Origin of the sequence: Paraburkholderia acidisoli, assembly GCF_009789675.1 — a bacterium.
Classification (GTDB): domain Bacteria; phylum Pseudomonadota; class Gammaproteobacteria; order Burkholderiales; family Burkholderiaceae; genus Paraburkholderia; species Paraburkholderia acidisoli.
In genome coordinates this window covers 2,012,315-2,068,204 of the sequence record NZ_CP046913.1, presented here as the reverse complement: position 1 = coordinate 2,068,204, position 55,890 = coordinate 2,012,315, and the positions used below count along the sequence as shown (strand labels likewise).

54 protein-coding genes and 2 tRNA genes (2 of these 56 only partly in view) are annotated in these 55,890 nt (G+C 65.6%); 26 read left to right on the top strand and 30 right to left on the bottom strand.

What is annotated here, in order from left to right:
* The 3 genes from phoU to phoR all read left to right on the top strand — a co-directional run.
* Positions 1-297, top strand: partial view of a phosphate signaling complex protein PhoU gene (gene phoU, locus FAZ98_RS09000; protein WP_035522773.1) — the 3' portion only. It extends 408 nt beyond the left edge of the window; the window shows 297 of its 705 coding nt (coding positions 409-705); its start codon lies beyond the left edge, outside the window; its stop codon occupies positions 295-297.
* Positions 298-351: 54 nt separating this feature from the next.
* A complete protein-coding gene (phoB, locus tag FAZ98_RS08995) occupies positions 352-1,053 on the top strand; it encodes a phosphate regulon transcriptional regulator PhoB (protein WP_027817258.1) in 702 nt (233 codons plus the stop codon).
* A 137-nt stretch (positions 1,054-1,190) separates the two neighbouring features.
* Positions 1,191-2,504: a phosphate regulon sensor histidine kinase PhoR gene (phoR, locus tag FAZ98_RS08990; RefSeq protein ID WP_158950781.1), complete on the top strand. Its 1,314-nt coding sequence runs from the start codon at positions 1,191-1,193 to the stop codon at positions 2,502-2,504.
* Between the two features lie 113 nt (positions 2,505-2,617).
* Here the strand turns inward: phoR and ppk1 are convergent, their stop codons facing one another.
* Entirely contained in the window at positions 2,618-4,681 is a 2,064-nt protein-coding gene (gene ppk1 / locus FAZ98_RS08985; protein ID WP_158950779.1) for a polyphosphate kinase 1, read from the bottom strand.
* Between the two features lie 214 nt (positions 4,682-4,895).
* Between ppk1 and ppx the strand changes: the two genes are divergently transcribed.
* The gene (gene ppx / locus FAZ98_RS08980; RefSeq protein WP_233272589.1) at positions 4,896-6,497 is read left to right on the top strand and encodes an exopolyphosphatase; all 1,602 of its coding nucleotides are present in this window, start codon (positions 4,896-4,898) and stop codon (positions 6,495-6,497) included.
* Between the two features lie 125 nt (positions 6,498-6,622).
* Here ppx and FAZ98_RS08975 read toward each other — a convergent pair whose 3' ends face one another.
* Entirely contained in the window at positions 6,623-7,441 is an 819-nt protein-coding gene (locus FAZ98_RS08975) for a GNAT family N-acetyltransferase (RefSeq protein WP_158950775.1), read from the bottom strand.
* A gap of 203 nt (positions 7,442-7,644) precedes the next feature.
* A complete protein-coding gene (locus FAZ98_RS08970) occupies positions 7,645-8,121 on the bottom strand; it encodes a SixA phosphatase family protein (protein WP_158950773.1) in 477 nt (158 codons plus the stop codon).
* A 181-nt stretch (positions 8,122-8,302) separates the two neighbouring features.
* Between FAZ98_RS08970 and FAZ98_RS08965 the strand changes: the two genes are divergently transcribed.
* A tRNA-Pro gene (locus tag FAZ98_RS08965) sits at positions 8,303-8,379 on the top strand.
* A gap of 88 nt (positions 8,380-8,467) precedes the next feature.
* On the opposite strand, the gene FAZ98_RS35935 is transcribed toward FAZ98_RS08965, so the two are convergent.
* Positions 8,468-8,599: a hypothetical protein gene (locus FAZ98_RS35935; protein ID WP_267904827.1), complete on the bottom strand. Its 132-nt coding sequence runs from the start codon at positions 8,597-8,599 to the stop codon at positions 8,468-8,470.
* Between the two features lie 108 nt (positions 8,600-8,707).
* Complete coding sequence (locus FAZ98_RS08960) at positions 8,708-8,896, bottom strand: hypothetical protein (protein WP_158950771.1); 189 nt, start codon at positions 8,894-8,896, stop codon at positions 8,708-8,710.
* A 277-nt stretch (positions 8,897-9,173) separates the two neighbouring features.
* Here FAZ98_RS08960 and imuA point away from each other — a divergent pair, with 277 nt between their 5' ends.
* The 3 genes from imuA to FAZ98_RS08945 are packed head-to-tail and all read left to right on the top strand — an operon-like array spanning position 9,174 to position 15,072.
* Entirely contained in the window at positions 9,174-10,022 is an 849-nt protein-coding gene (gene imuA / locus FAZ98_RS08955; protein ID WP_158950769.1) for a translesion DNA synthesis-associated protein ImuA, read from the top strand.
* Positions 9,940-11,586 (top strand): Y-family DNA polymerase, encoded by a 1,647-nt coding sequence (locus FAZ98_RS08950; protein WP_158950767.1) that lies wholly within the window; start codon positions 9,940-9,942, stop codon positions 11,584-11,586. The genes imuA and FAZ98_RS08950 overlap by 83 nt, the downstream gene beginning before the upstream one ends.
* 30 nt (positions 11,587-11,616) lie before the next feature.
* The gene (locus FAZ98_RS08945; RefSeq protein ID WP_158950765.1) at positions 11,617-15,072 is read left to right on the top strand and encodes an error-prone DNA polymerase; all 3,456 of its coding nucleotides are present in this window, start codon (positions 11,617-11,619) and stop codon (positions 15,070-15,072) included.
* Positions 15,073-15,176: 104 nt separating this feature from the next.
* Here the strand turns inward: FAZ98_RS08945 and FAZ98_RS08940 are convergent, their stop codons facing one another.
* Both FAZ98_RS08940 and FAZ98_RS08935 read right to left on the bottom strand, forming a co-directional pair.
* Positions 15,177-16,115 (bottom strand): dTDP-4-dehydrorhamnose reductase family protein, encoded by a 939-nt coding sequence (locus FAZ98_RS08940; protein WP_158951927.1) that lies wholly within the window; start codon positions 16,113-16,115, stop codon positions 15,177-15,179.
* 11 nt (positions 16,116-16,126) lie between these two features.
* On the bottom strand, positions 16,127-16,333 hold the full coding sequence (locus FAZ98_RS08935) for a heavy-metal-associated domain-containing protein (protein WP_158950763.1): 207 nt from the start codon (positions 16,331-16,333) through the stop codon (positions 16,127-16,129).
* A gap of 185 nt (positions 16,334-16,518) precedes the next feature.
* Here FAZ98_RS08935 and cueR point away from each other — a divergent pair, with 185 nt between their 5' ends.
* The 3 genes from cueR (at position 16,519) to FAZ98_RS08920 (ending at position 17,977) form a co-directional block, all read left to right on the top strand.
* Positions 16,519-16,944: a Cu(I)-responsive transcriptional regulator gene (gene cueR / locus FAZ98_RS08930; protein ID WP_158950761.1), complete on the top strand. Its 426-nt coding sequence runs from the start codon at positions 16,519-16,521 to the stop codon at positions 16,942-16,944.
* Positions 16,945-17,247: 303 nt separating this feature from the next.
* Entirely contained in the window at positions 17,248-17,394 is a 147-nt protein-coding gene (locus FAZ98_RS08925; RefSeq protein WP_158951926.1) for a DUF3563 family protein, read from the top strand.
* 250 nt (positions 17,395-17,644) lie between these two features.
* Positions 17,645-17,977, top strand: coding sequence for a hypothetical protein (locus FAZ98_RS08920; RefSeq protein WP_158950759.1), 333 nt, complete (start codon positions 17,645-17,647; stop codon positions 17,975-17,977).
* An 83-nt stretch (positions 17,978-18,060) separates the two neighbouring features.
* Here FAZ98_RS08920 and FAZ98_RS08915 read toward each other — a convergent pair whose 3' ends face one another.
* The gene (locus FAZ98_RS08915; RefSeq protein ID WP_158950757.1) at positions 18,061-18,906 is read right to left on the bottom strand and encodes a 23S rRNA (adenine(2030)-N(6))-methyltransferase RlmJ; all 846 of its coding nucleotides are present in this window, start codon (positions 18,904-18,906) and stop codon (positions 18,061-18,063) included.
* Between the two features lie 272 nt (positions 18,907-19,178).
* Positions 19,179-20,150 (bottom strand): potassium channel beta subunit family protein, encoded by a 972-nt coding sequence (locus FAZ98_RS08910; RefSeq protein WP_158950755.1) that lies wholly within the window; start codon positions 20,148-20,150, stop codon positions 19,179-19,181.
* Between the two features lie 287 nt (positions 20,151-20,437).
* Here FAZ98_RS08910 and FAZ98_RS08905 point away from each other — a divergent pair, with 287 nt between their 5' ends.
* Positions 20,438-21,241, top strand: a complete 804-nt coding sequence (locus FAZ98_RS08905) for a 3-hydroxybutyrate dehydrogenase (RefSeq protein WP_158950753.1) — start codon at positions 20,438-20,440, stop codon at positions 21,239-21,241.
* A gap of 51 nt (positions 21,242-21,292) precedes the next feature.
* Complete coding sequence (locus tag FAZ98_RS08900) at positions 21,293-22,540, top strand: patatin-like phospholipase family protein (protein WP_158950751.1); 1,248 nt, start codon at positions 21,293-21,295, stop codon at positions 22,538-22,540.
* Positions 22,541-22,688: 148 nt separating this feature from the next.
* Here the strand turns inward: FAZ98_RS08900 and FAZ98_RS08895 are convergent, their stop codons facing one another.
* A complete protein-coding gene (locus tag FAZ98_RS08895) occupies positions 22,689-23,888 on the bottom strand; it encodes an amino acid aminotransferase (protein ID WP_158950749.1) in 1,200 nt (399 codons plus the stop codon).
* A 580-nt stretch (positions 23,889-24,468) separates the two neighbouring features.
* On the opposite strand from FAZ98_RS08895, the gene uvrB reads away from it, so the two are divergent.
* From uvrB to FAZ98_RS08865, 6 genes are all read left to right on the top strand, one after another.
* Positions 24,469-26,550, top strand: coding sequence for an excinuclease ABC subunit UvrB (gene uvrB / locus FAZ98_RS08890; RefSeq protein ID WP_158950747.1), 2,082 nt, complete (start codon positions 24,469-24,471; stop codon positions 26,548-26,550).
* Between the two features lie 321 nt (positions 26,551-26,871).
* Entirely contained in the window at positions 26,872-27,420 is a 549-nt protein-coding gene (locus FAZ98_RS08885) for an iron transporter (protein ID WP_158950745.1), read from the top strand.
* Between the two features lie 147 nt (positions 27,421-27,567).
* A complete protein-coding gene (locus tag FAZ98_RS08880) occupies positions 27,568-27,918 on the top strand; it encodes a cupredoxin domain-containing protein (protein ID WP_158950743.1) in 351 nt (116 codons plus the stop codon).
* A gap of 55 nt (positions 27,919-27,973) precedes the next feature.
* Positions 27,974-28,819 (top strand): FTR1 family iron permease, encoded by an 846-nt coding sequence (locus tag FAZ98_RS08875; protein ID WP_158950740.1) that lies wholly within the window; start codon positions 27,974-27,976, stop codon positions 28,817-28,819.
* Between the two features lie 18 nt (positions 28,820-28,837).
* Positions 28,838-30,256: a 4Fe-4S binding protein gene (locus FAZ98_RS08870; protein WP_158950738.1), complete on the top strand. Its 1,419-nt coding sequence runs from the start codon at positions 28,838-28,840 to the stop codon at positions 30,254-30,256.
* A gap of 81 nt (positions 30,257-30,337) precedes the next feature.
* Positions 30,338-30,757: a GlcG/HbpS family heme-binding protein gene (locus FAZ98_RS08865; protein ID WP_158950736.1), complete on the top strand. Its 420-nt coding sequence runs from the start codon at positions 30,338-30,340 to the stop codon at positions 30,755-30,757.
* Positions 30,758-31,027: 270 nt separating this feature from the next.
* On the opposite strand, the gene hemP is transcribed toward FAZ98_RS08865, so the two are convergent.
* The 4 genes from hemP to FAZ98_RS08845 all read right to left on the bottom strand — a co-directional run bounded on the left by hemP (position 31,028) and on the right by FAZ98_RS08845 (position 33,490).
* A complete protein-coding gene (gene hemP, locus FAZ98_RS08860; protein WP_158950734.1) occupies positions 31,028-31,318 on the bottom strand; it encodes a hemin uptake protein HemP in 291 nt (96 codons plus the stop codon).
* A 225-nt stretch (positions 31,319-31,543) separates the two neighbouring features.
* Complete coding sequence (locus tag FAZ98_RS08855) at positions 31,544-32,029, bottom strand: SRPBCC family protein (RefSeq protein ID WP_158950732.1); 486 nt, start codon at positions 32,027-32,029, stop codon at positions 31,544-31,546.
* A gap of 38 nt (positions 32,030-32,067) precedes the next feature.
* A complete protein-coding gene (locus FAZ98_RS08850) occupies positions 32,068-32,466 on the bottom strand; it encodes an OsmC family protein (protein WP_158950730.1) in 399 nt (132 codons plus the stop codon).
* A 145-nt stretch (positions 32,467-32,611) separates the two neighbouring features.
* Positions 32,612-33,490, bottom strand: a complete 879-nt coding sequence (locus FAZ98_RS08845) for a pirin family protein (protein ID WP_158950728.1) — start codon at positions 33,488-33,490, stop codon at positions 32,612-32,614.
* A 121-nt stretch (positions 33,491-33,611) separates the two neighbouring features.
* On the opposite strand from FAZ98_RS08845, the gene FAZ98_RS08840 reads away from it, so the two are divergent.
* Entirely contained in the window at positions 33,612-34,676 is a 1,065-nt protein-coding gene (locus tag FAZ98_RS08840) for a LysR family transcriptional regulator (protein WP_158950726.1), read from the top strand.
* Positions 34,677-35,126: 450 nt separating this feature from the next.
* Here FAZ98_RS08840 and FAZ98_RS08835 read toward each other — a convergent pair whose 3' ends face one another.
* The 10 genes from FAZ98_RS08835 to FAZ98_RS35930 form a co-directional block, all read right to left on the bottom strand.
* Entirely contained in the window at positions 35,127-35,546 is a 420-nt protein-coding gene (locus FAZ98_RS08835; RefSeq protein ID WP_158950724.1) for an ExbD/TolR family protein, read from the bottom strand.
* An 18-nt stretch (positions 35,547-35,564) separates the two neighbouring features.
* Complete coding sequence (locus FAZ98_RS08830; RefSeq protein WP_158950722.1) at positions 35,565-36,314, bottom strand: MotA/TolQ/ExbB proton channel family protein; 750 nt, start codon at positions 36,312-36,314, stop codon at positions 35,565-35,567.
* A gap of 47 nt (positions 36,315-36,361) precedes the next feature.
* Entirely contained in the window at positions 36,362-37,096 is a 735-nt protein-coding gene (locus tag FAZ98_RS08825; protein WP_158950720.1) for an energy transducer TonB, read from the bottom strand.
* A gap of 284 nt (positions 37,097-37,380) precedes the next feature.
* Complete coding sequence (locus FAZ98_RS08820) at positions 37,381-37,635, bottom strand: (2Fe-2S)-binding protein (RefSeq protein WP_158950718.1); 255 nt, start codon at positions 37,633-37,635, stop codon at positions 37,381-37,383.
* Between the two features lie 262 nt (positions 37,636-37,897).
* On the bottom strand, positions 37,898-38,788 hold the full coding sequence (murI, locus tag FAZ98_RS08815; RefSeq protein WP_158950716.1) for a glutamate racemase: 891 nt from the start codon (positions 38,786-38,788) through the stop codon (positions 37,898-37,900).
* 104 nt (positions 38,789-38,892) lie between these two features.
* Positions 38,893-39,369, bottom strand: a complete 477-nt coding sequence (gene bfr / locus FAZ98_RS08810; protein WP_158950714.1) for a bacterioferritin — start codon at positions 39,367-39,369, stop codon at positions 38,893-38,895.
* Between the two features lie 208 nt (positions 39,370-39,577).
* Complete coding sequence (locus tag FAZ98_RS08805; protein WP_158950712.1) at positions 39,578-41,101, bottom strand: fumarate hydratase; 1,524 nt, start codon at positions 41,099-41,101, stop codon at positions 39,578-39,580.
* 119 nt (positions 41,102-41,220) lie between these two features.
* Complete coding sequence (locus tag FAZ98_RS08800) at positions 41,221-41,844, bottom strand: TIGR00645 family protein (RefSeq protein WP_158950710.1); 624 nt, start codon at positions 41,842-41,844, stop codon at positions 41,221-41,223.
* A 392-nt stretch (positions 41,845-42,236) separates the two neighbouring features.
* Positions 42,237-43,145 carry a DMT family transporter gene (locus tag FAZ98_RS08795; RefSeq protein WP_158950708.1) on the bottom strand — a complete coding sequence of 303 codons (909 nt, stop codon included), beginning with the start codon at positions 43,143-43,145 and terminating at the stop codon, positions 42,237-42,239.
* A gap of 200 nt (positions 43,146-43,345) precedes the next feature.
* Complete coding sequence (locus FAZ98_RS35930) at positions 43,346-43,468, bottom strand: hypothetical protein (RefSeq protein WP_267904826.1); 123 nt, start codon at positions 43,466-43,468, stop codon at positions 43,346-43,348.
* Positions 43,469-43,503: 35 nt separating this feature from the next.
* On the opposite strand from FAZ98_RS35930, the gene acs reads away from it, so the two are divergent.
* The 3 genes from acs (at position 43,504) to FAZ98_RS08780 (ending at position 48,030) form a co-directional block, all read left to right on the top strand.
* Complete coding sequence (gene acs, locus FAZ98_RS08790; RefSeq protein WP_158950706.1) at positions 43,504-45,486, top strand: acetate--CoA ligase; 1,983 nt, start codon at positions 43,504-43,506, stop codon at positions 45,484-45,486.
* 157 nt (positions 45,487-45,643) lie between these two features.
* Complete coding sequence (locus tag FAZ98_RS08785; protein WP_158950704.1) at positions 45,644-46,006, top strand: DUF4212 domain-containing protein; 363 nt, start codon at positions 45,644-45,646, stop codon at positions 46,004-46,006.
* On the top strand, positions 46,003-48,030 hold the full coding sequence (locus FAZ98_RS08780; RefSeq protein WP_158950702.1) for a sodium:solute symporter family protein: 2,028 nt from the start codon (positions 46,003-46,005) through the stop codon (positions 48,028-48,030). The genes FAZ98_RS08785 and FAZ98_RS08780 overlap by 4 nt, the downstream gene beginning before the upstream one ends.
* Before the next feature lie 99 nt (positions 48,031-48,129).
* Here FAZ98_RS08780 and FAZ98_RS08775 read toward each other — a convergent pair.
* A tRNA-Ser gene (locus FAZ98_RS08775) sits at positions 48,130-48,220 on the bottom strand.
* Between the two features lie 378 nt (positions 48,221-48,598).
* Between FAZ98_RS08775 and FAZ98_RS08770 the strand changes: the two genes are divergently transcribed.
* A complete protein-coding gene (locus tag FAZ98_RS08770; RefSeq protein WP_158950700.1) occupies positions 48,599-49,777 on the top strand; it encodes a porin in 1,179 nt (392 codons plus the stop codon).
* 112 nt (positions 49,778-49,889) lie between these two features.
* The gene (locus FAZ98_RS08765; RefSeq protein WP_158950698.1) at positions 49,890-50,561 is read left to right on the top strand and encodes a nitroreductase; all 672 of its coding nucleotides are present in this window, start codon (positions 49,890-49,892) and stop codon (positions 50,559-50,561) included.
* A 119-nt stretch (positions 50,562-50,680) separates the two neighbouring features.
* Here FAZ98_RS08765 and FAZ98_RS08760 read toward each other — a convergent pair whose 3' ends face one another.
* Complete coding sequence (locus FAZ98_RS08760) at positions 50,681-51,097, bottom strand: HIT family protein (RefSeq protein WP_158951925.1); 417 nt, start codon at positions 51,095-51,097, stop codon at positions 50,681-50,683.
* Positions 51,098-51,304: 207 nt separating this feature from the next.
* Here FAZ98_RS08760 and cfa point away from each other — a divergent pair, with 207 nt between their 5' ends.
* Positions 51,305-52,471, top strand: a complete 1,167-nt coding sequence (gene cfa, locus FAZ98_RS08755; RefSeq protein ID WP_158950696.1) for a cyclopropane fatty acyl phospholipid synthase — start codon at positions 51,305-51,307, stop codon at positions 52,469-52,471.
* Positions 52,472-52,535: 64 nt separating this feature from the next.
* On the opposite strand, the gene crcB is transcribed toward cfa, so the two are convergent.
* From crcB to FAZ98_RS08735, 4 genes are all read right to left on the bottom strand, one after another.
* Positions 52,536-52,916: a fluoride efflux transporter CrcB gene (crcB, locus tag FAZ98_RS08750; RefSeq protein ID WP_158950694.1), complete on the bottom strand. Its 381-nt coding sequence runs from the start codon at positions 52,914-52,916 to the stop codon at positions 52,536-52,538.
* 120 nt (positions 52,917-53,036) lie between these two features.
* Positions 53,037-53,792 (bottom strand): SDR family oxidoreductase, encoded by a 756-nt coding sequence (locus FAZ98_RS08745; protein WP_158950692.1) that lies wholly within the window; start codon positions 53,790-53,792, stop codon positions 53,037-53,039.
* A 140-nt stretch (positions 53,793-53,932) separates the two neighbouring features.
* Positions 53,933-55,411, bottom strand: a complete 1,479-nt coding sequence (styD, locus tag FAZ98_RS08740) for a phenylacetaldehyde dehydrogenase StyD (RefSeq protein ID WP_158950690.1) — start codon at positions 55,409-55,411, stop codon at positions 53,933-53,935.
* A gap of 43 nt (positions 55,412-55,454) precedes the next feature.
* On the bottom strand, positions 55,455-55,890 hold the 3' portion of the coding sequence (locus FAZ98_RS08735; protein ID WP_158950688.1) for a hypothetical protein. The gene runs 530 nt beyond the window's last position; the window shows 436 of its 966 coding nt (coding positions 531-966); its start codon lies beyond the right edge, outside the window; the stop codon is at positions 55,455-55,457.

Sequence of the window (55,890 nt, the reverse complement as noted above, 5' to 3'; positions counted from 1 at the left end):
CTGCGCCGCGCGCTCGACGCGTTCGCGCGCCTCGACACCGTGGCGGCCGCGCAGATCGTGCGCGACGACAAGGCGATCGACGAGGAATTCCGCGCTTTCGTGCGCAAGCTCGTGAGCTACATGATGGAAGATCCGCGCACGATCTCCGTGGGCCTCGACTATCTGTTCATCGCCAAGGCGATCGAGCGGATCGGCGACCACGCGAAGAACATCGCCGAGTTCATCATCTACATCGTCAAGGGCACCGACGTGCGGCACAAGTCGCGCGACGCGCTCGAACGCGAAGCGCTCAGTTAATCAACCGTTCAGATTCAACTGGTCCAAGCGACCAAAAGGTCACAAGAGGTGCCGATGCCCAGCAGCATTCTCGTCATCGAAGATGAGCCCGCTATTTCCGAGCTGATTTCGGTGAACCTGCAACACGCGGGTCATTGCCCGATCCGCGCGTACAACGCGGAACAGGCGCAAAACCTGATCAGCGACGTGCTGCCCGATCTCATCCTGCTCGACTGGATGTTGCCGGGCAAGTCGGGCGTCAACTTCGCGCGCGATCTGCGCAACAACGAGCGCACGAAGCACATCCCGATCATCATGCTGACCGCCCGCGGCGACGAGCAGGACAAGGTGCTCGGCCTGGAAATCGGCGCCGACGACTACGTGACCAAGCCGTTCTCGCCCAAGGAACTGATGGCGCGCATCAAGGCGGTGTTGCGCCGCCGCGCGCCGCAGCTCACGGAAGACGTCGTGGCGATCAACGGGTTGAAGCTCGACCCGGCCACGCACCGGGTGGCGGCCCATGCGGAAGGCAGCGAGATCAAGCTGGACCTCGGCCCGACCGAGTTCCGCCTGCTGCACTTCTTCATGACGCACCCGGAGCGCGTGCACAGCCGCACGCAGTTGCTCGACCAGGTGTGGGGCGACCACGTGTTCGTGGAAGAGCGCACGGTGGACGTGCATATCAAGCGTCTGCGCGCCGCGCTCAAGCCGGCGGGGTGCGATGCTATGATCGAAACGGTGCGCGGCAGCGGCTACCGTCTCGCGAAGAGCGCCTGAAGCTGTCCTGAAGTCCTGGCCGCGCCGCGGGGTAATGCACCTCGCGGCGCCGCTCGTTGGCCGCGCGGGCTTGCCCGGCGCCGGCCGCACGATGTTGCGTGCCCGCATCCGACTGTTTTTTTTTCGATCGCAGGAACATGAACATCATCTGGGCGCGCTCCCTGGTTTCGATCGTCTTGCTCGCGCTCGTCTGCACGGGCATTGGCGCGATCGTCGGCGTCAAGTTCGCGCTGAGCGTGGCGGTCGTCGCGCTCGTCGCGCAAATGCTTTTCAGCACCTTCCACAAGCAACGCCTCTGGCGCCTGCTCGACGCGCCGGTCTACGGCGAAGTGCCGAGCGCTCCCGGCATCTGGGGCGAAATCTACTACCGTCTGCACAAGCTCGCGAAGCGCTGGCACGCCCAGGTGCGCCAGGTCGAACAGCAGCACTCGCGCTTCATTCAGGCGATCCAGGCTTCGCCGAACGGCGTGGCGATGCTCGACGATCACGACCAGATCGAATGGTGCAACGCGATCAGCGAAGTCCATTTCGGCCTCGACGCCAAACGCGATCTGCGCCAGCACATCACGCATCTCGTGCGCCAGCCCGACTTCGTGCGCTACCTCAATTCGCATGATTATCAGGAAATGCTGATCATGCGCGGCATGGGCGCGAAGCGGCAGAACGTGCTCTCCGTGCAGGTGTTTCCGTACGGCGACAACCGCAAGCTCGTGCTGTCGCAGGACATCACCGAACTCGAACGCACCGACTCCATGCGGCGCGACTTCGTCGCCAACGTCTCGCACGAACTCAAGACGCCGATCACGGTGCTCTCGGGCTTTCTCGAAACGATGCGCGAGATTCCGCTCTCGGAAACCGAGCGCAACCGCTATCTGGAGATGATGGAGCAGCAGGCTTCGCGCATGCGCCACATCGTCACCGACCTGCTGGTGCTCGCGAAGCTCGAAGGCGAGGGACGCTCGCCGGGCGACCAGATGATCGACATGCGCGCGGTGCTCGGCCACGTGCGCGAAGACGCCGAAACGCTCTCGGGCGGCCACCATCGCATCACGGCCGACATCGACGACAGCCTGAGCGTGACCGGCTCGGAAACCGAGATCCTGAGCGCGCTGGGCAATCTCGCGACCAACGCCGTGCGCTACACGCCCGATGGCGGCACGGTGCATCTGTCGTGGCGCGCGGAGCAGGGCGGCGCGGTGTTTTCGGTCACGGACAGCGGCCTCGGCATTCCGGCCTCCGACATTCCGCGCTTGACCGAGCGTTTTTATCGCGTCGATCGCAGCCGCTCGCGCGACACGGGCGGCACGGGCCTCGGTCTCGCCATCGTCAAGCACGTGCTGCAACGCCACGACGCCGCGCTCGAAGTGAAGAGCGAGGAAGGGCGCGGCAGCACCTTCACCGTGCGCTTTCCCACGGCGCGCACGACGCGCCGGCAGCCGGCGCCGGTTTGATGCGCGCGCCGCTGTCACGGCGCGGAAGACCGCAATAAGCACGGCGATAAAAAAAGCCGCTTCGTTCGAAGCGGCTTTTTTGCATCGGCGACGCTCGAACGAGCGTCACGCACTCACGGACAGAACTTCGTCAGCAGGCTCATCTGCGCGTTGCGCACGGCCTTGCCCGCGCGGCGGCGGCGGTAATGGCCGTCGCTTTGCATGAGCCACGCGGCCTGGTTGTCGCCGATGAAGGTCGAGAGGCCTTCCGCGATCACGCGCCGCTTGAGGCGCCGGTCGTGGATCGGGAACGCGACTTCGACGCGGCGGAACAGGTTGCGGTCCATCCAGTCGGCGCTGGAGAGATACACGTCTTCCTTGCCGCCCGCGTAGAAGTAGTAGATGCGATGGTGCTCGAGGAAGCGCCCGACGATCGAACGCACCGTGATGTTCTGCGACAGCCCCGGCACGCCCGGCTGCAGCGCGCACACGCCACGAATGATGAGGTCGATCTTCACGCCCGCCTGCGAGGCCTCGTACAGCTCGTCGATCACCGTGGGTTCGAGCAGCGCGTTCATCTTCGCGACGATGCGCGCCTTCTTGCCCTGGCGCGCGGCCTCGGCTTCGGCGCGAATCGACTCGATCAGCTTCGGGTGCAGCGTGAACGGCGACTGCCACATTTCGTGCAGCTGCAGTTCGCCGCCAATGCCGGTGAGCTGCTGGAACACGTGATGCACGTCCTCGCACATCTTCGGCTCGGCGGTCATGAGGCCGAAGTCGGTGTAGAGGCGCGCCGTGCGCGGGTGATAGTTGCCGGTGCCGAGGTGCACATAGCGGCGCAGCACCATGCGGCCGTTCACGGGCACGCGGCGCACGATCAGCATCATCTTGGCGTGGCACTTGTGGCCCACCACGCCGTACACCACGTGCGCGCCCACGGCTTCGAGCTGCGAGGCCCAGTTGATGTTGGTCTCTTCGTCGAAGCGCGCGAGCAGCTCCACGACCACCGTCACTTCCTTGCCGTTGCGCGCGGCCTGCATGAGCGCGTCCATGAGCGGCGAGTCGGTGCCGGTGCGGTAGATGGTCTGCTTGATGGCGACGACGTTGGGGTCGTTGGCGGCCTGCAGCAGCAGTTCCAGCACGGGCTGGAAGCTTTCGTACGGATGATGCAGCAGCACGTCGCCGTGATCGATCACGTCGAACATGTTGGTGGTCGCGGCGATGCGCTGCGGGATCGCGGGCACGTGCGGCACGAACTTGAGGTCGGGGCGATCGACCATCTCGGGCAACTGCATGAGACGCACGAGATTCACCGGGCCGTCGACGTAATAGCAGTCCTTGCTCTTGAGACCGCTTTCGTCGAGCAGGCGTTGCACGAGATGCAGCGGCGTCTCCGCCGACACTTCGAGGCGCACCGCGTTGCCGAGGTGGCGCGCGGGGAGTTCGCCCTGCAGCGCCACGCGCAGATTCGTGATCTCGTCTTCGTCGACGAACAGTTCGCTGTTACGCGTGATGCGGAACTGGTTGCAGCTACGCACGACGAGGCTCGGGAACAGCTCGCCCACGAAGCGCTGCAGCAGCGAGCCGAGCAGCACGAAGCCGTGCTGGAAGCCCGACAGCTCCTGCGGCATGCGCACGAGGCGCGGCAGCGCGCGCGGCGCCTGCACGATGCCCATGACGGCCTGGCGGCCGAAGGCGTCCTTGCCTTCGAGCTCGACGACGAAGTTCAGGCTCTTGTTGAGCACGCGCGGGAACGGATGCGCGGGATCGAGGCCGATGGGGGTGAGCACCGGCAGCAGTTCGTCGAAGAAGTAATTGCGCGCCCAGGCGGTCTGGGCCTCGTTCCAGGCGTCGGTGCCGTGAAAGTAGATGCCTTCCTGCTCGAGCGCGGGCAGGACGGTGTCGTGCAGCATGCGGTACTGACGATGCACGAGGCGCTGCGCGCGCTCGACCACGAGGTCGTACACGTGTTGCAGCGACATGCCGTCGGGCGAGAGCACGCCGGGATTGTCGCGCATCTGCTCCTGAAGGCCGGCCATGCGCACTTCGAAGAATTCGTCAAGGTTGCTGCTGGTAATGCAGATGAAGCGCAGACGCTCCAACAAGGGAACAGCGGGATCGGACGCCTGTGCAAGCACGCGCTCATTGAATCCCAGAATGCCCAGCTCGCGATTCAGTAAGGGGTAGCGGATGGACATCGGTAATGAAAAGGGAATTTCGGGGGATGATTCGAACGGACGCTCGGAAATTCTCACAGTAATATGACTTTATTGTGACATTCAGCGTGTCATAAAATCGACGCCGCACTTTCACGAAATCTTAAACGGGTATCGCGATCATGCACAGTGGACGAAAGTAACTGTGTGTGCGACAACCGCGAGGAGCGCCATCGTGAAGTCGGGTACGCTTAAAATGACGCTTTTGGACAGCGCGGCCGCGGCGCAGCAAGCCCGCATGGCCGCGCGCTCGTCAGTATTTGCACGCATGGAGCCCGCCCCCTCGATGGTCACCAACCCTCAATTGCTCGCCGCCGTCGATCTCGGCTCGAACAGCTTTCGCCTGATCGTCGGCCGCGTCGAGGAAACCGACGCCGGTAGCCAGATCTATCCGGTGGACGCGCTGCGCGAGCCCGTCCGGCTCGCGGCCGGTCTTTCGAAGGACAAACTGCTGGACCGCGCCTCGCAGGTGCGCGGCTGGGACGCGCTCAAACGCTTCGGCGAACGGCTGCGCGACTTTCATCCCGACCAGGTGCGCGCCGTGGCGACCAACACGCTGCGCGTCGCCAAGAACGCTGGCGAGTTTCTTGCAGAGGCCGAAGCGGCACTCGGCTTCCCGATCGAAGTGATCGCGGGGCGCGAAGAAGCGCGCCTGATCTACGCGGGCGCCGCGCATTCGGTGCCGGCGAGCGCGGGCAAGCGCTTCGTGGTCGATATCGGCGGCGGCTCGACGGAATTCATCATCGGCGCGCACTACACGCCGATCCGCATGGAGAGCCTCTATATCGGCTGCGTGAGCCATAGCCGCCAGTTCTTCCCCTCGGGCAACGTCGACGAATACACGATGCGCCAGGCCGAACTCGCCGCCTCGCGCGAAATTCAGATCATTTCCGCCGACTACCGCAAGACCGGCTGGGACCAGGCGATCGGCTCGTCGGGCACGGCGCGCGCGCTCGCGGAACTCGTCGAGGCCAACGGCTTCAACGATCCGGGCATCACGCACGGCATCTCGCGCGGCGGCCTGGAGCGTCTGAAGCGCGCGCTCATCAAGGCCGAGAACGTCAACCGTCTCAAGCTCGTCGCGCTCAAGCCCGACCGCGTGCCGGTGCTCGCGGGCGGTCTGTCGATCATGATCGCGGTGTTCGACGAACTGGGCATCGATTACGTCGACACGACCGACGGCGCGCTGCGTCTGGGCGTGCTGTACGACCTGCTGGGCCGTTCGCAGCACGAGGACATGCGCACGGTCACGGTGGAGGGCTTCATGCGCCGCTATGGCGTGGATCGCGCGCAGGCGGGCCGTATCGCCGAACTCGCCGTGAAGTTCTACGACCAGTTCGACGAACCTGACGAAGAGCGCCGCGAAGAGAACCGCATGTTCCTCACGTGGGCCGCGTCGCTGCACGAGATCGGTCTGTCGATTTCGCATAGCGCGTATCACAAGCATTCGGCGTACATCACCAGCAACGCCGACATGCCGGGCTTCTCGCGCACCGACCAGGCGCGCCTCGCGGCGCTCGTGCTCGGCCACGTGGGCAAGCTCGGCAAGCTTTCGCAAACGCGCGACGTGGAATGGCCGCTGCTGTTCTGCCTGCGCCTCGCGGCGCTCCTGAGCCGCCGCCGCGCCGACGTCGGCCTGCCGCACATCCAGGTCGAGCAGGAAGGCGAGGGCTACGAGGTGCTGCTGCCGAACGCGTGGGTGCAGAACAATCCGCTCACCGACTACAACCTCGTGCAGGAAGCGGCGGAGTGGGGCAAGGTCGGCATTCCGTATCGCGTGGTTTATACGGAAGAATGAGCGAGGAATGCGCCGGGATTGAACGCGCTGTTTTGGCGTGTTCGTCCGGCCTTTAATCGGCATCAATAAAAACCCGGCTCGCAAAATCGAGCCGGGTTTTTGTGGATTTTATGCGTGACGGATTTTTAGCGCGCGATGCCGTCGCCGAGAAAATGCCGCGCATAACGCTCGTTGATTTCCGAAAGACGGAACAGCGTGAGGAAGTCGGCGGTATTGAAATCGGGGTCCCAGGCGGGCGCGCCGCAAATTTTCGCGCCGAGGCGCAGATAGCCCTTGATGAGCGGCGGCGGCACGGCGGAGCCGCCCGTACGCAGTTCGTCGACGGGCAGCGGCGTGTGCGGGAACGCGCGGTACTCGGGATCGGTCAGCGCGTTCGCGTCGAGCGAGGCGTACAGGTTGGCCGCGTAGTGGCCGCCGTCGGCCATCGCGACGCTCGCGCAGCCGAGCATCGTTTCGTAGCCGTTCTGCTTCATGTAGGCGCCGAGACCGCCCCACAGCGACATGATGACCGAGCCGCTGCGATAGTCGGGGTGCACGCACGAGCGGCCCACTTCGACCATCTTCGGGCGCAGATGCGCGAGGCGCGACACGTCGAATTCGCTTTCGGCGTAGAGGCGGCCGATACGCGCGGCCTGGTGCGGCGGCAGCACGCGATACGTGCCCACCACCTTGAGCGTGTCGAGGTCGCGCACGATCAGGTGATCGCAGTAGGCGTCGAACGCGTCGACGTCGAGGCCGGCGGGGCCCGTGAGGCGCGCGCCCATCTCTTCGGCGAACACGCGGTAGCGCAGGCGCTGCGCTTCACGCAGCTCCTCGTCGCTGCGAGCCCACGTCACCTGCAGGCGATGCTGCGCGGTGACCGTTTCTTCGGCGCGCGGCAGTCGCCGGTGCGACTCGAACATCGTCGAGGCGAACGGCAGGGGAGGCATCGGCAGATCTCGCATGGGGCGTCCTGGTCGAAAGGTAACGGAACTTTTGCGGCCAATGTAGTAAGACGCGGTTACGGTTACATGGCAACGCAATGACGATTCGATGACGCCGTGTAAGCCAGCGGGAAGCACCGGGCATGCGAGGAGCCCGGTGCAGCAAGGGAAAGGGCGGGGCGGGATCGGCTGGAATGGGGGGGAACGGGCGCGGCGCGACGGCCTCAGACGAGTTCGGGAGTGATGGCGGCGTGCAACACCGCGTGGTCGTCGCCGAGTCGCTCGCGGCTCGCGATCCACAACACGCCGGCTTTTTTCACGGCCCAACCGCGCGGGCGGGCGGCCTTGTCCGTGCCCGCGTCGAGCAGATGCGCGGCCACTTCGCCGAGCGTGGGCTGGTGGCCGACCACGACCACGGCGGGCGCGATGCCTTCGGGCCAGCCAGCGGCGGTGAGCACGGCGTCCACGCTGGCGTCGGGCGCCAGTTCGCGCACGACGCGGTATTGGTCCGTGAGCGCCTCGGCGGTCTGCATGGTGCGCGCGGCCGGGCTCGCGAGGATCACGGCGTCGTCGGGCAGGCGCGCGCGCAGCCAGCGGGCGACGTTTTGCGCCTGCTTGCGTCCGCGCGTGGTGAGTTGGCGGGCGAGATCGCTCGCGGCGATGTCTTCGGCTTCGGCGTGGCGCCAGAGAATGAGTTGCATCGGCGTCTCCTGGGTGGGTCGACAGGCTGCGGCAAGGCGCGTGCCGCGGGCTGTCGCCATGGTGCATGGGTGAGGCGAGGGCGGCAAGGTGGGTTTGCCTGGGTTCGGATGATGGGCTTTCCCGTTGCGCGCAACAGGATTTGACGGACGATAGGCTTAGCCGATACAATCGCGGATTCGTCGGAGCGTAGCGCAGCCTGGTAGCGCATCTGATTTGGGATCAGAGGGTCGTAGGTTCGAATCCTATCGCTCCGACCACGAATTGAAGGGGTTACACGCTTCGGCGCGTAACCCCTTTTTCGTTCTCCGCGTCGTCTTGAAACGTGTCGTTTCTCGGCGCGCTTGTTCACGCGGTTTGAGGATCCACCGGCACCGCCACCGCCTTCCTCGGCCGGCCGCCTTTCTTGCCGTTTTCCCGCGCCGCACTGGCCTTGGCCGCCGAGCGCCTCGCGCCCAGATTGCGCGCCAGCATGCCCATCCACGCCTTCGTACCGAGTATGCCCGCGAGCAACGCCGTGCCGTTGACGAATACGTCGATGCGCGGGAAATGCAGATCGTAGCCGCCGCTTCAGATTTCGATTGCCGATCAATCCGCCGCCGAGGGGGGACTCGCGAGCCGCGCGAATTCCTGGATCAGCGCGACCGGTACGCAGAGCGCGACGCCGTTGTCGAACGTGACCTCCAGCCTGGCGGCCGCGCGCCGGTAGCGGGCCGCGACCAGCTTGGGGCCGGGTGCCTTGCCGGCCTGGCGAGCCGCAGCGAAGTTTGTTGCCAAGTTCTTGATTTTTATACGGATTCTGCTCCATTCTCAGCCGTGCTTGAGAATCGCCATCTCCATTTTTTCGGCTAATGCCCGCCGCAGCAGGCCAATCTCCGCCGTCCAAACCCCACCTCGGGCCTTCCCCTCATCCCATAAAATACTGTATAAATATACAGGACGAAGATCGACGTTTCGCCGCCTCCATGCCCCGTTTTTGACGCCGGGCAGGGGAGCGTATTGCCGTCGATCCAACACCGTTTCCTGACCCGATGCAAATCGCCCGTTCCGAATCATGGCCGCAGCGCTTCCACTCAATTTGCCGACCACGGCGCAGCTTGCCGCGCACTTGCCGCCGCGGCTGCAAAGCCGCGTCTGGCAGGGCGATCAGCTCGCGCACGCGAGCGAGCGTTCGGTGCCGAGCGGCCACGCCATGCTCGACGCGCAGTTGCCCGGCGCCGGCTGGCCGGCGGGCAGCCTGACGGAATTGCTGGTGGAGCAGGGCGGCGTCGGGGAAATGCGGCTCGTGGCGCCCGCGTTGCGCACGCTCACGGCGCAGACCGGGCGGCACGTGGTGCTCGTCGCGCCGCCATGGCAGCCGTACGCCCGTGCGCTCAAGGCGTGGGGAGTCGCGCTCGAACGCGTGATCTGGGTGCGCGCGAGCGAGAAGGACGCGGGTTGGGTCGCCGAACAGGCGCTCAAGCAGGAAGGGATCGGCGCGGTGCTGCTCTGGCAGCCGAAGGCGCGCGCCGACGCCGTGCGGCGTTTGCAGGTCGCCGCACAGGATTCGCAGGCGCTCGCGTTTCTCGTGCGTCCGCCCGCCGCGCGCAATCAGTCGTCGCCGGCGCCGTTGCGCATGGTTTGCACGCCGGTCGCGCCATCGGGCGACGACGCCCTGAACCGGCGTCAATGGATGCAGCTCGCCGCGTTATCCGTCGACATTTTCAAGCGTCGCGGGCCGCCGCCCGCGCAACCACTCGTCATCACACTGCCGTTGCAGGACGCCATGCTGCCCCAGCCGGACGCAGCATCGGTCGTCATGCCGTGGCCCGGGGTCAATCATGCTGTGGATCGCCGTCACCTTGCCGTTGTTGCCGCTGGAGGCCGTGAAGCCGCCGCTGCCGTGCCCGTCGCCCGCGTCTGAACAGGCGGACGGCAACGCGCCGCCGCGCTGCCATGCGCTCGCCGATCACACGCGCATCCTGATCGCCGATCTCGATGCGCTGCGTCTCGGCGTGCACGCGGGCAGCGCGCGCTCGCACGCGTTGGCGCTCGCGCCGGGGCTCGTGCTGCTCGAAGCCGACCCGGCGCGCGAGACCCGCGCGTTCGAAGCGCTCGCGCTGGCCCTGCTCGCGTACACGCCGAAGGTGTCGCTCGTGGCGCCATCGGCGTCGGCGCAAGCAACGTCAGCGGCGCAAAAGGCACAAGCGCTGCAATCCCATACGGTGCTGCTCGAAGTGGGCTCGGGGCTGCGGCTCTTCGGCGGCGTGCGCGCGTTGCTCGCCAAAGTCGCGGCCACCGTCGAAAGTTGCGGCCACGTCGCGCGCATTGCCTGCGCGCCCACGGCGTGGGGCGCGTGGACGCTCGCGCAGGCGCACGCCGCGCGCGCCTCGCGCCGCTGGCACGTGCTCAAGGAGAGCACGCTCGCGCGCGTGCTGGACGCGCTGCCGGTCACACTCGCGCCGTTCGCCGCGCAGCACGAGCACGCGCTCACGCAGATCGGATGCGCGACGCTCGGCGACTTGCGGCGCCTGCCGCGCGACGGCATCGTGCGGCGTTTCGGCGACGGCGTGCTCGCGTGGCTTGCGCAGGCGCGCGGCGAGGCGCCCGATCCGCGTGTCTGGTTCGAGGCGCCGCCGTCGTTCCAGGCGTCGCTCGAATTGCAGGCGCGCGTGGAGAGCGCCGAGGCGTTGCTGTTCGCCGCGCGCCGTCTGGTGATGCAACTGGCCGGCTGGCTCGCCGCGCAGCATGCGGCGCTTGCGGGCTTCGAGCTGCGTCTCGAACACGAACTCGCTTCGCGTCACGCGCCGCGCACGTCGAGTCTCGCCATCGCATGGGCCGCGCCTTCGCGCGACGCCGAGCATCTGCTGTGGCTGCTGCGCGAGCGCCTGAACCAGACCGAACTGGCCGCGCCCGTGATCGGGCTCGCGCTCTTCGCCGCGGACGTGAGCGACTACGCCGCGCCCACCGAAACCTTGTTCCCCATGGCAGAAGCCGCGGAAGCCTCGCTCGGCCAGCTGTTCGAGCGCATCGGCGCGCGGCTCGGCGAGCAGAACGTCTTGCAGTTGTTCGTCGAAGACGATCATCGGCCGGAACAGGCAATGTCGGCGCGGCCGTGGCGCGCGGGCAAGGCGAAGAGCGCGGCAAAGCCGCGTCGCCCGAAAAAGACGCCGCATGACGCGCCGCAGGACGCCGCCAGCGCGCCCGTGCAAAGCGCCTTCGATCTGCCCGAGGTGCCCTTGCCCGCGCAACCGCGTCCGGCGTGGCTGCTCGAAAAGCCGCTCAAGCTCGCCATGCGCGGCGACCGGCCGATCTACCGGCGTCCGCTCAAGACGCTCACGCGCACGGAGCGCATCGAATCGGGCTGGTGGGACGGCGAGAGCGTCGAGCGCGACTATTACGTCGCCGCCGACGATCAGGGCCGCATGTTCTGGCTGTATCGCGAGCGCGTTGGCGGCCAGTGGTATCTGCAGGGGCTCTTCGGTTAGCGCCTCCCGTTTTTTCGTATCAGCAAGATCATGTCGAATGACGCGACGGGTGCATCGTCGTCCGCGCAGTTTCCCGCCCAGTTTCCCGCCGGGCTGCCCGACTACGCGGAGCTGCACTGCCTGACCAACTTCTCGTTCCTGCGCGGCGCCTCGCGTCCGCGCGAACTGGTCGAGCAGGCGATCGAGCACGGCTATCGCGCGCTCGCGATCACCGACGAGTGCTCGCTCGCGGGCGTCGTGCGCGCCTGGAGCGCGCTCAACGAGCACGACGCGCCGCGCAAGAAAGCCCACGAGGAAGCCGCGCGTGCCGCGCGTTTGCTCGGCGGCGAGGCGCCCGCGCCGTTTCAGCCTGCGCTGCATCTGCTGATCGGCAGCGAACTGAATCTCGTCGATGAACACGGCGCGCCGTTCTGCACGCTCGTTGCGCTCGCCAGCAATCGCGAAGGCTACGGCAATCTCTGCGAACTCATCACGCTCGCGCGATCGCGCGCAGCGAAGGGCAGTTACCTTCTGCATCCCGCCGATTTCACCGCGCCCGAGGCGGGCTCCGAACATCTGAAGTATTTGCGCGATTGCGTGCTGCTGCTCGTGCCGCAGCGCGCGGCCACGCTCGCGCAGACCTTGCGCGCCGCGCATTGGCTCGCGGGCTTCGCGGCCGAGCGCGCGTGGCTCGCGCTCGAACTCTGGTACACGGGCAACGACGAGATGCAGCTCGACGTGCTGCGCCACGTCTCGCAGGAAAGCGGTTTGCCGCTTGTCGCGGCGGGCGGCGCGCTCATGCATGCGCGCTCGCGCAAGCCTTTGCAGGACACGCTGAGCGCGATTCGCGCCGGCAAGCCGTTGAACGCGTGCGGGCACGTGCTGGAGCCGAACGCCGAGCGCCATTTGCGCTCGCGCCTGCGGCTCGGCAGCCTGTATCCGCGCGACACGCTCGACGCCACGCTCGAGGTCGCGCGCCGCTGTTCGTTCTCGCTCGGCGAACTCGCCTACGAGTATCCCGAAGAGCTCGTGCCGGCTGGTGAAACACCCATGTCATGGCTGCGCAAGCTCGTGGAGAAAGGCGCGCTGGAGCGCTGGCCCGATGGTCTCAACGAGAAGCGCAGCAAGCAGATCAACGAGGAACTCGAACTCATCACGGAACTGAAATACGAGAAGTACTTTCTGACCGTGCACGACATCGTGAGCTTCGCGCGCAAGCAGAAAATTCTCTGCCAGGGGCGCGGCTCCGCGGCCAATTCGGTCGTGTGCTATTGCCTGCACATCACCGAGATCGATCCGGTCAACATGAACATGCTCGTCGCGCGCTTTCTGTCCCGCGCGCGCAACGAGCCGCCCGACATCGACGTCGACTTCGAGCATCAGCGCCGCGAAGAAGTCATCCAGTACATCTACGGAAAATACGGCAATCGACGCGCGGCGCTCGCGGCCACGGTCATTTCGTATCGCTCGCGCAGCGCGTTGCGCGACGTGGGCAAGGCGCTCGGGCTCGATCACGCGCTGGTCGAAAAACTCTCGGGTGCGCACCAGTGGTGGGACGGTCCCGATTCGATCGCGCGGCATCTGGAGGAAGCGGGCTTTTCGGCGGATTCGCATATCACGCAGCAGCTCATTCGTCTCACGCGCGAGTTGCGCGGGTTTCCGCGCCATCTCTCGCAGCACGTGGGCGGTTTCGTGATCGCGCGCGACAAGCTTTCGCGGCTCGTGCCGATCGAGAACGCGTCGATGGCGGGTCGCTTCGTGATCGAGTGGGACAAGGACGACATCGACGCGCTGCGCCTGCTCAAGATGGACGTGCTCGCGCTCGGCATGCTCTCGGCGATCCGGCGCGCGCTCGAATTCGTCGCGCTGCGGCGCGGGCTGCCCGAGTTTCGCGTGCAGGACGTGCCGCTCGAAGATCCGGCCGTCTACGAGATGTGCTGTCATGCGGACACGGTCGGCGTGTTCCAGATCGAGTCGCGCGCGCAGCAGAGCATGTTGCCGCGCCTGAAGCCACGCCGGTATTACGACCTCGTGGTGCAGGTGGCGATCGTGCGGCCGGGCCCGATCCAGGGCGACATGGTGCATCCGTACCTGAAGCGCCGCGACGGCGACGAGCCCGTCGTGTACGAAAAGGAGGAACTGCGCAAGGTGCTCGGGCGCACGCTCGGCGTGCCGATCTTCCAGGAGCAGGTGATGCATCTCGCGATGGAGGCCGCCGATTACACCGGCGAAGAAGCCGACCAGTTGCGCCGCGCGATGGCCGCATGGCGGCGCGACGGCGATCTGCGGCCGTATCAGGCCGAACTCAAGCGACGCATGATGAAGAAGGGCTACCGGGAGGAATTCGCCGATCGTATCTGCAAACAGATCGAAGGTTTTGGCGAATACGGTTTTCCCGAGAGTCACGCGGCGAGCTTCGCGCTGCTCGTCTACACGAGTTCGTGGATCAAGCGTTACGAGCCCGCCGCGTTTCTCGCGGGATTGCTGAACAGTCAGCCGCTCGGCTTCTATTCGCCGTCGCAGCTCGTGCAGGACGCCATGCGGCACGGCGTGCCGGTGCGGCCGCCCGACATCGCGCTGAGCGACTGGGAAACGCTGCTGGAGCGGCGCGGCCAGCCCGGCGTGCGGCTCGACGAGGCCACCGCGCGCCAGCGCCGCGCCCGGACCGTGCATTACCGTGCACAACTGGCCGCGGCCGTGGCGTGTCGAGGCATGCCGCGCCTGCCCGAGCTGATGGACCGCTACCGGCGGCAGCGGCGCAAGCGCGTCAAGCTGAAATCGGAGAAGTTCGGTTGCAGCGGCCCGGCGGTGCGGCTCGGCTTGAGTCTGCTCAAGGGCTTTCCGGAAGACGCGGCGCGGCGCGTGGCGGCCGCGCGCGCTCAGGCGCCGTTCACCGATGTGGACGATCTCGCACGCCGCGCCGCGCTCACGCGCCGCGAACTGGAAGCGCTGGCGGCGGGCAATGCGCTCGAAAGCCTCGCGGGGCACCGGCGCGAGGCGTGGTGGGCCGTGACCGCGCAGCACGCGGTGCCCGAGCTATTGCGCGACGCGCCCGTCGATGAAGCGCGCATCGATCTGCCACGCGCTTCGGAAGGCGCGGAGATCGTCGCCGATTACGCGAGCCTGCGCCTCACGCTCAATCGCCATCCGCTCGAACTGTTGCGCGGGGGTCTCGCGAAGCAGCGTTTTCGCAGCGCGGAGCAACTGAAGCACTGCGGCCAGGGCAAACGCGTGCGCGTGTGCGGCATCGTCACGGTGCGGCAGCGGCCCGGCACCGCGAACGGCACGATTTTCGTTTCGCTGGAGGACGAAACCGGCTCGATCAACGTGATCGTGCATCCGGCGCTCGTGGAGGCGCAGCGCCGCGAATTGCTCGGCTCGCAATTGCTGGCGGTGGAGGGCGTGGTGCAGCGCCAGGGCGAGGTCGTGCACCTGGTCGCGCGGCGGCTGGAAGACCATAGCCGCCTGCTGGGCAGGCTCGCGACGCAGAGCCGCGACTTTCATTGAGCTCATTGAGCGCGAAGGTGGGCGCGCAGGGTGGCGCAAGAAAGCGTCGCGCGGCCTGAAACGGCCGCGCTGGATATGGCTTTTATCCGGCGCGGGCCGGCAACTTACGCCTTGCCGCCTTCGCGCTGGAACGCGTCGATCACGGCCCGGATCGCTGCGTCGAACGGCGTACGCCGACCGATGCCGAGCGCTTCGAGGCGGCTCGAGTCGAGGTGACAATCGCGCGGACGTGGCGTCGAATCGGTGGGCGCCGGTTGCGCCTGGAGCCGCGCCGGCACGCCGAGCGTTTGCGCGAGGCGTTCGGCGATGTCGAACTTGGTCATCGGCTCGTTGCCGGACCATTGCGCGATGCCGCGCACCGGCTCGCCATCGGCGCAACGCAGCAGCAACTCGCGAATCACGAATGCCACGTCGGGCGTGAAGGTCGGGTAGCGCGTGGCCCACGCGTCCATCGGCGCCGCCGGGGCGCCCGGTTGCGACGACGCGACGACGGCGGGCACGAGGCTCGTCACCGCCGACTCGTGCCAACCGGAGGTCGAGGCGGAAACCGGCCCGTACAGCAGCGGCAGGCGCAGCACGAGCGCGTTCTCACTGGCATCGGCGCCTTCCAGCAGGGCGCGCTCGCCGTCGAGCTTGCTGCGGCCATAGGCGTTGAGCGGATTCGGCGTGGCGTCGGCAAGGTAGGGCGGCGCGGTGCCGTCGAACACGTAGTCGGAGGAAATCGACAGCACCCACGCGCCATGCTGGCGCGCGGCCGCGGCGACGTTGCGCACCGCGTCGACGTTGAGCGCGCGCGCGGCCGCCGGATCGTGTTCGCACACGTCGGGGCGGCGCTCGGCGGCGGCGAGCACGATGGCGTTGGGGGCTTCCCGGTCGACGAACGCCTGCACCGCTTGCGCGTCGCGCACGTCGAGCACGCGCGTCGCGCCGCCGCCGTGGCGGAACGCCGTCGGCACGACCTCGAAGGCGGAATCGACGGCCAGCTCGCGCACCACGGCACGCCCGAGCAACCCCGACGCGCCGATCACGGCAACCTTGAACACGGCGCGGCTCATCAGACCGCGGCGCTGCCGGTCACCGTGTAGCCGGCCTCGTCGATGGCGTGCTTGAGCGCCTCGGCGCTTTGCGTCGACTCGACCTTCACGCGGCCGGCCGCCAGATCGATCTCGACTTTCGCCTGGGCGTCCTGTTCGTGAATCGCGCGGGTGACGGCGCCCACGCAGTGCTGGCAACTCATGCCTTCAACGTTGAACTGGATCATGTGTCTTCCTTTTTCAGAGTGGATCGGGGGTTACAGCATGGGCCAGGCGGCCCGGTCAAGCCGTCGCCGGATTATGCCAGCCGTGTTCCGCTGTCGCGCTGGACCTTCCCACGATGGCAAGGTGTAGCATCAAAGAATCGGTCAGAACAGAGATCGATCCTTTGGAACCATTGCGGGAGAGCGGCGTGAACATTGGCGAAGCGGCACGGGAATCGGGCGTGACGGCAAAAATGATCCGGTATTACGAAAGTGTGGGGCTGCTGGCGCCCAAGGGGCGCACGGAGTCGGGTTATCGCGTCTACGGCATGGAAGAGGTGCATTCGCTGCGCTTCATTCGCCAGGCGCGCCGGCTGGGTTTTCTCGTCGACGACATTCGCCGCCTGCTCGCCCTCTGGCACGACCGCTCGCGCGCGAGCGCCGAGGTCAAGTCGATCGCGCTCGAACACGTGTCCGAACTCGACGCGCGTATTGCTGAACTCACGCAGATGCGCGACACGCTTTCGCATCTCGCCGCGCATTGCCACGGCGACGATCGGCCCGACTGCCCGATCATCGAGGGCCTTGCCGAGCAAATGCCGCTCGGTTGCGCCACGTGCGACCCGGCGCATTGAAACTGGCGCGTCAAAAGGTGCAACCCGTACCTGGCAAATCGACGCAGCCAGTTCCGTAGATTGCACCACTATGGTGCCAAGCTTGGGCGACATCGCGCGCGCCGCATAAAAATCGTCAAAAATCCGCCGATAAAACATGATGTTGCCAATCTTTATGGCTTCGCTATTCCAGAATGGAATGCACGCCATTCGTGCAATTCACTGGCAAACTTTGGTGCAACCGCTATAATGCGGGTTATCCCTTACGAGGGTAATCCCTGATGCAAATCCACCGGGGATCACAAGTCCTTGGAGCACATCATCATGTTTGCCTACTTTCTTGAAAAACTGAGCACCTGGTTTGAAACCGCCGAACGTCGCCGTCGCGAAGCGTATCTCGCGTCGTCCGCTGACATCGTGCAACTCGAGCAGCGCATCCGCACGATCGAATCGAACGGCTACACGCTGTAAGCCGTTTTAGATCGATCGCGTGAAAAGCCCCGCCTTGCGGGGCTTTGTCATTTTCGGGCCCTCATTCCACGCCTCGCGCACGTCTTTTGCCGGTTCCCGCTTTCGATGAAGATGAGTCTGAGCCTTCCCACCGCGGTAAGGTAAAGTCTTTTTTGCGACAAGCCGTCATAGCAGGGAAGTCGCTTTACTCCGGGGGCTTTTGATGGTGACAGACCGTATTTCCCGAAGCTCGCGCCGCGCATGGCGTGGCATGACGTGCGCCGCCGCGCTGGTCATGGCGAGTGCGCACGTGCTGGCGGCCGGGGCGCCGCTGATTCTCGACTCGCAACGCGGCATCAGCGACGGCCAACCGGGCGTCGTGCTGCAAAACGCGCCGCTCGGCAGCCAGCAGATGGTACCGATGCAGCAACTCGGCGGCGTGGCGCCGCCCGCGGAGCCGTATGTCGTCGCGCCGTACGTGGACGCCTCGGGCAATCGCCAGGGCAACGGCGGCAGTGGCGGCAACGGCGGCAACCATCCGCGGCCGCCGCATCGTCATCATGCGACGAAGCCGCATGTTCCGGCGACGAACGAATCGCCATGACGCGCGGATGTGAAAACGCCGCCTCGCGGGCGGCGTGTCTCAATGCAAGGCGCGGCGGCGGTTAGACCCCGCAGGCCTCGCGCTCAATCTCCGCGCGATTCGATCTTGAATTGCGCGCCGGCATCCTGGCCGAGCGTTTTCACGAGCCACGGCAGTGCCTCTTTCATCGACGCTTCGAGCGTGTACGGCGGGTTCAGGATGAACATGCCGCTGCCGAACAGGCCGAAGCCGTCTTCGCGCGGCTTGTTCACCGACAGCGTGAGGTGCAGCCAATTCTTGTCCTGAAGCCGCTTGAGTTGATCCGGGAAGCGCTGCGACTCCAGACGCGTGACCTGCGGATACCACACGGCATAGGTGCCGGTCGCGAAACGCGCGAGGCTTTCCTCGAGGCAGGCGAGCGTGCGCGCATAGTCGCGCTTGTCTTCGAACGACGGGTCGATCAGCACGAGCGCGCGGCGCGGCGGCGGCGGCAACAGCGCCTTGATACCGTCGAAGCCGTCGCCTTCGTAGATCATCACGCGGCGGCCGGCGTCGTGGAAGCGGTGGCGCAGCACGTCGATTTCGGTGCTGTGCAGTTCGAACAGACGCATACGGTCCTGCTCGCGCATGAGGCGCCACGCGAGATACGGCGAGCCCGGATAGAAGCGCAACTCGCCGTCGGTGTTGAGCGCGGCGACTTCGTTGACGTAATCGGCGAGCGCCGCGGGCAGATCGTCGCGGCCCCAGAGCTTGCCGATGCCCGTGTCGAACTCGGCGTTCTTCGTGGCGTAACCTTCGCGCAGCGCGTAGGCGCCCGCTCCGGCGTGCGTGTCGATGTACCAGTACGCCTTGTCCTTTTTGCCGAGGTATTGCAGCAACTGCACGACGACGGCGTGTTTGAGGACATCGGCGTGATTGCCGGCGTGGAAGGCGTGACGGTAGCTCAGCATGATGGGCGGGACGCGAGGTCCGTAAAGATCGGGGAATATCGGCGGCGGCGCGGCTTTGACCGCTGCCGCCGCAAGCCCTGGACGATGCGGCGCGTGAAACGGCATGTCCGGCGGGGTCGCGTATTGTACGCCACCGGTACGCCCGCGAGTTCCTTGCCAGAAGGAATGACCGTGGCCCGCCGCCATTCTTGCGCTTGATGTCGCGAAACGGGTGCGCGGCCGTCACGAAACGGCTACGCACCGCATGGCGCTCACGCGACCTTCCGGCCGCCTCAGTTGTAGGCGTCGCCGACGATCGCTTCGATCTTCGCCTTCACGTCCGGCGTGATCTTTTCCGCCACCTCGATCGCCTTCATGTTTTCGCCGATCTGCTCGATGCGCGACGCGCCCGTGATGACCGTGCTCACGTTCGGATTCTTGAGAATCCACGCGAGCGCGAGCTGGCCGACCGAGCAGCCGAGTTCCTGCGCGAAGTCGCCGAGCTTGCCGACGATCTCGTTCTTGGCCGAGTCCGTGACGTTCTTGCGCAGCCAGTCGTAACCTTGCAGTTCCGCGCGGCTGCCCGACGGCACGCCGCCGCGATACTTGCCCGTGAGCAGCCCCGAGGCGAGCGGGCTCCACGTGGTGAGACCGAGACCGATGTCTTCGTACAGACGGCGGTATTCGTCTTCCACGCGCTTGCGGTGGAACAGGTTGTACTGCGGCTGCTCCATGACCGGCTTGTGCAGATGATGACGTTCCGCAATCTCCCACGCGGCGCGAATCTCTTCCGCGCTCCATTCCGAGGTGCCCCAGTAGAGCGCCTTGCCGCGCGTGATCATGTCGCTCATCGCCCAGACGGTTTCTTCGATGGGCGTGTTCGGGTCGGGACGATGACAGAACGCGAGATCGACGTAATCGAGCTGCAGCCGCTTGAGCGAGCCGTCGATGGCGTTCATGAGGTACTTGCGGTTCAGCGTGTGGTACTGGTTGGGCGCCTCGTTCAAGCCCCAGAAGAACTTGGTCGAGACCACGTAGGAAACGCGCGGCCACGCGAGTTCCTTGAGCGCCTGGCCCATGAGATCTTCCGACTGGCCGGCCGCGTAGACTTCGGCGTTGTCGAAGAAGTTGACGCCCGCGTCGCGCGCCGCCGCGAGCGATTCGCGCGCGAGCCGGGCGTCGACCTGATTGCCGTAGGTGACCCAGGAGCCGATGGACAATTCGCTAACCTGCAGGCCCGAGCGGCCCAAACGACGATAGTTCATGAACGCCTCAAGTTGGTTGCGGGAGAGAGTTCGCCAAGCTAGCACGTTCGCGCCGGCGGCGCTGGGCGCGCGCCGCTCGTGCGTCGCGGCAAAAGCTTTGATTGCGCGACAGGAGATTGCCCGTCTGGATGCTTCGTGCAAGCCGCTTCATGCACAATAGCGCCGTTGGCCGCGGCGCAACATTCGGCCGGATGGCATAAGCCATTCGTCAGGATTGACCGCCGCGCGCCCAGATCCCATGCTGGTCCCCTGAACTTCGCTGCAGTCCACTTACCTGGAGGTGCCCGATGTCGTCTCTCTCCCTCAACACGAAACTCGATGGCAAGGTCGCGGTCGTCACCGGCGCCGCAAGCGGCATCGGCAAGCAGATCGCGCTCACGCTCGCCCAGGCGGGCGCGGCCGTCGCCATTGCCGACCTGAACCAGAGCGGCGCCGACGCCGTCGCCGAAGAGATCAAGGGCGCGGGCGGCAAGGCGATCGGCGTGGCCATGGACGTCACGAACGAAGACGCCGTGAATCAGGGCATCGACCGCGTGGCCGCGGAGTTCGGCTCGATCGACATCCTCGTGTCGAACGCCGGCATCCAGATCGTGAACCCGATCGAGAACTACGCGTTTTCCGACTGGAAGAAGATGCAGGCCATTCACGTGGACGGCGCCTTCCTCACGACCAAGGCGTCGCTCAAGCACATGTACAAGGACGATCGCGGCGGTGTCGTGATCTATATGGGCTCGGTGCATTCGCACGAGGCTTCGCCGCTGAAGTCGGCGTACGTCGCGGCCAAGCACGCGCTGCTCGGTCTGGCGCGCGTGCTCGCGAAGGAAGGCGGCAAGCACAATGTGCGCTCGCACGTCGTGTGTCCCGGCTTCGTGCGCACGCCGCTGGTCGAAAAGCAGATTCCCGAGCAGGCCAAGGAACTCGGCATCTCCGAGGAGGAAGTGGTCAAGCGCGTGATGCTCGGCGGCACGGTGGACGGCATCTTCACGACCGTCGAGGACGTCGCGCAAACGGTGCTGTTCCTCTCGGCGTTCCCCACGGCCGCCTTCACGGGCCAGTCGTTCGTCGTGAGCCACGGCTGGTTCATGCAATAACGCGCCGTTCAGGCAACGATCCACGCATTGATCTCACCCGGAGGCGCGGCCATGGCGCAACGCAAGAAAGGGCAGGTCCAGTCGAGCGCGGTGGGCGAGGAAGCCGCCACGCACACCAGCGCGGCGCCGCGCCCGCATGTCTCGCGCTGTAGCGCCGAGTCGAAGCAGTGGGAAACCGTCGCGCTCACCTTGCAGGGCGGCGGCGCGCTCGGCGCCTATCAGGCGGGTGTCTACGAAGGGCTGTTCGAGGCCGGCGTGGCGCCCAACTGGATCGCGGGCATTTCCATCGGCGCGCTGAATACGGCGATCATCGCGGGCAACGCGCCCGAGCATCGCGTGGCGCGGTTGCGCGAGTTCTGGGAGACGATCTGCCAGCCCGCGTACACGCCGCCGCTGCCGCCGTTCGTCGAGCACGCGCTGTTCAATTCCGGCGACGCGGTGCGCAAGACCTTCACGGCCATGCAGGCGGCGGGCGCGCTGGTCGAAGGGCAGAAGGGCTTTTTCGTGCCGCGCTTTCCGCCGCCGTTGCCGAACGCATCGGGGCATCCGGAGAAGGCGAGCTATTACGACACGAAGCCGCTCAAGGCCACGCTCGAACGGCTGTGCGACTTCGACCGCATCAATTCGGGCGAAACGCGCGTCTCGGTGGGCGCGGTCAACGTGGGCAGCGGCAACTTCGTCTACTTCGACAATCGCACCACGGTGCTGCGGCCCGAGCATTTCATCGCCTCGGGGGCGTTGCCGCCCGGTTTCGCGGCGGTCGAGATCGACGGCGAGTGGTACTGGGACGGCGGCCTGATGTCGAACACGCCGCTTTATGAGGTGATCCAGACCACGCCGCGCCGCGACACGCTCGCGTTTCAGGTCGACCTGTGGAGCGCGCGCGGGCCGGTGCCCGACAACATCACCGACGTCCAGGGCCGCATGAAGGACATCCAGTATTCGAGCCGCACGCGTATGGTCACGGACATGCTGCAGCGTTCGCAGCGTTTCCGGCACGTGCTGCGCGAGGTGCTGGAGCGCGTTGCGCCCGATCATCGCGAAGATCCCTGGGTCGCGCTCGCCGACGAACTCTCGTGCTCGAAGCAGTTCAACGTGATCCACCTCATCTACCGGCACAAGGAGTACGAGGGGCACTTCAAGGATTACCAGTTCGGCATTTCGACCATGCGCGAGCACTGGGAAAGCGGTTTGCAGGACATTCGCGCCTCGCTGTCGCAGCCCGGCTGGCTCGACAAGCCCGACAACGACGCGGGCTTCGTCACGCACGACATTCATCGCGATCGCGTGGTGCGCTAGCCGGTCTTTCCATCGGCTTATCAATCGCGCGCCGCAAAGCAAACGGCGCCCGTTCATCGAGAACGGGCGCCGTTTTTACGTGCGATCGCAGTTCAATGCGCGCAGTTCGTGCGCCGCCGCGAGACGGCGCACGAACGCGGGGCGACGCTTACTTCAGCACTTGCGCGACGGCGCTGGCCACCACGTCGAGGTTGCGCGTGTTGAGCGCGGCCACGCAGATGCGGCCCGTGCCCACGGCGTAGATGCCGAACTCTTCGCGCAGGCGGTCGACTTGCGGCGCCGTCAGGCCCGAGTACGAGAACATGCCGCGTTGCACGTTGATGAAGTTGAAGTCGCGGTCCACGCCAGCGGCCGAAAGACGCTCGACGAGGCCCGTGCGCATGGCGCGGATACGGTTGCGCATTTCGCCGAGTTCGGCTTCCCACATTGCGCGCAGGTCGGCCGAGCCGAGCACCGCCGCGACCACCGAGCCGCCGTGCGTGGGCGGGTTCGAGTAGTTCGTGCGGATCACGCGCTTGAGCTGCGAGAGCACGCGCGACGATTCTTCCTTGCTCGACGTGATGATCGAGAGGGCGCCCACGCGCTCGCCGTACAGCGAGAACGACTTCGAGAACGACGACGAGACGAACACGTTGAGTTCCGAAGCGGCAAACAGGCGCACGACTTCGCCGTCTTCCGCGATACCGTCGCCGAAGCCCTGGTAGGCGATGTCGAGGAAGGGCACGAGACCGCGCGCCTTCACGACTTCGACCACCTGCTTCCACTGGTCGATGCTCAGATCGACGCCGGTCGGGTTGTGGCAGCACGCGTGCAGCACGATGACCGTGCCCGCGGCGTAGCCGTTGAGCGCCGTGAGCATAGCCTCGAAGTTCACGCCGTTGGTCGCGGCGTCGTAGTACGGGTAGGCGATGACTTCGAAGCCGGCGCTTTCGAACAGCGCGCGGTGGTTTTCCCAGCTCGGGTCGCTGATCGCGACCTTGGCGTTCGGGTTCAGGCGCTTGAGGAAGTCGGCGCCGATCTTCAGCGCGCCCGTGCCGCCCAGCGCCTGCGCCGTGACGACGCGGCCCGCGGCGATCAGCGGCGAGTCGCTGCCGAGCAGCAGCGACTGCACGGCGGCGTCATAGGCGGCGAGGCCTTCGATCGGCAGATAGCCGCGCGGCAGACCGGCTTCGACGCGGGCCTTTTCCGCTTCGCGCACCGCGCGCAGCAGCGGGATCTTGCCTTCCTCGTTGGTGTACACGCCCACGCCGAGGTTCACCTTGGTCGCGCGTGCGTCGGCGTTATAGGCTTCGTTCAGACCCAGGATCGGGTCGCGAGGGGCGAGTTCGACTGCGGAAAAGAGGGACATGATGGTTCGGCAAAAGTGAAGGAGGAAGCTCGGTGGTCCGCGCGCTACGGGTCGTGCGAGCGATGCTGCTGCTTCGATGCGCGCCGGTCGGATGCGTTCGACGCGGCGCCGGGCGGCCGGCCACGCAACTCGCTATTGTAACGAATCCTCAAGCGGGTTTTTCGGCGAATTCGGCGCCGATTCCGCGTGAATCCCACTGGATTGGGCCTGTGCGCCCGAATGACCGCAATGCCATCGGGGCCAATTTCCCGGGCGATGGCGGCGCTTTTTCGCGATTCTCGCGCCAGATCGCGCGGTTCGGACAGCGCTCATGTCACGGTCAGGTCACGCTCAGGTCGCGCTCAGGTTGCACTTCAGGCACCGCTATCGATCGCGCTTCCCGCAGCGATGCGAAACGGGCGTCGCGCTCTTGCAGTCGCGGCCGGCGCACCCATCTACGGTCTCTGTCATGCCGCGCCGCCCGCCATCGGGCGGGCGCGCCGCCACCGCCGTTCGCTACCTTCATGGCCGATGCCGCCCCAGGCCCGGCCGCTGGCGAAACGCTAGAATAGTTGTTTGCTCCGCGCACAGGATGTCACCCATGTCCGACTCTACCGTCGCCGACGCGCCCGCGCTCGACGAGTCCAAATTCGTCACTTACGAAGGCTCGCCGTTCCAGCTTTATCAGCCGTACCTGCCGGCCGGCGACCAGCCGACGGCGATCGAGACGCTCGTGGAAGGCGTGGAGGACGGTCTCTCGTTCCAGACCCTGCTGGGCGTGACGGGCTCGGGCAAGACCTACACGATGGCCAACACCATTGCGCGGCTTGGCCGCCCGGCCATCGTGTTCGCGCCGAACAAGACGCTCGCCGCGCAGCTGTACGCCGAATTCCGCGAGTTCTTTCCGCGCAACGCCGTCGAGTACTTCGTCTCGTACTACGACTATTACCAGCCGGAAGCCTACGTGCCGCAACGCGATCTCTTCATCGAGAAGGATTCGTCGATCAACGAGCACATCGAGCAGATGCGGCTTTCGGCCACCAAGAGCCTGATGGAGCGGCGCGACGTGGTGATCGTCGCGACCGTTTCGGCGATCTACGGTATTGGCAATCCGTCCGAGTATCACCAGATGATTCTCACGCTGCGCCAGGGCGACAAGCTCGGCCAGCGCGACGTCATCGCGCGCCTGATCGCCATGCAGTACAGCCGCAACGAGCAGGACTTCCAGCGCGGCACGTTCCGCGTGCGCGGCGACACCATCGACATTTTCCCGGCCGAACACGCCGAAATGGCCGTGCGCGTGGAACTCTTCGACGACGAAGTGGAAACGCTGCAACTGTTCGATCCGCTCACGGGCCGCGTGCGCCAGAAGATTCCGCGCTTTACGGTGTATCCGTCGTCGCACTACGTGACGCCGCGCGAGACCGTGATGCGCGCGATCGAGACGATCAAGAGCGAGTTGCGCGAGCGGCTCGAATTCTTCCATGGCGACGGCAAGCTGGTGGAAGCGCAGCGCCTCGAGCAGCGCACCCGTTTCGACCTGGAAATGCTCCAGGAGCTGGGCTTCTGCAAGGGCATCGAGAACTATTCGCGGCACTTCTCCGGCGCGCTGCCGGGCGAGCCGCCGCCCACGCTCGTCGATTACCTGCCCGGCGACGCCGTGATGTTCCTCGACGAATCGCACGTGCTGATCGGCCAGCTCAACGGCATGTATAACGGCGACCGCGCGCGCAAGGAGAATCTCGTCGATTACGGCTTCCGCCTGCCTTCGGCGCTCGACAACCGGCCGCTCAAGTTCAACGAGTTCGAGCGCAAGATGCGCCAGGTCGTGTTCGTCTCGGCCACGCCCGCCGACTACGAGAAAAGGGTTACGGGCCAGATCGCGGAACAGGTGGTGCGGCCCACGGGGCTTGTCGACCCGGTGATCGAGGTGCGGCCCGCGTCCACCCAGGTCGACGACGTGCTGTCCGAGATCAACGCGCGTGTGGAAGTGGGCGAGCGCGTGCTCGTCACCACGCTCACCAAGCGCATGGCCGAGCAGCTCACGGAATTCCTCGCCGACCACGGCGTGAAGGTGCGCTATCTGCACAGCGACATCGACACGGTCGAGCGCGTGGAAATCATCCGCGACCTGCGGCTGGGCACGTTCGACGTGCTGGTCGGCATCAACCTGCTGCGCGAGGGCCTGGATATTCCCGAAGTTTCGCTCGTGGCGATTCTCGACTCCGACAAGGAGGGCTTCCTGCGCGCCGAGCGCTCGCTGATCCAGACCATCGGACGGGCCGCGCGTAACGTGAACGGCAAGGCGATCCTCTACGGCGACCGCATTACCGACTCGATGCGCCGCGCCATCGACGAAACCGAACGCCGCCGCGCCAAGCAGATGGCCTTCAACGAAGAAAACGGCATCGTGCCGCGCGGCGTGGTCAAGCGCATCAAGGACATCATCGACGGCGTTTACAACGTGGACGAGGCGCGCGCCGAACTGCGCGAGGAGCAGGAGCGCGCGAAGTTCGAGGACATGTCCGAGAAGCAGATCGCAAAGGAAATCAAGAAGATCGAGAAGCAGATGATGGACTACGCGAAGAATCTCGAATTCGAGAAGGCCGCGCAGGCGCGCGACCAGCTGGCGGTGTTGCGCCAGCGCGTGTTCGGGGCCAACGTGGGCGATCATCCGGCCTAAGCACGATCCATTCGCGACCGGAAGAGGGCGCGCCGCGCGGTCCGCAAGGGCCTGCGCGGCGCGCTTTTTTTCGATCGGCTTTCGTGGATCAGGCCCCGTGGAAGCCGATTCGTTGCGGGACGTAAGCTGGCGTTAATCCGACGCTGTCAGACTCGCCTAAAACCCTGTCGCGATAGGGTTTTCCGCTGTCTCAATTTTGTCGCGGTTCCGCATCGGTGTTAAACTTTGTCATTATTGAGAATTGTTCGCATTAACGTTATTGCGTTCATTGCGAACGACGCAGTTGGACATCACCTTCATATATAAAAATCAGGAGTTTCGATGCGGATCCACTCTCTCTTGCGCGGTACCGCCGTGATCGCGGCCGCCACGGCGGCTTTCGCAGCCAATGCGGCGGAATACCCGATCGGCAAACAGCAAATTCAGGGCGGCATGGAAATCGGCGCGGTGTATCTGCAGCCGATCACGATGGAGCCCGAAGGCATGATGCGCAAGGCGTCGGATTCCGACATCCACCTGGAATCGGACATCCACGCGGTCAAGAACAACCCGACCGGTTTCGCGGAAGGCGACTGGATGCCGTATCTGCAGGTGCACTACGAACTCACGAAGCCGGGTTCGTCGTGGTCGCACAAGGGCGACCTGATGGCGATGGTCGCGAACGACGGTCCGCACTATGGCGACAACGTCAAGCTCGACGGTCCGGGCAAGTACCACCTGAAGCTGATCGTCGAAGCACCGATGCAGACGGGCCACATGGCGTTCGGCCGTCACGTCGACAAGGAAACGGGCGTGGGCCCGTGGTTCAAGCCCATCACGCTCGAATACGATTTCCCGTTCGCGGGCATCGGCAAGAAGGGCGGCTACTAAGCGGCTGCTAAGCGGCGACCAGGCGGTTCGCGGCGGCGGCGTGGCGTGCGAGGTCGAAGCGCGCGGCGCCGCTGTCCGCCTGAAACCGATCAATGCAGACAAACGCAGGCAAATGCCGATCAACGCGGAATCAAGCAGGTAAGACCGATGACTGGAAACCGGAAGTTTGCGGCGCTCGCGCTGGCTGTGTCGCTGGCGGCGTCGCTCGGCGTGTCGACGGCGGCGCGCGCCGAAGATCTGCCGACGTTCAAGCTGGACATGGCCGACGGCAAGCTCAATCCCGCGCGCATCGAAGTGCCCGCGGGCAAGCGCATCAAGATCGAGGTGCGCAACTCGGGCAAGGGCGCGGTGGAGTTCGAAAGCGTCCAGTTGCGCAAGGAAAAGGTGCTGGCGCCGGGCGCCGAGTCGTTCGTGGTGATCGCGCCGCTCGATCCGGGCGAGTACAAGTTCTTCGACGATTTTCATCAGCAGGCGCAGGGCACGATCGTCGCCAAGTGATGTTGCGGCAGGTGGATGGCGGCCGGCGGGAAGCGCCGGCAGCGGGAGGTGTTGAATGGGTCAGGTGATGTTCATCGTATGGCGGGAGAGCGTCGAGGCGCTGCTCGTCGTCGGGATTCTTTATGCGTGGCTGAAGAACGGCGACGCTGACGCGCGGCGCGGCCTGCCGTACCTGTGGGGCGGCGTGGCGCTCGGCATTCTCTCGGCGGTGGCGCTGGGCGCCGCGCTGGTCGGCTTCACCGAGGTGCTTTCGGGCGACGCGCAGGATTACTTCCAGACCGGCATGGTGCTGGTCGCGTGCGTGCTGATCGTGCAGATGGTGCTGTGGATGAAGCGCCACGGCCGCACGCTCAAGCGCGAGATGGAAGAGTCGCTCGAGGCGAGTTCGCGCGATTCGAACTGGTGGGGCGTGCTCGTGCTGGTTGCGCTGGCGATCGCGCGCGAAGGCAGCGAAACCGTGATCTTTCTCTACGGCCTCGGGTTCGGCCAGTCGGGGCATGTGGGCGCGAGCCAGTACGTGGCCGTGCTGGTCGGTCTCGCGCTCGCGTTCCTCACGTTCTACGTGCTGCAGCTGGGCGGCAAGGTGTTCTCGTGGCGGCACTTTTTCCGCGTGACCGAGATCATGCTGCTGTTCCTCGGCGCGGGCCTGTTCCAGACCGGCGTCGACAAGCTGATCGATAAAGAAATTCTGCCGACGATCGTCGACCAGGTATGGAATTCGTCGATGATTCTCGACGACTCCAGCACGTTCGGCTCGCTGGTTGCTACGCTTACGGGTTATCGTGCGCATCCGGCGCTCATGAATCTCATCGCGTATGCCGTGTACTGGCTCGTGGTGTGGTTCCTCGTGCGTCGCGCCACCGGCCGGGCGGCCACGGTCCCCGGGCGCAAGACCGCATAAGGAAGAAAGGAAGAGAGCATGAGTGGTGCGTCGGCCCAACCGCTGCAGCGGCGGGGCAAACTGGCCCAGGCAGGCCAATGGATGCAACGTCACGGCGCGATCATTCGCGCCGTGCAGTGGGTCGTCGTCGCTGTCTATGCGTTCCTGATTCTGGTGCCGGCCGTGATGCCGCTGCCCGACGACACCGCGCATCTGTGGAACAACCTCACGCTCGCGGCGCAGTTCGTGTTCTGGGGCATCTGGTGGCCGTTCGTGCTGCTTTCCATGGTGATGCTCGGGCGCGTGTGGTGCGGCGTGTTGTGCCCCGAAGGCGCGCTCACCGAATTCGCGAGCAAGTTCGGGCGCGGCTGGGCGATTCCGCGCTGGATGCGCTGGGGCGGCTGGCCGTTCGTGGCGTTCGGCCTCACCACCATCTACGGTCAGATGGTGAGCGTCTACCAGTACCCGAAGGCGGTGCTGCTGGTGCTCGGCGGCTCCACGGCCGGCGCCATGGTGATCGGCTTTCTGTACGGGCGCGAGAAGCGCGTCTGGTGCAAATATCTGTGCCCCGTGAACGGGGTTTTCGCGCTTCTGGCGCGTCTCGCCCCGTTCCGTTTCAAGGTCGACGAAGACGCGTGGCGCAACTCGTACACGCACGGCGAGCACGGCGGGCATCGCGTGATTCCCGTGAACTGCGCGCCGCTCGTGCCTCTGCGCAACATGAAGGGCGCGGCGCAGTGCCATATGTGCGGCCGCTGCAGCGGTCACCGCGACGCCATCGCGCTCGCGTGGCGCTCGCCTTCGGAAGAAGTGGTCGAACTGGGCGACCATCAGGCCAGCGCCTGGGACACCGCGCTCGTGCTCTACGGCTTGCTCGGGATCGCCATCGGCGCGTTCCACTGGACCGGCTCGCCGTGGTTCATCGAGATCAAGCAATGGCTCGCGGGCTGGCTCATCGACCGCGACATCACCTGGCCGCTCGACACCAACGCGCCGTGGTTCCTGCTTACGCATTACCCCGCGCAGAACGACGTGTTCTCGTGGCTCGACGGCAGCATGATCGTCGGCTACATCGTCGCAACCGGCCTCGTGTACGGCACGGCGCTGCTCGCGATTCTCGCGGCCTCCACGCTCGTGCTCGGCCGCTTCGAGATGCGCCGCGTGCATCACTTCGCGCAGTCGCTGATCCCGCTCGCGGGCGCGGGCGTGTTCCTCGGTCTGTCGGCCACCACGCTCTCGCTGCTGCGCGCCGAACACGTGCCGCTCGACTGGGCCGCGAGCGTGCGGATCGCGATTCTCGTCGTCACGAATGCATGGAGCGCCTGGCTCGCGTGGCGCGTGACGGGCCGCTACAGCACGCGTTTCTGGCAGCGCGGTCTCGCGCTCGTGGGCTTCGCGCTCGCGCTCGCCGTGGTCGATAGCGCGTGGTGGCTCATGTTCTGGGGCTGGGTGCGCTGAGCGCACGCGCTTGCCGGCCCGCTTCATCCCCATCGTTTTTATCGCGTAGTTTCACCCTGTAGTTTTCATCGATAAGCCCGCATGCGAACCCGTGCCGTATTGACCGACGAAGACATCGAGAGCATGGCCGCCGCGGCCATCGCGCACGCGCGCGCGAACGCGTGGCCCGTGACCATCGCGATCGTCGATGAAGGCGGCCACGCGCTGTTCCTGCGCCGCCTCGACGGCGCGGGCGCGGCTTCGGCCGAGATGGCGCTCGCGAAGGCGCGCACCGCGGCCATGGGCCGGCGCGAAAGCAAGGTCTACGAGGAAGTCATCAGGCAGGGCCGCACGGCGTTTCTGAGCGCGCCGTTCACGGGCATGCTCGAAGGCGGCGTGCCGGTCATCGTGAACGGCGACGTGATCGGCGCCGTGGGCGTCTCGGGCGTGAAGTCGGATCAGGACGCGGCCGTGGCGCGCGCGGGTATCGCGGCGCTCGGGATCGAGCCAGGCGCCGCATAACGCGGTGTTGGCTGGCGCGGTGCGGTCGCCCTTCGTGATCGGCGAAAAACAAAACGCCGCGGTCGATGCCGCGGCGTTTTGCTTCGGGCGACACGCTTCGCGCGTCGCCCCGATCATGGCGTGAGAACAAAAAAGTGGCGTGGCTTGCTTCGACGGCTGGCTTGAAGGATGTCTGCACGAAGGGGTCTAGATCTCGCGTGCAAGCTGTCGTTGCTGGCTAATGCCCAACGCCTCTCGGTGGAGGCGGTCCCCACAATACCCGGTTGAAACCTATTTCGTCAGGATCAGCTTGCCGAGCCGGGTGGCCCGCAGCTGATACGTCTCGCCGTTGTGCAGAATGCTCACGTGGCTGCGGCCTTGCAGCAGGGCCGTGCTCTCCAGCGAGCGTTCGCCCGGCGCATTCGCCGCGCCGCCTTTCGTGCCGCTTTGTGCGCCCTCGGCCGCTGCCGGGTCGGCGCTCTTGCGCGCTTGCGCCGGCGCGACGGGTTTGGCTCGCGCGCTGGTGAGCGCGGCGCCGCTGCGGCGCAGGCTGAGAGTCGATGTGCGGTTTAGGTCGGTCATGAACGTGACGTCGTCATCTCGATTCGATGGAATGATTCTAAATGATAATCGTTCCCATTTTCAACTACGATTAATCGATCGGATTCTGTCAGCGATAGTCTGAGGCTGTGTGCGAGATTGGCGCGGGCGGGGCGGTCGCCGTGATTCGCGCGCCCCGCCTGCCGCCGCGAACTCCATTGCGTCGAACTCGACGTGCGCCGCGCGCCCTCACGCGGGCGCGCGCCTTCAGTGCAGCGCGTTCGGGGTCTGGCCGTCGCCCTGCACGAACTGGCGGATCAGGCGCACGGTGTCGATATCCGACTCGCGATACGCCGACTTCACGATCTCCGAGGTCGTGCGGTCGTCCTCGGTATCGGCCGTGGGCAGGGTGGTCGCGTATTCGAAGCGCAGGAACAGCTGCAACGGATCGGGTTGCTCGATCGACATGGTGAGCGAACCGCCCACGTAGTCGGCCGTGGCCATGATGTCGTAGCGCACGCTCTCGTTGGGCGTGAGCGTCACGCGGTCGCGCACCGTGGCGTGGCCGTAATGCAGTTCGCGCTCGAGCGTGTGTTCCGTGCGTTCGAGGATCGTGCAGCTGTCGAGGCCGATCACGAACAGCTGCGGCTGCTCGGCACGCAGCACGAGGCCTTCCCAGAGTTGCTCGCGCGTCATGGATTCGACGAGCGGGTTCAGCGGGTCGTTGATCTGGATGAGGTGTTCGAAATTCAAGGCGGCGCCTTTTTGTGTCGATGTCCGTCCGCCGGCGCTCAAGCGACGACGAGACCCGAGCGGATGGTGATCGTGTTCGTGAGCACCTTGTGCACCGGGCAGGCATTGGCGATTTGCAGCAGGCGTTCGCGCTGCGCTTCGGTGAGCGTGCCTTCGAGCGCGATCTGGCGGTCGATCGTCGTGCCTTCGTTGCCGGTTTGCAGCGTGAGTTTCACGCGCACGCCTTCGAGCGGCCACTCCTTGCGCTGCGCGTACATCTTCAGCGTGATGGAGGTGCAGGCGCCGAGGCTCGAGAGCAGCAGCGAGAAGGGCGACGGACCGCGGTCGCCGCCGCCGAGCGCGGCGGGTTCGTCGGCGATCCAGGTGTGGGTGCCGTCGTCGAACTGGACCTGATAGTTCGTCGAGCCAATGTGGGCGGTGACTGCGGGTTCGGCCATGCGCGCCTCGCGGACGGTACGGTTGAAAAGGGGACGGGCGCGCGCGAGCCGGTTTCGGGCGCGCCCCGGAGTGCTTATTGTGACCGAAAGCGACCGGCTCTGTCGGTAGTGGTCAGTGCGCAGGCGTGATTGGAAACGCGCCGGCCTAGTGCGAGATCTGGCCCATGCGGCCGGTCTGGTAGTCGAGCACGGCCTGGCGGATTTCCTGTTCCGTGTTCATCACGAACGGGCCATAGCGCACGACCGGCTCGTTGAGCGGCACGCCGCCGATCAGCAGGATTTCCAGCGGCGCGCTCGCGTCCTCGGGCGCGGCGAACGTGACGGTGTCGCCGTCGCTCGCGAAGGTCACCATCTGCTGGGCTGCCACGGGCGTGGCGTCGGGGCCGTACAGGCCCGAACCCGCGAGCGCGTACGCGAACACGCGATACTCGCCCGGCACCGGTTGCTCGACGCGCGCGCCCGGTTGCAGCGTGAAGTGCTGATAGAGAATGGGCGTGCGCGTTTCGATCGCCGCGCGCACGCCGAGCGCCTCGCCCGCGATCACTTTCACGCTCGCCTTGCCGTCCTGCGAGCGCCCCACGGGAATCTGCGCCGTGGGCAATTCCTGATAGCGCGGCGCCATCATCTTGTCGCGCGCGGGCAGGTTCACCCAGAGTTGCAGCCCGTGGATGCGGCCGCCCTGGCGCGCGAATTCGGGGTCGGGCATTTCGCTGTGGATCACGCCCGCGCCGGCCGTCATCCATTGCACGTCGCCTGCGCGCAGCGTGCCCGAATGGCCCGCCGAATCCTTGTGGCCGAAGCAGCCGTCGAGCATGTACGTGACGGTTTCGAAGCCGCGATGCGGATGATCGGGCGCGCCGACCGCCTCGCCGGGCGCGTAGTCGATCGGGCCCATCTCGTCGAGCAGCAGGAACGGATCGAAGTCCATCAGCTGGCGGGTCGGAAACGGCCGATGAACGATGAATCCGCCGCCTTCGGTCGTGCGAACCGCGGGGTACACGCGTTCGATCGTGCGAGTCGTCATGGATATCACCTCGAATTGTGGGAATTGCGTTATCTGTGAAACAAAACGCTATTATAGGGAGCTAAATCGGCCTGTTTGACGGCCCCTTCGCAATGGATTGTCCTATCGGTGGAACGACGACATGAAGATCGATTCGCATAACCTCAACGATCTGATGTACTTCTCGCAGGTGATCGAGCACGGCGGCTTCTCGGCCGCGGAACGTGTGCTCGGCATCTCGAAGTCGCGTCTGTCGCGCCGGGTGAGCGAACTCGAGGCGTCGCTCGGCGTGCGGCTGTTGCAGCGCTCCACGCGCAAGCTCGCGCTCACCGAGGCGGGCGAACTGTTCTATCAGCATTGCCGCGCCATGCTCACCGAGGCGCAGGCGGCCGTGAACGTCGTGCAGTCGCTGCGCTCCTCGCCGCGCGGCACGGTGCGCGTGAGCGTGCCCGTCACGCTGTCGCAAACGATCTTTTCGCAGATCATTCCGGAATTCATGCATCGCTACCCGGAAGTGCGCGTGGTGATGCGCGTGACCAATCGCGTGATCGACCTGTTCGAAGATTCCGTCGACATTGCGCTGCGCGTGCGCTCGGAGCCGCCGCAGAACGCCAATATCGTCGTGCGGCCGCTGTGGCGCACCGAGCAGATGCTGGTGGGCGCGCCGAGCCTGCTCGCGCAGAACGCGCCGCCGCTCACGCCCGACGACCTCACGCGCTTCGAAACGCTCGACACGCCCACGAGCGACGGCCGCCACGTGTTCCAGCTGATCGCGCCGGACGGCACGCGCCACGCGCACGAGCACGAGCCGCGTCTCATCACCGCCGACCTCACCACGATCCGCGAGGCCGCGCTGCAAGGACTCGGTATCGCCGCGATGCCGGAGATGATGTACGGCGCCGCGCTGCGCTCGGGCAAGCTTTCGCCGGTCATGCCGGGCTGGACGTTGCCGGTGCCGCAGCTCTACGCCGTGTTCCTCTCGCGCCAGGGCATGGTGCCGGCGGTGCGTGCGTTCGTCGACTACCTCGTGGAAGTGCTCGACGCCGACAAGAGCCTGCATCAGGAATGTCCGCTGAGAAGCGAAGTGGCCGCGCTGATGGCGCGCAACGGCGTAGCGACGAACGAGAAGGGCGGCGGCACGGCCGGCGAAAGCGCCGAGCCCGCTGCGGTGCGGCCCAGAACGCAGAGCAGGATCGAGACGGCCTGAGCCTCGGCGCGAACCCGGCGAACCAGGCGTCACGCGCCGCGCGCACGATGTTTGCAGAAGCGCGCGCCGCGTCCGGTCATGCTGCGCGGCCATTTGCGTTTAGGCATTTAAGCGCGGCCGGCAATCGTTACTTTCAATGGGCGAAGGCTTGTACGCGCTCCGCCAGAGGCATATATTGAAGTTCCTCCCGCCAAGCACCGGTTCTTGAGCGGGATTCGACGGCCGCTATCATAGCGAGCCTTCAGGGCCGCAAGCGCAGTCCGTGTCGATCACGGCAGTCGCATGTGGCGGAGTGGACCGAACGATAGTCGGAAGCACGCCGCCACCGCCCGAATGCGCCGCGTGCGCAAGAAAAAAGGCCTTCATCCGACGATGAAGGCCTTTTACATTTCCGCGTGCGAATTCGCTTCGATTCGCGTTTAACGGCGCTTAACCGTTACGTGACGCCGCTCAGTGATGCGCCGGATCGGTTACGAAGCCGATCTTCGTGAGTCCGCCGCTCTGCGCTGCGGACATCACCTGCGCGACCTTCTCGTATTGCACCTTGCGGTCGGCGTTCAGATGCAGTTCCGGCTGCGGCGTGGTTTGCGCGGCCGCCGCGATCTTCTTCTGCAGTTCGTCGTCGCTGACCTGGGTGCCGTCCCACAGCACCGTGCCGTCCGCCTCGATCGACAGATTGACCTGCGCGGGCTTGCTGTCTTCCTTCTGGCTGCTCGCGTGCGGCAGGTCGATCTTCACAGCGTGACGGATCACGGGAATCGTCACCATGAACACGATCAGCAGCACCAGCATGACGTCGACGAGCGGCGTCATGTTGATCTCGTTCATCAGGCCATCGTCGTCGTCGCTGGCAAAGGGGCTCATCGCCATGTTGCTTGCCTCCGCCGCTTAGTTCGAACGCGCGGCGACACGCAGATTGCCGGCGCCGTTGTCCTTCGCGTGATGACCGCGTCCCGTCGACGACAGGCGCGCGCCCGTCACGAAGAACGCATGCAGGCCGTGCGCGAAGCGGTTGAGCTTCGTGACGATCGCCTTGTTCGCGCGGGTGAGGGCGTTGTAGCCGAGCACTGCGGGAATCGCCACGAACAGACCGAACGCCGTCATGATGAGCGCTTCGCCGACCGGACCGGCCACGGCGTCGATCGACGTCTGACCCGTCGCGCCGATCGAGAGCAGCGCGTGATAGATGCCCCACACCGTGCCGAACAGGCCGACGAACGGCGCCGTGCTGCCGATCGAGGCGAGCACCGCGAGGCCGCTTTGCATGCGCGCGACCGAGTCGTCCATCGTGTCTTTCAGGCAGCGCGTGACCCAGTCCGACACGTCCATGCGGTCATGCAGATGCGGCTGCGTCTGGTGATGATGGTCGGCGGCTTCCTGACCCGAGAGTGCGAGCGCGAGGAACGGGTTGTCTTCGCGCGTGCCGCTGCCGAGTTTCTTCACGCCGTCGGCGAGATCGTCCGAATGCCAGAACTGCTGTTCGGCGTTTTTCGTGAGGCGCTTCAGGCGCGCCACGTTCCACGCCTTCACGATGATCACGCACCATGACAGCACCGACATGATCAACAGCGCGAGCGCGATGCCGCGTGTCACGAAATCCCCTTGCGCCCAAACGTGGGCGATACCGTAGTTCTGCATGCTCGATCCTTTAAATTCGATTCATCAAAAGCGTGTGACTTCAGCGCTCAGTCGTTCAGGCTGAAGGCGAAAGGTTGCGTGTAGGCGGCGCGCACGGGCTGGCCGTCTTCGAGATAGGGCTTGCACGAGCTGTCGTGCAGCGCTTGCACGGCCGCGTCGTCGAGGCGGCTGTAGCCGCTGCTCTTCGTGAGCTGGACGTTCTCGATCTTGCCCGTCAGGCCGACCACGAAGTGGACCATTGCCGTGCCGGTCTCGCCGCGGCGCCGCGAGAGCGCCGGGTACTCGGGCTGCACGATATTGCAGTCGAGATGTGACACGTTCTTGGGCGCGGCGATCGCCATCGTCGGTTTGCCCTGCGTGGGCGCGGCGGCCTGCGCGGGCGCGGGCGGCGTTGGGGCCGGCGGCGTAGGCGCGGCGGGCGCGGGCGTGTCGATCACGTGCTGCGAGGGCGCTTCGGCCACGGGCAGCGGGGTCGGCGTGGGCTTCGGCTTCGGCTGGACCTTCGGCTTTTCGCGCGTCACGTGCGGAACGGGCTTGGGCGGAGGCGGCGTGGGCGTGGACTGAAGCGCGACCGGCGCGGCGACGGGATCGGGTTTGAGCAGCTCGGCCGTGATCGTCTGCGATTGAAGCGCGACCGGCGTGACCGGTTGACGGTTGTACAGCACGACGGCGATGAGCGCCGCGTGCAGCGCAACGACGATCGCGCTCGCGGTGACGATGCGGCGATTCACTCGAACGGCGGGAAGCGGCAGCGGAACAGCGGTGGTTTGAGAGGCCTGCATATTAGCGTGGCTGCCGTGCGGACGACGGTGCGCGGGCAGGCCAGCGCGTCGTGTCGGGCAGCTTTATGGGCGAAAGATCAACAGCGAAATGCACAACGTGGTGACAAAACCAATCAGCAATTCCATCCCGATCTCCAGAGAGAGTGACGAGCGGTAATAGCTGGCTGGTCGCGACACGCGCAGGACGGGCTTGCTGTTGGCGGCGGATCGAGTTCCTTGACGCCCAGAAGGGCAGCCGGACGGAACAGGCGCGCATCGCCAGTTGCGGGATGCGCGCCACGGCTTCAGGCAGCCTTGCGCTCGTAAAACGTGAGCGGTACGACTTGCGGCACGACGGTGGAACGCACGACATGCGTCACACCGCACTGGCTTTCGCAGACACCGCTCTGGGCCATCACGTCGCGAACCGACGCCTCGCACTTGCCGCAGCAGGTCGCGACGCCGAGTTCGAACTGCAGCTCGTCGAAGGTATCCATGCCTTCCGCGATGGAGGCACGAATCGTCCGGTCGGAGACCGACTTGCAAACGCAGACAATCATGATGGACCGCAATAGAGACAGTTAATGCGAATTATTATCATTATGTTTGCTGGGTTTGGCAAGCGGTGAGACGCGATTTTTGTAACAAAACCGGATGCTTAGCAGGGATTTTGCTGCAGGTCAGCAAGAGCGCGGGGTCGGCTGGCGGGGTCGGAAGCGCCGGGAGGGCGGCTGGGCGCCCTTGTAGCGGATGATGCGCGGTGAATGCAGAAAGGGCGGGATCGCGCGCGGGGCGGGCGCGGGGCGGGCGCGGGGTGGTCGTTCAGGCCGCGCCGATGTTCAGACTTGCGTCGAGTTCGCGCGTGCGGCGTGACGGAATCGCCACACATTCGACCGGGGCGTCAATCTCGAGCAGCGCGGCGGCGAGCTGGCGCAGGTGCGTGCCGTCGCTGGTGGAGCAAAAGCGCACAGGGGCGGCAGGGGTTGCGGCCGCGCGGCCGGCGAGCGCGGCTTTTTCCGCCAGGGTTGCGCGCATGCCGTGCTGGTCGAGCAGGCGCTCGAGCTGGCGCGCAATGGCGACGCTGGTGTCCACGAGCGTCATGCGTTCGCCGACGATCGAGCGGATCGCGGCGTCGAGAAAGGGGTAATGCGTGCAGCCGAGCACGAGCGTGTCGGCGCCCACGTCGAGCATGGGTTGGACGTAGCCGCGCAGCAGCGCGACCAGTTCCGGCGACGACACGTCGCAGCGCTCCACGGCTTCCACGAGACCGTGGCCCGGTTGCAGCAGCACGCGCAGATCGCCCGCATGGCGCTCGACCAGCGCGCGAAAGCGTTCGCTGCGCAACGTGACCTGGGTGGCGAGCACGCCGGCCACGCGCGACTTCGACACGATGGCCGCGGGTTTGATGCCGGGCTCGACGCCCACCAGCGGCAACGCGAGCTTGTCGCGCACCAGCGCGATCGATTGCGCCGTGGCCGTGTTGCAGGCCACGACCAGCGCCTTGGCCCCTTGCCCCGCGAGCCATTCGCAGATCGCGAGCGTGCGGTCGGCGATGAAGTCGTCGTCGCGCTGGCCGTAGGGCGCGTAGCGCGAGTCGGCGACATAGACGAGCGGCTCGGCCGGCAGCAGCGCGCGCACGGCGCGCAGCACCGACAAACCGCCGAGGCCCGAATCGAAGATGCCGACGGGCGCGGCGCCGTTCACGCTGAGCATGGCCGAAGGATTCAAGGGGAAGTGCGCGAGAGGTTGGGAAGTGCCGCCGGGTCGAACCGCGCGCACCCGCGCGTGGCGGATGCGCCCGCCGGTGGCAAGCCGGCTTATTCTACCGAACCCATCATGGTTTGCTGGTAGTTCTGGATGCCGACCTTGCCGATCAGGTCGATCTGCGTTTCGAGCCAGTCGATATGCTCTTCGGTGTCGTCGAGAATCTTGGTGAAGATTTCACGCGAAACGAAATCGCGCACCGACTCGCAATACGCGATGGCTTCCTTGCAGGTGCCCTGCGAGATGTACTCGAGCTTCAGGTCGCATTCGAGCACTTCCTTCGTTTCCTCGCCGATCAGCAGCTTGTGCAGATCCTGCAGGTTGGGCAGGCCGTCGAGCATGAAAATGCGTTCGATCAGCCAGTCGGCGTGGCGCATTTCGCCGATCGATTCGTCGTATTCATGCTTGCCGAGTTTTTCGAGTCCCCAGTGCTTGTACATGCGCGCATGCAGAAAATACTGGTTGATCGCGGTGAGCTCGTTCTTGAGCTGCGCGTTCAGATACTCGATGACTTTTTTATCGCCTTGCATGATTTTTCCTTCCTGTAATGGGGCGTGGTTTCAAACTCTGGTGTCGAACAATAAACGCTCACTACGCAAATGCCAAGACCGAATTCCGGCTGTAATCAATTACTTGCGTGTGCTGAGAATTAATCTCGTTACGTTTTGCGTTCGCCAAAAGAAAAACCGGGGCAATGCCCCGGTTTTCAGAATTCAGCGTGAAGCCGAATGATACACATCAAGCGGTCGCAACGGGGATTTTGCCGATCTTCGCTTGCCATTCGGCGGGGCCGGTCTTGTGCACCGAGGTACCCGACGAATCGACGGCGACCGTCACCGGCATGTCCTGCACGTCGAATTCGTAGATGGCTTCCATGCCGAGGTCTTCGAACGCGACGACCTTCGAGCCGCGAATCGCCTTCGAGACCAGATACGCCGCGCCGCCCACGGCCATCAGGTAAGCCGCCTTGTGCTTCTTGATGGCTTCGATGGCGACCGGGCCGCGCTCGGCCTTGCCGACCATCGAGATCAGACCGGTTTGCGAGAGCATCAGGTCCGTGAACTTGTCCATGCGCGTGGCCGTGGTGGGACCGGCCGGGCCGACCACTTCGTCGCGCACCGGATCGACCGGGCCGACGTAGTAGATCACGCGGTTCTTGAAGTCCACCGGCAGCTTTTCGCCCTTCGCGAGCATGTCGGCGATGCGCTTGTGCGCGGCGTCGCGGCCCGTGAGCATCTTGCCCGAGAGCAGCAGCGTCTGGCCCGGCGCCCACGAGGCGACTTCTTCCGGCGTGAGCGTGTTCAGGTCGACGCGCTTGCTGGTTTCCGTGTTCGGCTCCCAGTTGACCTTCGGCCAGGCGTCGAGCGAGGGCGCTTCGAGCTTCGCCGGGCCCGAGCCGTCGAGCACGAAGTGCGCGTGGCGCGTGGCGGCGCAGTTCGGGATCATCGCGACGGGCTTCGAAGCCGCGTGCGTGGGCGCCGCGTGAATCTTCACGTCGAGCACGGTGGCGAGACCGCCCAGACCTTGCGCGCCAATGCCGAGCGCGTTGACCTTCTCGTGCAGTTCCACGCGCAGTTCTTCGATCCAGTCCTGCGGGCCGCGCTTGATGATGTCCTGAATGTCGATGGACTCCATCAGCGATTCCTTCGCCATCAGCATCGCCTTTTCAGCCGTGCCGCCGATGCCGATACCGAGCATGCCCGGCGGGCACCAGCCCGCGCCCATCGTCGGCACGGTCTTGAGCACCCAGTCGACGATCGAGTCGGACGGGTTGAGCATCACGAACTTCGACTTGTTTTCCGAGCCGCCGCCCTTGGCCGCGACCTGCACGTCCACCTTGTCGCCCGGCACGATCTCGTAGTGGATCACGGCCGGCGTGTTGTCCTTCGTGTTCTTGCGGCCGCCTTCGGGCGGCGAGACGATCGACGCGCGCAGCACGTTGTCCGGGTTCAGGTAACCGCGGCGCACGCCTTCGTTGATCATGTCGGTGACGCCCATCGTGGCGCCGTCCCAACGCACGTCCATGCCGACCTTCACGAAGATCGTGACGATGCCGGTGTCCTGGCAGATCGGACGGCGGCCTTCGGCGCACATGCGGCTGTTGGTGAGGATCTGCGCGATGGCGTCCTTCGCGGCCGGGCTTTGCTCCAGCTCGTAGGCGCGGCCGAGCGCTTCGATGTAATCCTGCGGATGGTAGTAGCTGATGTACTGGAGCGAATCCGCGACGCTCTGGATCAGGTCTTCCTGCTTGATGACAGTCATGATGGGCTTTTCGTGGGGACGGGTGTTTCGAATTGTGGGTACGGCAACAGCAGGCAACGGTTGCGGCGCGCTCGAGTTTGCCTCTGAATCCGCGCCGGAATCCGTTTTCGCTTCGGCTTCTATTCTTCCGCGAGCGCGCGCTCCGCGGCGCGTTGCGGCACGGGGTGCCGCGCGGCCAGTTCCTGGTAATGCTCGGGATGCGTGTGCGTGGTGAGGCGGTCGATCCACGCCATCACCAGCGCGGAAACGAGGAACGCCACGTGGATGATCACCTGCCACATCACCGTATGCGAGGAAGCGGCGTCCGGATTGATGAAGGTCTTGAGCAGATGGATCGACGAAATGCTGATGAGCGCCATCGCGAGCTTCACCTTGAGCACGCCGGCGTTCACGTGATCGAGCCATTCGGGCTCGTCGGGATGGCCTTCGAGATTCATGCGCGAGACGAAGGTCTCGTAGCCGCCCACGATCACCATGATCAGCAGGTTCGAGATCATGACCACGTCGATCAGGCCGAGCACGGCCAGCATGATGCTGGTTTCGTCGAGCGAGGTGGCGTGGCTCACGAGGTGCCACACTTCCTTCAGGAACAGCACGCAGTACACGGCCTGCGCGACGATCAGGCCCAGATAGAGCGGCACCTGCAGCCAGCGGCTCATGAAGATGATGCTGGGCAGCGGACGCATGCGGCGCGGGGTTCTACCGGCGGCAGCGGAGGGCGGCTGGGGGCGTGCAGCGGACATGGGCAATCACGGTGACGAAATCGGGCGGGGCCGCGCGGCACACGGGGCGCGTGGGGCGCGCCGCCGCGGCGCGAGGGGCCGGGCGGGCGTTATTGTACAGCCTTGGCGGGCGGGTTCGCCGCGATTCCGGCAAGGCGCGCCAGAGCGGGAATGCGGGCAAGTGAGGGCGCGATCGGCCCGAAGGCGGTTGCGACCGTGTGGCCTCGCCGTCTGGTAAGGCTTTCGGCGAGATTACGATTTGCCGCCGCGCGCGGTTTGCGGCGTGCTTTTCCGGCGCTCATTCGGCGCGCTTCCGGCGCGCTTCCGGCGTGCCGGCCGTGCGTTTGCCTGTTTAGTGCGTAGCGCGCCGCGATCGTTCGGGTGTTCGATGCTTCAGCCGGCCAGTTCGCGCGTCACGAGGCCACGGGCGGCACGCGTTTCGTCTTGAGACTCGCGAGCGCGATGCCGGCCACGACGCAGGCGAGCGCCACGCCATGCGCGGGCGTCGGCCGTTCGCCGAGGAACACCATGCCGTAGACGGCGGCCGCCACCGGCAGCACGGCCGTGAACACGCCCGCGATGCTGCCCGGCACGTGGCGGATGCCCATCATCCACAAGCAGAACGAGAACACGCTCGCCGAGAGCCCGTACCACAGCGTGAGCCACCAGACGCCCGCGGGCACGCTCGCGTAATCGAACGAGAGCGCGCCGGGCAAGCCGACCGGCAGCATCAGCAACAGGCCGAACAGGTGCGTGTACGCGCAGATGTCGAGCGCGGGGAGCGTTTGCGTGAGGCGCCGCGAGAGAATCACGTAGAGCGATTCGCAGCACACGGCGCCGAGCACCATCAGATTGCCCGCGAGCGAGGTGCCCGCTCCTGCGCCCGAAGCGCCTTCGCCCATGCCCGCATGCGAGACGTTGATGACGGCGATCCCGGCGATGGCGAGCGCGATGGAGGCGAGCGTGCGCCCGTCGGGGCGTTCGCGCAGGAAGAGCCACGAGAAGATCGCGATCACGGCGGGAATCGTGCTCGTGATGACGCCCGCCGCGACGGCGCTCGTCCGATGCACGCCGCCCAGCATCAGCAGCGTAAACCCGAATGTACCGAAGAGCGCCTGCAGGAACAGATTGAGCCATTCGCCGCGCTGCACGCGCCGCATTTTCGCCACGCGCAGCAACGGTCCGAGCACCGCGAGCGCGATCACGAAGCGCAGCAAGGCGAAGAGCGGAACGGGGATGAAGGCGACGATCGACTTGCCGATGCCGACGTTGCTGCCAACCAGCAGCATTGCCGCGACGAGAAATAATGAATAGCGATTCAAGCTGGAATCCGGGCGCACAGTTCAGTTAGCATTCTAAATGCCTGTTTACTACCGTGCCATCGCGCCTCGCGGCGTGCCCGCGCGCAATCTGCCCGCGAGCGTGCGTAAGTGGCCGGTAAGTTGCTACGCTTAATCTTGCTGGCATGGGCGGCGCGCGCCTTGCTGTGACTGCGCGCCCATGCATGCTGCGACGCCGCACTTCATTCGAGGAACGCGGCGCGCAGCGCAAGCCAAACAGCGCCGCGTCCCGTCTCGCCATGGACGAACGGCGGCGCACGGAGACGGCGCGCGCGAGCATCGAAGATGGTGTCGTGCGCGTTCATGAGTTCGATGTTTCATCTTCACCAAGGGGTTGTCGATGTCTGCGATTGAATCGGTTCTTCACGAACGCCGTGTGTTTGCGCCGTCGGCGCAAGCGGTGGCGGACGCCACGGTGTCCGGCATGGACGCATACAAGGCGCTGTGCGCCGAAGCCGAGCGCGATTACGAAGGGTTCTGGGCGCGGCTCGCGCGCGAAACGCTCGCGTGGCACAAGCCGTTCACGAAGGTGCTCGACGAATCGAAGGCGCCGTTCTACACGTGGTTCGAAGACGGCGAACTCAACGCCTCGTACAACAGCCTCGACCGCCATGTGGAAGCGGGCAACGGCGAACGTGTCGCGCTAGTCTTCGAAGCCGACGACGGCACCGTCACCAACGTCACGTACCGCGATCTGCTCGCGCGCGTCTCACGCTTCGCCAACGCGCTCAAGCAGCGCGGCGTGAAGAAGGGCGATCGCGTGGTGATCTACATGCCGATGTCGATCGAAGGCATCGTGGCCATGCAGGCGTGCGCGCGTATTGGCGCCACGCACTCGGTCGTGTTCGGCGGCTTCTCGTCGAAGTCGCTCAACGAGCGCATGGTGGACGTGGGCGCGGTCGCGCTCGTCACCGCCGACGAACAGATGCGCGGCGGCAAGGCGCTGCCGCTCAAGAATATCGCCGACGAAGCGCTCGCCATGGGCGGCTGCGACGCCGTGCACAGCGTGATCGTGTACCGGCGCACGGGCGGCAAGGTCGCGTGGACCGAAGGCCGCGACCACTGGATGCACGAACTCTCGCAGGCGCAAAGCGAGACGTGCGCGCCGGAGCCCGTGGGCGCGGAGCATCCGCTCTTCATCCTCTATACCTCGGGCTCGACGGGCAAGCCGAAGGGCGTGCAGCACAGCACGGGCGGCTACTTGCTGTGGGCCGCGCAAACGCTGAAATGGACGTTCGACTGGAAGCCCACGGACGTGTTCTGGTGCACGGCCGACATTGGCTGGATCACGGGTCACAGCTACATTGCCTACGGTCCGCTCACGGTCGGCGCGACCCAGGTCGTGTTCGAAGGCGTGCCCACGTACCCGAACGCGGGCCGCTTCTGGCAGATGATCGAGAAGCACAAGGTCACGCTGTTCTACACGGCGCCCACGGCCATCCGCTCGCTCATCAAGGCCTCGGAAGCCGACGCGAAGGTGCATCCGAAAAGCTATGACCTGTCCTCGCTGCGCATTCTCGGCACGGTCGGCGAGCCGATCAATCCCGAAGCCTGGATCTGGTACTACGAAAACGTGGGCGGCAAGCGCTGCCCGATCGTCGACACGTGGTGGCAGACCGAAACCGGCGGCCACATGATCACGCCGCTGCCGGGCGCGACGCCGCTCGTGCCGGGCTCGTGCACGCTGCCGCTGCCGGGCATCATGGCGGCTATCGTCGACGAAACCGGCCAGGACGTGCCCAACGGGCAGGGCGGCATTCTGGTCGTGAAGCGGCCGTGGCCCGCGATGATCCGCAACGTGTGGGGTCAACCGGAGCGCTACCAGTCGGGCTATTTCCCCGCGGAACTCGGCGGCACGCTGTACCTCGCCGGCGACGGCAGCGTGCGCGACAAGGACAGCGGCTATTTCACGATCATGGGCCGGATCGACGACGTGCTGAACGTCTCCGGTCACCGTCTGGGTACGATGGAAATCGAGTCGGCGCTGGTGGCGAATCCGCTCGTGGCCGAGGCCGCGGTGGTGGGTCGTCCGGACGACACGACGGGCGAAGCCGTGGTCGCGTTCGTGGTGCTCAAGGCCACGCGCCCGCAGGGCGACGAAGCCGTGAAGCTCGCGAACGACCTGCGCGCGTGGGTCGGCAAGGAGATCGGGCCGATCGCGAAACCGAAGGACATCCGCTTTGGCGAAAACCTGCCGAAGACGCGTTCGGGCAAGATCATGCGCCGCCTCTTGCGCTCGCTCGCGAAGGGCGAGGCAATCACGCAGGACGTCTCCACGCTGGAGAATCCGGCCATTCTCGATCAGCTCGGCGAGTCGCTGTAACGCCCGCGTTCGAGCGCATCGAAGCTGGAGTAAGCGCGCGGCGGCCGGCAGGGCGCCGCGCGCTTCGTTTGCCAGCATGCGTCTTCAAAGGGGTGTCCGCATGGGTCCCCGCATTGGTCCCGATTGCCGGTCCGGTGCGTTTTTGCTACACAGGCGCATGGCCGCGCCCCATCTCACTCCGCCGAATCCACTCAATCCCGTGCCCGAGCCGCCGCCGGTCAGCGAGGCCATGGCGCACGCGCACCGGCGTTACTGGCGCTTCAATCTCGCGCTGATCGCCGTGCTGATGGCGCTCGGCTTTCTGGTGTCGTTCGTCGCGCCGCTCTTCGCGCGCACACTCGCCAGCGTGTATTTCGCGGGATTCAGCTTGCCGTTCTACCTGGGCGCGCAGGGGGCGATACTCGTCTACGTGCTGCTCGTGGTCGTGTACATCGTGCTGATGCAACGCGCCGACCGCGAACTGCAAGCCGCGCTCGAAGCCGATACGGCGATTCGCGAGGCGAGGGCGCCGCAACGATGAAGCTCGCGCAACGGCTCATTCGCTTGTACGCGTTCTACACGCTCGGCTTTCTCGCGTTCGTCTACGTGATGTGGCGCATCGAGCTCACCACCGGTCCCGGCATGTGGATCGGCTATGTGTTCCTGTTCGTGCCGATTGCCGTGTACGCCGTGATCGGGCTGCTTTCGCGCACCTCCGATCTGGTCGAATACTACGTGGCGGGGCGGCGCGTGCCCTCGTTCTTCAACGGCATGGCCACGGCCGCCGACTGGCTCTCGGCCGCCTCGTTCATCGGCCTCGCGGGCTCGCTCTACGCGAGCGGCTACGACGGCCTCGCGTACCTGATGGGCTGGACGGGTGGCTATTGCCTCGTGGCATTTCTGCTCGCGCCCTATGTGCGCAAACTCGCGCGCTACACGATTCCCGATTTTCTCGGCACGCGTTTTTCGAGCAACCTCGTGCGCGCGCTCGCCGTGCTCGCGACCATCCTGTGTTCGTTCGTCTACCTCGTCGCGCAAATCCAGGGCGTGGGGCTGATCGCCACGCGTTTTATCGGCGTGGACTTCGCCATCGGCATTTTCTGCGGGCTGGCGGGCATCCTCGTGTGCTCGTTTCTGGGCGGCATGCGCGCGGTGACGTGGACCCAGGTCGCGCAATACATCATCCTCATCGCGGCGATCCTGATTCCGGTCTCGATGATCGCGCATCGCGACGGGCTCGGCTGGCTGCCGCACGCCGACTACGGCACGGTGATGCAGCGCGTGGAAGCGCTGGAGCGCGAAGTGCGCGCCGCGCCCGACGAAGCCAGCGTGCGCGACGAATACCGGCGGCGCGCGGCGCTGTGGCAGTCGCGGCTCGATGCGCTGCCGCAGTCTTATGTCGAGGAAAAAACGCGCCTCGTGCAGACGCTCGCCGACTTGCGCCGCCACAACGGGCCGTTGCGTGAAGTCGGTGCGCTCGAACGCGAACTGAGCGCGTTTCCGCGCGACGTGGAGGCGGCGCGCACGTTCTGGACACGGCAACGCGACGACCTGCTCGCGCGCGCCGCGCCGCCCGTGCCGATGAACGAGCCCTTCGCCTCGTCCGCCGACGAAAGCGACGCCGAGCGCCGCGTGCATCAACGGAATTTTCTTTCGTTGCTGCTGTGTCTGTCGCTCGGCACGGCGAGCCTGCCGCACATTCTCACGCGCTACAACACGACGACTTCGGTGGCGTCGGCGCGGCGCTCGGTGGGCTGGACCCTGTTCTTCGTCGCGCTGTTTTATCTGACCGTGCCCGCGCTCGCCGTGCTGATCAAGTTCGAGATCCTCACGCACCTCGTGGGGCAGCGCTTCGACGACCTGCCGCACTGGGTGATGCAATGGCGGCGCATCGAGCCGTATCTCATCAGTATCGCCGACGTGAACGGCGACGGCATCGTGCGCTGGAGCGACATTCAGATGCAACCGGACATGGTCGTGCTGGCCGCGCCGGAAATTGCGGGGCTGCCCTATGTGATGTCGGGGTTGATCGCCTCGGGCGCGCTGGCGGCGGCGCTTTCGACGGCCGATGGCCTGCTGCTCACGATCTCCAACGTGCTGTCGCACGACGTCTACTACCACATGGTCGATCCCGAGGCATCGAGCCAGCGGCGCGTGACGATGTCGAAGATCCTGCTGCTCGGCGTGGCGTTGTTCGCCTCGTGGGTGGCGTCGCTGAACGCGGGCAATATTCTGTTTCTCGTGGGCGCGGCGTTTTCGCTGGCGGCGTCGAGCCTCTTTCCGGTGCTCGTGCTGGGCGTGTTCTGGAAACGCACGACGCGGCTGGGCGCGGTGGCCGGCATGATCGCGGGTCTGGCCGTGTGCGTGTACTACATCGTCTCGACCTACCCGTTCTTCACGCAGCTCACGGGATTTGCAGGCGGCAGATGGTTCGGCATCGACCCGATCAGCTCGGGCGTGTTCGGCGTACCGGCGGGTTTTCTGGCGGCGATCGGCGTGAGTCTTCTCGACCGCAAGCCGGACGCGTATATGGTGGCGCTGGTGGATTACATCCGGCATCCGTGATCCGGCATCCCGCATTTGTGAAGGGGGCTTGCACGGGAATCGCCGGTAAAAAGAAAAACGGGCCGAGTAGACTACTCGGCCCGTTTCTGCTGCTGTCTTTGGCGGAGAGACGGGGATTCGAACCCCGGATAGGTTATTAACCTATACACGCTTTCCAGGCGTGCGACTTAAACCGCTCATCCATCTCTCCAGCGGGAGGCGAATTATAGCAGAGTCCGCGCCCAGGAGGAAAGCCGTGAGCGCGAACGCCTGTTCAAGGTCGAGCCAAGGCCGAGCGGCACCGGCATAGAACGGTCCTCGAGTGCCGGGCAGCACACCGGCACAGCACACCGACACATGCCGCGTAGTCTCGACGCCCCGCGGCATTTCCAAAGTCCCGCTCACCACCTAAGCAACGCAGAATTCCTTCGTTCTCCGCGTGTCGCCCATTCCGTATCGTTGGCGCACCGGCCGCGAACTCCTTGACACACGCATCGCATCTCGACGCTTCGGGAAGTGCGCGCGTACGTACGCAAGAACGAGCCGCGGCCGCGCCCACCAAAAACCAAACGTAAAACGGAATTCCGGCATGAAGAACCCGCACGTCACACTCTCGCTTCCCGCCGCGCTCGCGCTGGCCTTCGCGGCCACGGGCGCGCACGCGCAAAGCAGCGTCACGCTCTATGGCATCGTCGACGCCGGCATCGCCTACGTGCACAACGCCCAGGATAGTAGCGGACGCAACCAGTCGACGCTCGTCAAGCAGAGCAGCGGCAATCTCTCCGGCAGCCGCTGGGGCTTGCGCGGCAGCGAGGATCTCGGCAACGGCCTCGCCGCCATCTTCCAGCTGGAAAACGGCTTCAGCGTCAGTTCCGGCGCGCTGGGGCAGGGCAGCCGCGAGTTCGGCCGTAAGGCGATCGTCGGCTTGTCGAGCACGGCGTGGGGCACGCTCACGCTCGGCCGTCAGTACGATCCGCTCGTCGATCTCGTGCAGCCGCTTACCGAAGACGGTCCGTTCGGCGGCATTTTCGGCACGCCGGGCGATCTCGACAATTACGACAACAGCCTGCGCGTGAGCAACTCGGTCAAATACACGAGCCCGCTCATCGCCGGTTTGCAATTCGAGGCGCTCTATGGTCTCGGCGGCGTGGCGGGCGCGACCGGCAGCGGCCAGACCTACAGCTTCGGCGCCGCGTACGCGAACGGCCCGCTGCAACTCGCGGCCGGCTATTTCTTCGCGAACGGCGGCAACACCGTGACCTCGGGTGTGCGCACCTGGACGAGCGCTTCGGACAGCCTGTTCAACACGGTCGTCAACTCGGGCTTCGCGAGCGCGAACTCCATCCAGATCGTGCGCGCGGGCGGCAGCTACGCCGTGGGCGCGTTGTCGTTCGGTCTCGCGTATTCGAATACGCAATACGGCAGCGACGCGTTCTCGACGTTTCACCAAACCGCGAAGTTCAACAACGGTTCGGCGTTCGTGAACTATCAGCTGAACCCTTCGCTGCGCGCGGGCATCGGCTATAACTACACCTCGCTCACGGGGCCGGCTTCCGCGCACTACAACCAGGTCAATCTCGGCGGCGACTACGCGTTGTCGAAGCGCACGGAGCTTTACGCGCTCGCCGGGTATCAGAAGGCGAGCGGCCACACGCTCAGCACGAGCGGCGCGACCGTTGCCGCGCAGGCGTCGATCGGCGACTTCGGCGTGAGTTCGGGCAGCGACAACCAGGCGTTGCTCGCGCTGGGTATCCGCCACAAGTTCTAAAGCGGGCGAGCCGCCACGGATGCGCGGAGTGTGCGCTGCGCGGCGAGCGGTGCGCGGCAAGCGCGCGAGGGATCGTCGATAATGCTTCGTCGATCCATCGAGGAGAATGCGCTTGAAGGTCACCGAAGCTGTCCGCAGCCGCAAGTCCGTGCGTCAGTTCCTGCCGGATCCCGTCGATCCCGCCGTGATTCGCGAGGTGCTCGCGAACGCGGCGCGCGCGCCCTCGGGCGGCAATCTGCAACCGTGGCACGTGCATGTCGTGGGCGGCGCATCGCTCGCGAACTTCAAGGCGCTCATGGCGGCGCGCATCGAAACGGCGAGTGCGGGCGAGGCGATGGAGTACGACGTGTATCCGCGCGAACTCGGCTCGCCGTACCGCGAGCGGCGCTACGAAGTGGGCGAGGATCTGTATCGCAGCATTGGCGTCGCGCGCGAGGACCGGCCCGCGCGGCTGCGTCAGTTCGCGCGCAATTACGCGTTTTTCGACGCGCCGCTCGCGCTCTTTTGCAGCGTGGACCGGCAGATGGGGCCGCCGCAATGGGCCGATCTCGGCATGTTCATGCAGACGGTGATGCTGTTGCTGCGGGAGGCCGGCTTGCATAGTTGCGCGCAGGAATGCTGGGCGCGCTATGCGCAAACCGTCGGCGCGTTTCTCGCATTGCCGCCCGAGCGCATGCTGTTCAGCGGCATGGCGATCGGCTACGAAGACCCGCAGGCGCCTATCAACGGCTGGCGCTCCACGCGCGTGCCGCTAGAAACGTTCGCAGACTTCGACGGCATCTAGCCGATCGCATCTAACCGCATTTCGCCGATCGCACCTGGCCGGCCGCACCTCGCCGGCCGCACCCGCATTCAACATCCCTGCTGGAAACGCGGTCTTTCCTCAGCATCCCTACATAACGCTTACAGCGCGGCGCGAATCCGTGCCGCGAGCGTTTCCAGTTGCGCGATGTCCGCCATCTCGCGAGCATGCGCGCGCAGCTCCTCGCCGGCGCGGCGCGGAATCACGTGAAAGTGCACGTGCGGCACCGTCTGTCCGGCGGCGGCGCCATTGAATTGCGCGATCAGCAAGCCCTCGGGCGCGAGTGTTTTTTTCACTGCGTTCGCCACTTTTTGCACGGTAATCATTGCGGCCGCACTCGCTTCGGGCGACAGCTCATAAATGAATTCGGCGCCTTCTTTGGGCAGCACGAGCACGTGACCTTCGGCTTGAGGCATCACGTCCATGATCGCGAGCGTCGCGTGGTCTTCGTACACCTTGATGCAGGAAGCTTCGCCGCGCAGGATGCGCGCGAAGATGTTGTTGTCGTCGTAAGCCATGACTGGCGCCTCCGGGAGGGAAGTTTGCATCGAGCTTGCAATTATCCCCTGGTGGCATGGCTTGTGCGTGTGCCTGCAGGTTTTTTGAAGCAGGTGCATCATAGAGTCTCTCGCAGCGAACGCGACGACGAACGTCTTGAAGTCAACCTCTTGCATGGAACGAAGCACGGCTCATAAACAGGCTGCTTCGCTCGACACGGAGCACGTATGTCAACGACCGATCTCGAAGCAGTGAATCCCGCCCGCGAGGCAACCGGTTCCGGTGCCTGGCGATTCGCATCCCAACTGTTGGCGCGCGCCGACATCAAGTTCAACGGCACGCGCCCGTGGGACATGCGCATTCACGATCCGCAGGTGGCCGAACGCGTGCTCGCATTCGGCAATCTGGGCCTCGGCGAAGCCTATATGGACGGCCAGTGGGATTGCGATCGGCTCGACGAATTCTTCGCGCACGTGCTCCGCGCGCATATCGACGAGCAGATCGATCCCGCCCGTCTCGTGTTCCATGCGCTCAAGGCGCGCCTCATGAATCGCCAGACCGCGCGCCGCGCGTGGAAGGTCGGTCAGCAGCACTACGACATCGGCAACGAGTTCTATGAGGCGATGCTCGACAAGCGCATGGCCTACACGTGCGGCTACTGGTCGGGCGGCGCGAAGACGCTCGAGGAAGCGCAGGAAGCCAAGCTCGATCTCATCTGCCGCAAGCTCGGCCTGCAACCGGGCATGCGTTTGCTCGACATCGGTTGCGGCTGGGGCAGCCTCATGAAGTTCGCCGCCGAACACTACGGCGTGACCTGCGTGGGCGTGACGATCTCGAAGGAACAGGCCGCGTTCGGCGCGGCACGTTGCGGGGATCTGCCTGTGGAGTTCCGCTTGCAGGACTATCGTCTGCTCGACGAGAAGTTCGACCGCATTGCGAGCGTGGGCATGTTCGAACACGTCGGCCCGAAAAACTACCGCACGTATATGGAAGTCGCGCACCGCTGTCTCGCCGACGACGGTCTCTTCCTGCTGCACACCATCGGCAAGAATCGCCGCGACACCACGCCCGACCCGTGGATCGACAAGTACATTTTCCCGAACGGCGAGTTGCCCACCATCGGGCAGATGGCCGATGCATCGGGCGGCTTGTTCGTGACCGAAGACGTGCACAATTTCGGCGCCGATTACGACAAAACCCTCATGGCCTGGCACGCGAATTTCGAAGCCGCATGGCCACGTTTCGAGGCGCAAATGGGCGAGCGCTTCTATCGCATGTGGCGTTACTACCTGCTCTCGTGCGCAGGAGCGTTTCGCGCGCGCGACATTCAGTTGTGGCAGTGGGTGCTCTCGAAGAACGGCGTGATGGGCGGCTATCGTCGTCCGGCGGACTGAATGTCAGGCCAGTGAGGTTATGCCGACGAAGAACCGCGTTTCGCACCGTGCGAAACGCGTTTTTTTATCGCATGAAAGCCGAGACGGTGGCGATGCCGAGGATCGTCATGACGACGGACGCGCACACGTGAATGGCGATTTCGCCCGCGGCCCAGCCAAAGCGGCCGTGCTGCAAATGCGAAACCACTTCGGCGGAGAAGGTGGAAAACGTCGAGAGGCCGCCCATCAAACCGGTGATGACGAACAGCCGCCATTCCGGCGAGATCTGCGGCATGCGCGCGAAAAACGCGACCGCCACGCCGATCACATAGCCCGCGATCACATTGGCGGCGAGCGTGCCGAGCGGCAGCGCGGGCATCACGGCATTCAGACGCAGACCGAGAACCCAGCGCAACAGCGAGCCGAGCGCGCCGCCAATCCCGACGGCGAGTATGGACAGATACATGATCGCGAGTTCGTTGAGAGCGCAATGAAAGTCGTGCGCGCGGCGTGGACGTTACGCCGTCCGGCCGCCCGCGCGCGTGTCGTGCCGAGTGTAGCATCGCGCTCGCGAACCGCGCCGCGCTCAGGCAAAGCCGCCGTTCGCGCGCAGGATCTGGGCGTTGACCCATGCGCCGTCCGGGCCCGCGAGAAACGACACCACCGAAGCGATGTCCTCGGGTTCGCCGAGCCGTTCGAGTGGCGGCATTTTCGCGGACTGCTCGATCTGCGCTTCCGTCTTGCCCTGGAAGAACAGCGCTGTGGCGACCGGTCCCGGCGCCACGGCGTTGACGGTGATCTGCCGCCCGCGCAACTCGCGCGCGAACACGCGCGTGAAGGTTTCCACCGCGGCCTTGCTCGCCGTGTAGATCGCGTAGCCCGGCAGATTGATCGCGAGCACTGAGGTCGAGAAGTTGATGACGCGACCGCCGTCGGCGAGTTGCGTGGCCGCTTCGCGCAGCGTATTGAGCGTGCCGCGCACGTTGATGTCGAAGGTCTCGTCGTAAATCGCGTCGGTCGAAGCGGCGATCGTCACGTTCTTCATGATGCCCGCGTTGTTCACGAGCACGGTCGGCTGGCCGAGTCGTTCGCGCGTGGTGGCGAACAGCTGGCGCACTTCGTCGGCCTTCGCGATGTTGGCCTTCACGGCGATCGCGCGGCCGCCCGCGGCTTCGATCTTCGCGACCAGCGCTTCGGCTTCCGCGCTGCTCGACGCATAGTTGACGACCACGGCGAACCCGTCGCGCGCGAGACGTTCCGCCACCGCCGCGCCGATACCGCGCGATGCACCCGTCACGATGGCCACGCCTTGCTTGACTGCCGTATTCGTAGTTGCGTTCATGATTCGTGCTCCGTCAAAGAGAGTGAGAACGGAGTCGATGATGAACGAAACGGCGGCCGCGATCATCGCGTGCCGCCGGGTTTCATTATTCCATTTCGATTAACAATGAAGTTGGCAATCGTTTTTGCTCACGTTGCCGTTCAATACGCGATGCAGACGGATTTCGTCTCGGTGTAAGCATCGATGATGGCACGCCCGTGTTCGCGGCCAATGCCCGACGCCTTGAAGCCGCCGAAGGGCAGGGCCGGATCGACCATGTTGTGCGTATTGACCCACACGGTGCCCGCCTGCACGGCATCCACCACGCGCAACGCGCGATCGAGCTGATTGGTCCAGACGCTCGCGCCCAATCCGTACTCCGAAGCATTGGCCGCGGCGATGGCTTCTTCCACGTCGTCGTAGGGCATCGCCACGAGCACGGGGCCGAACACCTCTTCGCGAACCACGGTCAGCGGTTTGTTAGCGGCATTCGCGATCACGGTGGGCGGGACGAAGAAGCCGGGGCGATCGGCGTGGTTGCCACCCGCGACGATTTCGCCGCCTTCGGCGCGGCCTTGCGCGATCATGCCCGCCACCTTGTCGCGATGGCGCGCGGAAACGAGCGGTCCCATCTGCGTGGCGGCGTCGAAGCCGGAGCCCAGCACGGTCGCGCGTGCCACTTGCGCAATGCCATCGACGATCTCCTCATAGCGCGCGCGTGGCAGATACAGGCGCGAACCCGCGGTGCAGACCTGGCCGTGATTGAAGAAGATCGCGCCTGCCGCGCCCTCGATCGCGCGTTGCGGATCGCAGTCGTCGAGCACGATCACGGGGCTCTTGCCGCCCAGTTCCAGCGAGGCGCGCTTGAGGTCGTTGGCGCACTGTTTGCCGATGAGGCGGCCCACTTCGGTCGAGCCCGTGAAGGTCACCTTGTCGATTTGCGGATGGCGCACCAGCGCCGCGCCCGCCGTTTCGCCCTGACCCGTGACGACGTTGAACACGCCCGGCGGGAAGCCGGCTTCGTGCGCGAGTTCGGCGAGACGAATCGCGGTGAGCGGCGTTTCCTCGGCGGGCTTGAGCACGACGGTGCAGCCGCACGCGAGCGCGGGCGCGATTTTCCACACGGCCATCAGCAGCGGAAAATTCCACGGCACGATCGCGGCGACGACGCCCGCGGGCACCCGGCGCGTGGAGGCGTTGTAGCGCACGCCGGGCGGAAACGCGAGCGAGAGATCGACGGTGCTGCCTTCGATCTTGGTGGCCCAGCCCGCCATGTAGCGCAGCCATTGCACGCTGCCGCCCACTTCGAGCATCTTCGAAAAGCCCAGCAATTTGCCTTGATTGAGCGTTTCGAGCGCGGCGAGTTCGTCGCCGTTCTGCTCGACGAGATCGGCGAGTTTGAGGAGCAAGCGTTCGCGCGCGGCGGGTGGCAGGCGGCGCCAGCTGTCGGCTTCGAAGGCGCGGCGCGCGGCGCTCACGGCGGCGTCGATATCGGCGTCGCTGGCGTCGGGAATCTGCGCGATCTCGTTGCCCGTGGCGGGGTTGAACACGGCGAACGTGCGGCCGTTGCCGCTTGCGCGAAAGCGCCCGTCGACGAACATCTGTGTGCGGATCGTATGCGTGAAATCTTGCCGGTCCATCTGCGTCTCCTGGGTTCGTTAGTGATGCGAATGAGGGTTGCCGCTACTGCTGTAATTCGAGCGCGCTGGACTGCATGCGGGTGGGCGACGCCGAAGCTCGATCGCTCGATATTGCGCGGCGCGATGTGGCGAAGGCGCATGCGAGATTCAGCGCGCTGCCGAGCAGGAACACGGCGGGGAAACCTTGACCGAAGCCCCACGAGGTCGTGGCCAGCGCCGCGCCCGCGAGCATGCCCGCGTGATGCGCGATGCCGGGGCAAGCCGGGTTCGCTGTGTTGGTGGTGGGCGACGGGCGCATCAGCGTGGGCAGCGTGAGCGCGTCGAGCATGGCAAAGGCGGCCGCCGCCATCGCCGCGTGACTGGCGACGAGGTCGAGCGTGAGCGCCGCGAGCCATGCGGCGCGCAGTACGAACAGCATGAGCAGCGCGTGCCGACGATCGAAACGCTCCATGGCCAATCCCGCGAGCGTCACGATGCCA

Bases quoted from the DNA above. Each gene is read 5' to 3' on its own strand.
- phoB (WP_027817258.1), top strand. From the start codon at position 352: ATGCCCAGCAGCATTCTCGTCATCGAAGATGAGCCCGCTATTTCCGAG.
- phoR (WP_158950781.1), top strand. From the start codon at position 1,191: ATGAACATCATCTGGGCGCGCTCCCTGGTTTCGATCGTCTTGCTCGCG.
- ppk1 (WP_158950779.1), bottom strand. From the start codon at position 4,681: ATGTCCATCCGCTACCCCTTACTGAATCGCGAGCTGGGCATTCTGGGA.
- ppx (WP_233272589.1), top strand. From the start codon at position 4,896: ATGACGCTTTTGGACAGCGCGGCCGCGGCGCAGCAAGCCCGCATGGCC.
- FAZ98_RS08975 (WP_158950775.1), bottom strand. From the start codon at position 7,441: ATGCGAGATCTGCCGATGCCTCCCCTGCCGTTCGCCTCGACGATGTTC.
- FAZ98_RS08970 (WP_158950773.1), bottom strand. From the start codon at position 8,121: ATGCAACTCATTCTCTGGCGCCACGCCGAAGCCGAAGACATCGCCGCG.
- FAZ98_RS35935 (WP_267904827.1), bottom strand. From the start codon at position 8,599: ATGGGCATGCTGGCGCGCAATCTGGGCGCGAGGCGCTCGGCGGCCAAG.
- imuA (WP_158950769.1), top strand. From the start codon at position 9,174: ATGGCCGCAGCGCTTCCACTCAATTTGCCGACCACGGCGCAGCTTGCC.
- FAZ98_RS08950 (WP_158950767.1), top strand. From the start codon at position 9,940: ATGCTGTGGATCGCCGTCACCTTGCCGTTGTTGCCGCTGGAGGCCGTG.
- FAZ98_RS08945 (WP_158950765.1), top strand. From the start codon at position 11,617: ATGTCGAATGACGCGACGGGTGCATCGTCGTCCGCGCAGTTTCCCGCC.
- FAZ98_RS08935 (WP_158950763.1), bottom strand. From the start codon at position 16,333: ATGATCCAGTTCAACGTTGAAGGCATGAGTTGCCAGCACTGCGTGGGC.
- FAZ98_RS08925 (WP_158951926.1), top strand. From the start codon at position 17,248: ATGTTTGCCTACTTTCTTGAAAAACTGAGCACCTGGTTTGAAACCGCC.
- FAZ98_RS08920 (WP_158950759.1), top strand. From the start codon at position 17,645: ATGACGTGCGCCGCCGCGCTGGTCATGGCGAGTGCGCACGTGCTGGCG.
- FAZ98_RS08915 (WP_158950757.1), bottom strand. From the start codon at position 18,906: ATGCTGAGCTACCGTCACGCCTTCCACGCCGGCAATCACGCCGATGTC.
- FAZ98_RS08910 (WP_158950755.1), bottom strand. From the start codon at position 20,150: ATGAACTATCGTCGTTTGGGCCGCTCGGGCCTGCAGGTTAGCGAATTG.
- FAZ98_RS08905 (WP_158950753.1), top strand. From the start codon at position 20,438: ATGTCGTCTCTCTCCCTCAACACGAAACTCGATGGCAAGGTCGCGGTC.
- FAZ98_RS08900 (WP_158950751.1), top strand. From the start codon at position 21,293: ATGGCGCAACGCAAGAAAGGGCAGGTCCAGTCGAGCGCGGTGGGCGAG.
- FAZ98_RS08895 (WP_158950749.1), bottom strand. From the start codon at position 23,888: ATGTCCCTCTTTTCCGCAGTCGAACTCGCCCCTCGCGACCCGATCCTG.
- uvrB (WP_158950747.1), top strand. From the start codon at position 24,469: ATGTCCGACTCTACCGTCGCCGACGCGCCCGCGCTCGACGAGTCCAAA.
- FAZ98_RS08885 (WP_158950745.1), top strand. From the start codon at position 26,872: ATGCGGATCCACTCTCTCTTGCGCGGTACCGCCGTGATCGCGGCCGCC.
- FAZ98_RS08880 (WP_158950743.1), top strand. From the start codon at position 27,568: ATGACTGGAAACCGGAAGTTTGCGGCGCTCGCGCTGGCTGTGTCGCTG.
- FAZ98_RS08875 (WP_158950740.1), top strand. From the start codon at position 27,974: ATGGGTCAGGTGATGTTCATCGTATGGCGGGAGAGCGTCGAGGCGCTG.
- FAZ98_RS08870 (WP_158950738.1), top strand. From the start codon at position 28,838: ATGAGTGGTGCGTCGGCCCAACCGCTGCAGCGGCGGGGCAAACTGGCC.
- FAZ98_RS08865 (WP_158950736.1), top strand. From the start codon at position 30,338: ATGCGAACCCGTGCCGTATTGACCGACGAAGACATCGAGAGCATGGCC.
- hemP (WP_158950734.1), bottom strand. From the start codon at position 31,318: ATGACCGACCTAAACCGCACATCGACTCTCAGCCTGCGCCGCAGCGGC.
- FAZ98_RS08850 (WP_158950730.1), bottom strand. From the start codon at position 32,466: ATGGCCGAACCCGCAGTCACCGCCCACATTGGCTCGACGAACTATCAG.
- FAZ98_RS08845 (WP_158950728.1), bottom strand. From the start codon at position 33,490: ATGACGACTCGCACGATCGAACGCGTGTACCCCGCGGTTCGCACGACC.
- FAZ98_RS08840 (WP_158950726.1), top strand. From the start codon at position 33,612: ATGAAGATCGATTCGCATAACCTCAACGATCTGATGTACTTCTCGCAG.
- FAZ98_RS08835 (WP_158950724.1), bottom strand. From the start codon at position 35,546: ATGGCGATGAGCCCCTTTGCCAGCGACGACGACGATGGCCTGATGAAC.
- FAZ98_RS08830 (WP_158950722.1), bottom strand. From the start codon at position 36,314: ATGCAGAACTACGGTATCGCCCACGTTTGGGCGCAAGGGGATTTCGTG.
- FAZ98_RS08825 (WP_158950720.1), bottom strand. From the start codon at position 37,096: ATGCAGGCCTCTCAAACCACCGCTGTTCCGCTGCCGCTTCCCGCCGTT.
- FAZ98_RS08820 (WP_158950718.1), bottom strand. From the start codon at position 37,635: ATGATTGTCTGCGTTTGCAAGTCGGTCTCCGACCGGACGATTCGTGCC.
- murI (WP_158950716.1), bottom strand. From the start codon at position 38,788: ATGCTCAGCGTGAACGGCGCCGCGCCCGTCGGCATCTTCGATTCGGGC.
- bfr (WP_158950714.1), bottom strand. From the start codon at position 39,369: ATGCAAGGCGATAAAAAAGTCATCGAGTATCTGAACGCGCAGCTCAAG.
- FAZ98_RS08805 (WP_158950712.1), bottom strand. From the start codon at position 41,101: ATGACTGTCATCAAGCAGGAAGACCTGATCCAGAGCGTCGCGGATTCG.
- FAZ98_RS08800 (WP_158950710.1), bottom strand. From the start codon at position 41,844: ATGTCCGCTGCACGCCCCCAGCCGCCCTCCGCTGCCGCCGGTAGAACC.
- FAZ98_RS35930 (WP_267904826.1), bottom strand. From the start codon at position 43,468: ATGAACGCGCACGACACCATCTTCGATGCTCGCGCGCGCCGTCTCCGT.
- acs (WP_158950706.1), top strand. From the start codon at position 43,504: ATGTCTGCGATTGAATCGGTTCTTCACGAACGCCGTGTGTTTGCGCCG.
- FAZ98_RS08785 (WP_158950704.1), top strand. From the start codon at position 45,644: ATGGCCGCGCCCCATCTCACTCCGCCGAATCCACTCAATCCCGTGCCC.
- FAZ98_RS08780 (WP_158950702.1), top strand. From the start codon at position 46,003: ATGAAGCTCGCGCAACGGCTCATTCGCTTGTACGCGTTCTACACGCTC.
- FAZ98_RS08770 (WP_158950700.1), top strand. From the start codon at position 48,599: ATGAAGAACCCGCACGTCACACTCTCGCTTCCCGCCGCGCTCGCGCTG.
- FAZ98_RS08760 (WP_158951925.1), bottom strand. From the start codon at position 51,097: ATGGCTTACGACGACAACAACATCTTCGCGCGCATCCTGCGCGGCGAA.
- cfa (WP_158950696.1), top strand. From the start codon at position 51,305: ATGTCAACGACCGATCTCGAAGCAGTGAATCCCGCCCGCGAGGCAACC.
- crcB (WP_158950694.1), bottom strand. From the start codon at position 52,916: ATGTATCTGTCCATACTCGCCGTCGGGATTGGCGGCGCGCTCGGCTCG.
- FAZ98_RS08745 (WP_158950692.1), bottom strand. From the start codon at position 53,792: ATGAACGCAACTACGAATACGGCAGTCAAGCAAGGCGTGGCCATCGTG.
- styD (WP_158950690.1), bottom strand. From the start codon at position 55,411: ATGGACCGGCAAGATTTCACGCATACGATCCGCACACAGATGTTCGTC.